Consider the following 56,204-nt stretch of genomic DNA (forward strand, 5'->3'; position numbering starts at 1 on the left):
GCCGCTGACCCAGGATCAGGTTCAGCTCAACGGACATGCCATGGAGGTGCGGTTTTACGCCGAAGATCCCGCGCAAGACTTCCTGCCACAAACAGGCCGAGTGCAAGCCTGGGAACCGGCGCTGCAGCACGGTACGCGAATCGACCATGGTTTGCTTGAAGGGCAATCGGTCAGCCCGTTCTACGACCCGATGCTCGGTAAGCTGATCGCCTGGGGTGCGACTCGCGAGGAAGCCCGACGCAAACTGTTGCGCGCGGTACAGGACACGGTGCTATTGGGTGTACAGAGTAATCAGCGCCTGCTCGCCAGTCTGTTGCAACACCCGCAGTTCATCAGCGGCGACTTCAGTACTGCCTTCATCGCCCGGCACTTCAGTGATCACCCTTGCCTGCACCGCTCCATTCCGGATGCCGAGCAGCTGGCGATCGCAACGGTACTTTTCTATCAAACCAGCGCCCGCAGCCACCGCGCACCACTTAACGGCTGGCGCAATAACGCGAATGTGCCGCTGCATTATCGCCTCGGCCTCGACGATCAGACCTGGACCGTGCAACTGCTCGCTGAGGCACAAGGCGTGTTCAAAGTGCAGATAGCCGACCGCACGCTTGAATTGAAACTTATCGACCACGATGCCCAGTCGGTCACGCTGGAAGTTGACGGTCTTCGTCAGCGCCACACCTACCGCCTGAATGACGAGCAACTCTGGTTGTTCTGCCATCCCGGCAGTCTGCACCTTGAGGATCGAACTCACGCCGTGATCGACAGTCAGACCAGCGTCAGCTCCGGCACCCTGAAAGCACCCATGGACGGTGCCATCGTCGACGTACTGGTCAGCGAAGGCAGTCCGGTCAGTAAAGGTCAGTTGCTGGTGGTGCTGGAGGCAATGAAAATGGAGCACCCGCTCAAGGCCGGTATCGACGGCGTGCTCAAGCGGGTGCAGGTCAAGGTCGGCGATCAGGTAAAAAATCGTCAGGTTCTGTTGCAGGTCGAGTAGTCAGCCACACGCCCGTGCGGGTTTTGACTACGCTCTGAGTTATCAGAACGCGGAAATCAGGAACCCTGCGATGCCTCACTGGCTGGTCATAGATCTGGAAGCCACCACCGATGAGGGTGGCTGGCCAGTCACCGAAATGGAAATTATCGAGATCGGCGCCACCCTGGTCGATCGCGCCGGGCGCGAGCAGGATCACTTCCAGCGTTTCGTCAAACCGACGCGACGGCCGTTGCTCACGCCTTTCTGTCGTGAACTGACACACATCACCCAAGCCAATATCGACTCGGCGCAAGTGCTGACCGAAGTCTGGCCGGCGTTCGAACGCTGGCTCGCGCAACATCAGACACGCCTTGAAGGCTGGGCCAGTTGGGGCGATTACGACCGCAAGCAGTTGTTGCAGGAATGGCAGCGTCTGCAAATCGACAGTGGCTTGAGCAAAGTGCCGCACATGAACCTCAAACAACGCTTCGCCAAGGCCCGGCGCCTGGAGCGTCCATTAGGCCTCAACGGTGCGCTGCAATTGGCCGGCATGCAGTTCAGCGGCCAGCAGCATCGGGCACTGGAAGATGCGCGCAACACCGCGCGGTTGTTGCCACTGGTGTTGCCACTCTAGGGTCAATTCGAGAACTCACCAGACAGACGCCGGGCAGGTGACGGCGCGAAAAGCCTTGTGCATACTGGCCGCCTCCAATTTCTAACCCTTTTCGAGGAATCGCCCATGTTTAAAGTCAACGAGTACTTCGACGGCACCGTCAAGTCGATCGCCTTTGGCACCGCTGAAGGTCCGGCGACCATCGGCGTCATGGCCCCGGGCGAATACGAATTCGGCACCGCTCAGCGTGAAATCATGCATGTGGTTTCCGGCGCACTGACCGTCAAACTGCCCGACAGCAGCGACTGGGAAACCTTCGCCGCCGGCAGCCAGTTCAACGTCCCGGCCAACAGCAAGTTCCAGCTGAAAGTTGCGGTCGACACCGCTTACCTGTGCGAGTACCGCGGCTAAACCCACGGCTTTCACTGCGATAAAAAAATGCCCGTGTCCAAGGACACGGGCATTTTCGTTTCAGAGACGGATTATTCGAGAATCTCCACCGGCATGCCGACTTCGAGTCGGCCATTGTTGTCGTTGACCAGATTCTGGCCGAACATCGCACCATCGGCTTCGGCGCGGTATTTCTGCAAGGTGGCCAGAGGTTCGCGGTCGGCACTGCGCTCACCGGTTTGCGGGTCGATGGTGGTGAGGATACAACGCGAACACGGCTTGACCACGCGGAATTCAACATCGCCAATGCGAATGCGCTTCCAACTGTCTTCGGCATAAGCCTCACTGCCTTCGATCACCAGGTTCGGCCGAAAACGCAGCATTTCCAATGGTCGTCCGACCTGTTGCGAAAGGTCCTGCAAAGAGGCCGCGCCGATCAACAACAGCGGAAATCCATCAGCGAACGCGACCTGATCGTCATCCTTGCCGAAGCCTGCCTGGGTGGTCCGGGCGCGATCCAGCGGCACCTGCACCAGCCGGGTCGGTTTGCCGATGAAATCGCTGACCCAACGGGCCGCCTCATCACCGGCATCCGGCACGCGCAAAGTATCGCGCCAGATCGTCACGCCGCGCAGTTCTGCGTTGTTGCCCGGCAATGCGATTTCGATGGGAGGCTGTTGCGGCGCACTAAGGGTCAGACCGCCCTGCGCATTCCATAACGCCGACAACTGACTCATCTTCGCTTCAGCGCGCTGGGTCAGAAAGCGGCCGCTGGCCTCGTCCACGAGCATCCAGCGTCGATCGCCATCAAGCCCCAGCTTGTCGAGATCAACACTGTGCAGCACATCGACTTTGCCGGATTTCAACGGGTAACGATAAAGCGCGCTCAGACGCAGCATGGCCAGCTCCCTGGAGGGTAAAAACGCCACCCTATACGAGCTTGATCAGGAATCAAAGAGCAATAACTGCAGGAGTGAGCCTGCTCGCGATAGCGGTGTGCCAGGTAATGATTCGGGGCTGACAAACCGTTATCGCGAGCAGGCTCACTCCTGCAATGGGTGTGTGATCAGGCCGGAACTTCGTCGAGCATCAGACGCTGGCGAACGACGTCGACCAGTTTGTCCGGCTGGAATTTGGAGAGGAAGTTGTCGCAGCCGACCTTCTTCACCATCGAGTCGTTGAAGCTACCGGACAGCGAGGTATGCAACACCACGTACAAACCACGCAGACGCGGGTCGTTGCGAATTTCGGTAGTCAGACGATAGCCGTCCATTTCCGGCATTTCCGCATCGGTAAAGATCATCAGCAGCTTGTCGGTCATGTTCACGCCGGTATCGGCCCAGGCCTTGAGCATGTTCAGCGCCTTCAGGCCATCGCTGGCAATGTGCATTTTTACCCCGAGCTGGCCGAGGGTGTCGCGCAATTGCGAAAGCGCGACGTTGGAGTCGTCGACCAGCAGCACTTCACGGCCACGGGCGCGCTCGAGCACCGGATCATCGAGTTTTTCACGCGAGACCTTGGCGTTGTACGGGACGATTTCGGCGAGGACTTTCTCGACGTCGATGATTTCCACCAGTTGATCGTCGACCTTGCTGATCGCGGTCAGATAGTGCTGACGCCCGGCGCTGGTCGGCGGCGGCAGAATGGCTTCCCAGTTCATGTTGACGATACGATCCACACCGCCCACCAGGAAGGCCTGCACCGAGCGGTTGTATTCGGTGACGATGATCGTGCTGTTGGGCCCCGGCACCAACGGACGCATACCGATCGCCTGCGACAGGTCAATGACCGGCAAGGTCTGACCGCGCAGATTGACCACTCCGCACACAAACGGATGACGCTGCGGCATCAAGGTCAGCTTCGGCAGTTGCAGCACTTCCTGAACCTTGAACACGTTGATTGCGAACAACTGCCGCCCGGCCAGTCGAAACATGAGAATTTCCAGGCGATTCTCACCCACCAGTTGCGTGCGTTGGTCTACCGTGTCGAGAATGCCGGCCATCAATGACTCCTGGGCTTGTTCTGATGAATTCACTATGTGAGGTTATCGGCGGCAAATCGCAGTTCTTGATTGCCATACCCGACCCCATCAAAAATGCCATGAACAGGCATTGATGTCACATTAACATCATGGTTTACTGGCCCGGTGATTTTCATCTGCTACATTCTCTGCGGCGCGACCTCGGTTTGCACGGTAGGTTCCCGCATCTAAGGGATTCCCCTAGTAACAATCAGGCCCAACCTGATATTCGCAATATCCAATAGCCATTAATGTGACGCCATTCTCATTGCATGAACGGAGTCAGGCTATTGTGTGCGATCGCAGTTCAGTGGAAACAAGCCCTCTGGAACCTCTCAGTCTGTGCACTTGCACGTCTGGGCGCGATCTCCCGACGATTCACGATCGTCGCCACACACGGCATTCCCTCATCAGACATGACGTTGTGGAGATAAGCATGCCAATGGACCGCAAAGAGTGGGTACAACGCTTCCCCGAATTCCTTGTCGAGGCCGAGCAACTCCTGGCCAAGTCCGAAGAATGCCTCAGCCATCTGCAATTGATCAGCAATGACAAGGACGCCATCGAGTGCATGCTCGGTACTCTGCTGAAACTCGCACGCAGGGCTGAAGCCCTGGCGCTGGAGGCAATTTCCGAGTTTTCCCTGCACATTTACAGTCTGCTCAACCTCAATCAGGATCACGTCGACCTTCACGAACAGGCCCTGCAAGCCTTGCAGGATTGCTTCACATTGATGGCCTGGCAGCTTGAACTGGTCGATCAGCAGACAGGGCAACTGAGTCTGGATGAAAGTGAGCAGGCTTCGCTGCTCGAAGCATTCGCCTTCCAGGTCAACCAAAGCCGCCATCAACCGCCCCGGACGGGCAAACGTTTGCCCCAACTGCCCTACTCGGGACAAGCCTGACCCGCACTCGGTACCCGCGCAAGCACTTGGTACACAAGCGTTGAATGTCGCAATTGAATAGTTCATACCTGCCAGCGACAAGTCGAACTAAATAATCACTGAAAGCCGACGCCGATATTTTTTGCCGGCCTCAGGGTTTACCTGTGTGCAAACAAGCACAACTTCAGGCAACACTGACATCTATCGAACACAACAAATCGACTTTTCCATTATGGAACTTGCGTCCAATATCACGTATTTCCTGACTCAATGGACATATATAGCAAACGCGACCAACGGTATCTTAAGTGGTATTATGCCGCCCATTAGTTGCTTTCAAATTAGTGGCACAGTGACCTCAGAGATCGCTATCCACTGATAATTGGGCGGCCAATACGTTTACTGAACCGCGTTGAAATCAATAACATAATTGATAGCATTTTCAGACAGAGACCCGTCAGCCTCCGGCCGGTCTGCCCGCAGCGAACATCCATTGGCTCCATCCGTTATGTACGCCAGCCTCAAGTCAATCACTACATGGCCACCCTCCCGCGAAAATGCTCGCCGGTTCACACTCATACTGTGTGTCGCGGCCACGCTCGGCAGTTTGCTGACCTACGCTCTTTCAACACCACTTTGCCTGGGATTGCTGCTGCTCGATATCGCTGCTACTGCGTGCGTCTGGGTGCAATATCGACTGTCACGCAAATCGATCAAGTTTCAGCCGCAGGAACTCGCTGACCGCTTGCTGGAAGTCCAGGAAAACGAGCGTCATCGCCTCAGCCGCGAACTGCACGACGATATCGGCCAACTGCTGACGGCCGCCAAACTGCAAAGCGAATGGCTCAAGCGGCGCATGCCCGACGACTTGCAGGAACAATGCACCGCGCTGTGCGACACCCTGGAAGAAACCCTCAACAAGGTGCGCGACGTTTCAGCCATTCTCAACCCGCGCCAGTTGACCAGCCTGGGACTTGAAGCCAGCCTGCGTGCGCACTTGCTCAAGACATTGGCCAACACTAACGTGCACTGGAGCCTCGATTGCCAGCAGCGGCTCAATGGCATTCCGGAAGAAATGGCAGTCGCCGCCTTTCGTATTACCCAAGAGGCTGTTACCAATATCCTGCGTCATGCCCAGGCAAAAAATCTGGTGATACGCGTGCAACGTCTGCCCAAAGGTCTGACGTTGCTGATCAGCGATGACGGCCTGGGATTCGCCCCGGCGGCCAACCCGGGTCGTGAAGGACAACGAGGCATGGCCGGGATGGCCGAACGAATCGAGCAACTGGGTGGCACCCTGAACGTCATCAGCGAACCGGGCAAAGGCACTCAAATCGAAGCACTCTTCCCGTGGGCGCCACGCGCACTCGAGCGGGCCAGTACGAATAAGGTTATGCGTTGACTTGCAACTTACTTCTGGTGGATGACCACTCGCTGATCAGGGCCGGCGTGCGCGCTCTGGTACTGGATATTCCCGGTTACGCGGTGATTGGCGAGGCCAATGACGGTTCGCAGCTGCTCGAAATGGTCGAGCAACTGAATCCGGATATCGTGTTGCTGGATATCTCCATGAAAGAAACCGGTGGCCTGGAAGCCCTGCAACGGCTCAAGCGGGTACGCCCGCAGAGCAAGGTGTTGATCCTGTCGATGCACACCGATCCGGCGCTGATCATGCAGGCGCTGGAATCCGGCGCCCACGGCTACCTGCTCAAGGACACCACAGCGACAGAACTTGAGCATGCACTGGAAGCCCTGCGCAACAACGAGCGCTACCTGAGCCCGGCCATCGCCCATACCGTCATCAATCAGGCGCTGACCCGTAATCAGAAGCAGCAGCCGGAGGCAGCCGACTCGCACAATCTGACCGCGCGCCAACTGGAAATCCTGCGCTTGATCGTGCGCGGAAAATCCACCCGGGAAATCGCCAATGGCCTGGGCCTGAGCATCAAGACTGTCGAGACCCACCGTTCACAGATCATGAAGCGACTGCAAATCTACGACGTGGCGGGTCTGGTGCTGTTCGCCGTGCGTGAGCAGATCATCAGCCTGGACGACTGACCAGCCCGGCGCTACTCAACAAGGGAGAATGTTCCGGCAAATGCACGCGCAACGCCGCCGGACGCGCCTCGAATCGCATGCTGTCACCTTCGAGCGGTTCGCCATCAAGATTGATGCACAGCCCCTCGGCCACCTTGATTTCGACCCATGGCAAACGGGTGCGAACAAACATGTTGTCGATCCCGAAACCATCGCTGAGCAGCGTCTTCAAGGTGCCCACCAACTCTTGGGGCGCCGGCAGAATGCTGATATCCAGCAAGCCATCATCGGCCAGCGCCTCCGGGCACAATACGTGTCCACCGCCGGCCTGTCGGCCATTGCCGATACCCAGTGCCAACAGCTCGCCACGCCAGTGAAAATCCGGCCCCTGAAGTTCGCCGTAAGCGGCATGCAGCTCGCTGAATCGTGACAAGCCAGTGAACAGATAGGCAGCACCGCCAAGTACTTTTTTCAAGTCCTCGGAGGTATTGGCCGTGACCTGGCTGCCGAAACCACCGGTGGCCATGTTGAGAAAAATCTGCCCGCCCACTTCACCCAGATCGATGGCGCGCGGTGGCACATCGAGCAGCTCAAGGGCTTCGGCAGGCTCCAGTGGTACGCCGGCGGCACGGGAAAAATCGTTGGCAGTGCCCAAAGGCAGGAGTACGAGGCTGGCTTTGCCAGGATGCGCGGCGAGCGCTTCGGCGATATCGCGCAAGGTGCCATCGCCGCCCCCGGCAATGATTTTCGTGTAGCCGTCGGCCAAGGCTTGTTCTACCCAGCGCTGTGCGTCCCCTGCCTCCCAGGTCAGACGCACGGCCAGCTCCCAGCCTTGCTTGCGCTTGTCCTCGACGGCGGTGCGTACCGCCTCGTTGAGTGCCTGCTTGCCATGCAGAATCAACAGCGCCCGGCGTTCACTCATAACATCACTCCCAAATCGATCGGTTAAGACATCTTGACCACTGGCGCACGCAAAAAAGCCGTCATACCCGTAATTAATTCAGCCTCCTGGCGCCGGACGTCCTACACAGCGGTACCTTTTCTTACAAAACATGCGGAATCGGCTTAATTGACCCGGTTCGAGCATTGCGTCACCGTGTGTTGGCGGTATCGATTTTCAATCCAACACACAAGGACGTGCATGTAATGAGTGGATACACCCTATGGGCTCTTGCCGGTTCGAGAGCTGGAAAAGGTTGCAAGCAAACAGTTGAAACAATCGGTGGATGCTTCCATGCCTGGTCATGAAGCGAGAATACCCATGAGCCCGGTTGGACCGATTGTCGAAAGTCGCGCGAATCACAAGTCCGATTTCAAAAACAGCGGCAGAACCACTGGAGAAGTTGATATGGAACCCCGTGTTACCGAGCTGGAAACCCATCTCAAATACCTTATACGGGACATGGACGAAATTCGCGGTGATGTCCGAACGATCAAACACCGGCTTGCGTACTCGGCGGGTGCAACAGCGGTAGTGCTGGGTTTGCTGGGCTGGGTGGCCAATAGCCGATTCGATCAGCTTGTGACATTGATCAGCAATTAATTGAATCAGTCATTGCAGGCGCCGCCTGAGTCAGCCGACGCCTGCATTTACGAGATAGCGATCAGTCGAGCAAGTCACTCAGCGGGATGAAGACCACTTCGTCTCCGATGCTCAGCGTGCGACCTTCCAGCACTTCGACCAATCCATCTGCCCACGCGGCGCTACGCAGTACACCTGAGCTCTGATTGCGGTAGACAGTCGCCCGTCCTTGCTCAAGGCGGCCTCGCAGGTACTCACGCCGATTGCCTGCCACCGGCCAGTCAAACCCCGCTGGCACGGTGAACTTCAGCGGCTCGACGACCCGAACGCCCTGACGGCGTAACAGATAAGGCCGAGTGAGCAGCGCAAAGGTCACCAGTGTCGACGCCGGGTTGCCTGGCAAGCCAATGACCGGCACGTTGCGGAAATGGCCAAAAGTTAGCGGTTTTCCGGGTTTGATCGCCAGCTTCCAAAGGGCAAGCTCGCCCTCTTCACGCAATGCGACACCCAAAAAATCCGCCTCACCCACCGACACGCCACCGGTGGAAAGAATCAGGTCAACATCCTGCAACTCCCCCAGACGGGTGCGGGTAGTGGCCAAATCATCCGGAAGAATACCGGCATCGATCACTTCACAACCCAGTCGTTGCAGCCAACTGCACAGCAACACTCGATTGCTGTTGTATATCTGTCCCGGCCCCAGGGCCTGGCCCGGCTCGACCAATTCATCGCCAGTGGAAATCACCGCAACACGAACCTTGCGCACGACCTTCAATCCGGCGCAGCCCAACGATGCGGCTAATCCCTGCTCTATCGGACCCAGCCGAGTTCCGGCGGGCAGGATCAGTTCACCGACTGTGGTTTCCTGACCTTGCGGGCGAATGTTCTGCCCGGCCTTCATCGGTTCAAGGAAACGCACCCGTTCATCGGTTTGAACCTCAGCGTTTTCCTGCATTTCCACGCAATCAGCGCCCGCGGGCACCGGCGCCCCGGTGAAGATCCGTGCACAGGTGCCCGGCTTCAGCGGTTCGGGGGATTGCCCGGCAAACACCTTCTGACTGACCGGCATCGGTTCGCCCGTCCAGTCGGTCAGATTCAGCGCATAACCGTCCATGGCACTGTTTGGCCAGGGTGGCAGATCCAGCGTCGAAATCAGGTCTTCGCTCAGCACACGCCCCTGAACCTGAGCCAGCGGCAAATCCTCATGCTCGACAATCGGCGACGCCTCGGCCATGTCGAGCAGGCGCTCCAGCGCCAGCTCGACCGGCATCAGCGCTCCGGTCTTGCCCGGCTTACCCACGGGATTCACAAGGCGCTGCCTGCTTCAAATGAGTCACGAAGTTGCACGGGCGATGACGCGCGTCCAACTGCTCGCCCAGGATGCCATCCCAACCGGTGCGTACGGCATTGGTCGAACCTGGCAAACAGCACACCAGCGTGCCGTTGGCCAAACCGGCCAGCGCACGGGACTGAACTGTCGAGGTACCGATATCGGCTACCGAAATCTGCCGGAACAACTCTCCAAACCCGTCGACCTGTTTATCCAGCAGGCAGGCAACCGCTTCCGGCGTGCTGTCGCGACCGGTAAATCCGGTACCGCCGGTGATCAGCACGACCTGCACGACATCGTCGGCAATCCAGGTGGCGACTTGCGCGCGAATTTTGTAGAGGTCATCTTTGAGCAAAACCCGCTCCGCCAAACGGTGGCCCGCCGCCGTCAAGCGATCGACGAAGACCTGGCCTGAGGTGTCGGTTTCCAGAGTTCGGGTGTCACTGACTGTCAGCACCGCAATATTGAGCGGCACGAAAGGTACATCAGCCTTGGCTTTCATAGGCTCGTCCAGTTGTAGGAGAAACAGCCCGGTGTTATATCACAGCGCCCTATTTTTTCGCCGCCCCTCTGGAGAGCTGCCATGACCCGCGATTCGCAATTGCCCCCCTGCTCCATTCTGCTCCTGGCAGGCGGGCGCGGCCAACGCATGGGCGGTCAGGACAAAGGCCTGGTCGAGTGGCTGGGCGAACCTTTGATTGCACATTTGCAGCGTAGGGTACGCGGGCTGACTGACGACCTGATCATCTCCTGCAACCGCAACCGCGAGCGTTACGCACCGTTTGCCGATCAATTGGTGGTCGATGACGAGGGCGATTTTCCGGGGCCATTGGCGGGTATTCGTGCCGGTCTGAAAGCGGCGCGCCATAGCCACCTGCTGGTTTTGCCGTGCGACGTTCCGCGAATTGACGCCGCGCTGCTGCAAAGCATGCGCGAGACTGCCAATCAGCATCCTGAAAAACCTTTAATGTTGCGCCATGACGAGCATTGGGAACCCTTGCTGTGTGTGATTCCGGTGGCTCTTCTAACGGCTTTCGAAGATGCCTGGAATGCCGGTGAACGCAGCCCCGGCCGGGTCATGCGCGGTCTCGGCGCCACTGCCCTGGAGTGCCCTGACAACGACCCGCGGCTGGCCAACCTGAACACCCCCGAACTGTTAAATTCCCATAACACTGTGTCAGACTGACACCATTCAAGGAACTCTCACGCCTTGTATACGTCTCAAGCTCAGTAACCAAAAGAATTCCCATTCGGAGACACACCCATGACTCAACGGACCCTCGCCACTTTCATGCTCGCACTGGGCCTTGCCACCCTCGCCGGTTGCTCGTCGCCTACAGTGATCACCTTGAATGACGGTCGCGAAATCCAGGCCGTCGACACCCCGAAATACGATGACGATTCGGGCTTCTACGAGTTCAAACAGCTGGACGGCAAAGAAACCCGCATCAACAAGGATCAGGTTCGTACCGTTAAAGAGCTGTAAGCTCTGGATCGACACCGGATACAGAAAAGCCCGCATTGATTGCGGGCTTTTTCATGGGCGCTCGAAAAGTGAAGTCGATATCACCACTGCAAGGTGATCCGGCTCTCGAATTCGCGCTCCTCACCAGTCACCGGGTCGATAAACCGCAGGCCTTGCGCCAGCAGCTTCAACGGATTGGCATAGTCATCCTCGACGTCTTTCAACACCTGGGGATAGAACGGATCGTTGCAGATGCTCGCCCCCAGCGCAGTCATGTGGACGCGCAGTTGATGTTTCTTGCCGGTCACCGGAAACAATCCATAACGCCACAGATCGCCATGCTTTTCCCGAACCTCCACCGCCGTTTCGGTATTGCTGGCACCCACGCCTTCCTGCATGCGGAAAAACGGTTCGCCATCGACCAGACGGCTTTTGTGCACCAAGGGGAAATTCAGATCGGGCAGTGCCGGAGCGATGGCCTCATAACGCTTGTCGATCTGCCGCGTGGGGAACAGCGATTGATAAGCCGATCGGGTTTGCGGATTGGCCGAGAAAATCACCAGTCCCGCCGTATGCCGGTCGATGCGGTGCAGCGGCACCAAGTGAGGATTGTCCAGGCGATGAATCAGCCTGCGCAACAGGGTTTGCTCAACGTATTCGCCGGCGGGCGTCACCGGCAGAAAATGCGGTTTGTCAGCCACCACCAGATGTTCGTCTGCATACAGAATCGACTCGACTACCGGGATCGGCTTCTCGTCCGGCACTTCGCGAAAATAATGAATCCGCAGACCTTCCTTGTAAGGCAAGTCCACCGGGATCGGCTGGCCATGGCCGTCCAGCACACGTCCCCGAGCGATGCGGTCCAGCCATTGCTCACGGTCAATGGCGCTGAAATGCTCGCATAGACAATCGAGTACGGTCAGCCATTTACCGGGCGGCAGATAAAGTGTGCTCGCCTGATTCTGAGCAGCGGAAAATGTAGATGTGGACATACGAAAATCGGACCCTCAATGCAGGGCGGCATTATCCAGCACTGAGGGAAACGAACCTAGCGCAGAATGTTCAGGCCGGAATTGTTTTCAGCGCTGCGGCGTCAGTGAATTCCTTGAGCCAGCGCAATACATCAACTGCCTCCCAGCGCCCCGGATCGTACAAGGCGTAGAGCAGCCCCTGATAACCGACCACATCCAGTTGCTTGTGGTAACCGGCACGCTGAAACAAGGCCTCGATTTCGGCAAAGCAAGTGTTGAAATGCAGCTTGTTGAACGGCGTCTTGCCTTCCGTGACCAGCCCGTCCAGGCGCAATTCGAGAACGGCCTCGCGCACCACGTCAACCGACATCCGGTTCACGCTGTTTTTCAACTGTTCGACATTGACCACGGTTCATCCCTCTGACGCATTTACTGTATGAACATACAGTAACCGATGAAACCGCAAAATGCCAAGGAATGCATGGCAGTAGCGACCGGCGGGATAAACCAGAAAATGCGGATTAACCCAGAAACGCGACGACCTCATCAGCGCTGAATGGCCAGTCCAGCTCAGCCCCGCTGTCGACACGGCGCAACACCGGAATCCGCAGGCTATAAGCCTCGAACCAGGATTCGTCTTCAGCGATGTCGACCAGTTCCACCAGCAAGCCGTGCTCGACAAAAGGCATCAACTCGGCCTCGGCGACTTCACACAAATGGCATCCAAGGGTGCCGAACAGCTGACATTCAGGAGGCATGATTGCTCAACCAAAAAATGAGTGGGCCTATTCTAGGCCGCACCTGAAAACCCGTCGAGCCAGCGCCGCCCAAAGGCTCCAGCCCCTCAACAAAGGGTCACAGGCAAAACCCTGACGCAAATCAGTCCACAGAAAAATCATTTGCGCGATCCTCCCGGTCTTTTTGCCTCTACGCTTGAAAAGCCTGATCTGCCATCGGAGTGTCCAGTGTTTGCCAATCTGTTGATCATCCTCGCCTCGTCCCTCGTGGTCATTGCCCTGTTCCGTCGCCTGCGGTTGCCACCGGTTCTGGGTTACCTGTGCGTCGGACTGCTGGTCGGGCCGAGTGCCTTCGACTGGGTCAACGAAAGCGAACACTTGCCTGACGTAGCCGAGTTGGGCGTGGTGTTTCTGTTGTTTTCACTGGGCCTGGAGTTCTCCCTGTCGAAGATGATCGCCCTGCGCCAGGTGGTGTTTCGTCTCGGCAGCCAGCAGGTGCTGATCAGCACCGCGCTGCTCGGTTTGCTGCTGATGCTGTTGGGCATGCCGATGACGCCGGCGCTGTTGCTCGGTGCCGGGCTTTCGCTGTCCTCAACGGCGATTGTGACCAAAGAATTGGGCAGCCTCGGCGAGGTGTTCAGCAGTCATGGCCAGAATGCTGTCGGCGTTTTGCTGTTTCAGGACGTTATCGCGGTATTGCTGCTGACGTTGGTGCCGGTGTTTGCCGGCAGCAGCGAGCAAGTCTGGTACTGGGCGTTGCCTTTGACCCTGGCAAAAACCGTGGTGCTGTTTGTCGGTCTGCTGCTGGCCAGTCGCTGGTTACTGCCGAGGCTGTTTCATGAAGTGGCCGCGTCACGCTCGGCAGAATTGTTCGTGCTGCTGGCGCTGGTGATTGTGCTGTTGACCGCGTGGCTGACGCACCTGCTGGGGCTGTCCCCTGCCCTTGGTGCATTTCTGGCCGGCATGCTGCTCGGTGAAAGCCACTATCGACACCAGATCGAGGCGGATATCCGGCCGTTCCGCGACATTCTGCTCGGGGTGTTTTTCGTCAGCATCGGCATGCTCATCGACCTGCAACTGTTCGTCAGTCACAGCCTGCTGATCCTCGGGCTCACCGTCGGTTTGATGGTGATCAAGGGTATCGTCGTGGCCTTGCTGGTGAAGTGGCGCGGCAGTGACAGCGAAACAGCATGGCGCAGCGGTCTGGCGCTGGCCCAGGGGGGCGAGTTCTGCTTCGCCCTGATGGCACAGATGCAGCAACACAGCATGATGCCCGAAGCACTGAGCGACCTGCTGCTCGCGGCGACGTTCTGCTCGATGTTGTTGACGCCCCTGTTGCTGCGCGCAGCGCCACGCATCGCAGCAGTGCTGCACCGCAAACCCAATCAGGAGGCGCAAATCGAAGAGATCAGCGCCCTCAACGCCGACCTCAACCAGCATGTGGTGATTTGCGGCTACGGCCGCGTCGGCCAATCCATCGGTCGTTTCATGCGCAACGCCAAGCAGCCTTTTATTGCGCTGGACAATGACCCGGTGCGGGTACAGGAAGCCGCCAGTGGAGAAAGCGACGTGCATTACGGCGACTCGTCGCGCGGCGACCTGCTGACCGCCGTGGGCCTGCTACGCGCCAGACTGTTGGTGGTTGCTGTGGATCAGAGCGACATTGCCCTGCGTATCCTCAAGGAAGCACGTCGGCTCAACGCCCACGTACCGATACTGGTGCGTACCCGCGACGACAGCCAGTGGGCCGAACTGAAAGCCGCCGGCGCCACCGAAGTGGTGCCGGAACTGTTGGAATCGAGCCTGATGCTCGCCTCTCACGCCTTGATCATGCTCGGCTTGCCGGCGCATCAGGTGCAGGAAAAAGTCGATCAGGTGCGCATCGACCGGTATCGCATGCTCCACGGTTTTTATCCCGGTAGCGACGATGCCGAGACTTAATCCTGACTTACCGCGCCGATCTTGTGCAGCGACAGGTCGGCGCCGTAATACTCTTGTTCCTGACTCAAGCGCAGCCCGTGCAGCGCCTTGATCACGCCGTACACAGCGAAGCCACCGATCAGCGCCACCGCAACACCCAGCGCGGTGCCGATCAACTGGCTGATCAAGCTGACGCCGCCAATACCGCCGAGCGCAGTCTGGCCGAAAATCCCGCAGGCAATCCCGCCCCACACGCCGCACAACCCGTGCAATGGCCACACACCCAAGACATCGTCGATGCGCCATTTCACCTGGGCGGCGGTAAAGCACCAGACAAACAGTGCACCGGCGATCGCGCCAGTCACCAGCGCGCCGACCGGATGCATCAGATCGGACCCGGCACAGATCGCCACCAGACCGGCCAATGGACCGTTATGCAGGAAGCCTGGGTCATTGCGCCCGACGAGCAGCGCCGCCATGGTGCCGCCGACCATCGCCATCAACGAGTTGACCGCCACCAGGCCACTGACGCCTTGCAGCGTCTGCGCGCTCATCACGTTGAAGCCGAACCAGCCGACAATCAGAATCCACGAACCCAAGGCCAGAAAGGGAATGCTCGACGGTGCGAACGCCACCAAACGACCGTCGCGATAACGGCCATTACGCGGCCCCAGCAGCAATACCGCCGCCAGCGCCAGCCAACCGCCCATGGCGTGCACCACCACGGAACCGGCAAAGTCATGGAAAGCGGCACCGAACTGTGCCGTCAGCCACGCTTGCAAACCGTAGTTGCCGTTCCAGATCATGCCCTCGAAAAAGGGGTAGATGAACGCGACAATCAAGGCCGTGGCGCACAACTGCGGCACGAAACGCGCGCGCTCGGCGATACCGCCGGAAATGATCGCCGGGATCGCTGCGGCAAAAGTCAGCAGGAAGAAAAACTTCACCAGTCCATAACCGTGATCGGCACTCAGTACCGCCGCCGGCTGCATAAAGGTCACGCCATAGGAAATCCAATAGCCTATAAAGAAATAGGCCAGGGTCGAGACGGCGAAATCACTGAGAATTTTCGACAGTGCATTGACTTGGTTTTTCTGGCGCACCGTGCCGACTTCCAGAAAGGCGAAACCGGCATGCATTGCCAGCACCATCACCGCACCGATCAGAATGAACAAGGTATTGGAACTGTGAACCAGGGTGTCCACAGCGCTTTGCAGATTTTCCATAAGCAGGCAGACCTAAAGGCGAAAAAGGCACCAAAGCGGTTCATGCGCACATTTCATGCACCAAGTTGCGACCACGCAGTCACAGATCCGAAGGTCCGACGAACCGCTTTGGCGCACGAGATCGATGTCCTGACACGAACCGGGCTTGTTTGGGATAAGGTTTCTCGAGGCGCACGCCCGGCAACAGCGCACAACCGCCGGGGAACGCACCACGACACAGCAAAAGTTGTACCAGTCATTTGTACTGAACCTTCGCGCAAGGCTCATACTCGAACGCTTCAGACGTCACTTACGGAGATCCACCCATGGCCAGCATCAAGGCAAAGACCGCTCAAGAAATCCTGATGAACGACTTCCAGACTTTGGTCGCCGACACCGAGCGCTTGCTCGAGCACACCGCCACCCTGGCCGGCGATCAGGCCGATGAGCTGCGCGAGCAGATTCACGACAGCCTGCTGCGCGCCCGCGAAACCTTGAAACTGACCGAAGAAACCTTGCGTGATCGCGGTCAGGCGGCGGTCACTGCCACCGAAGATTACGTCTCGGCCAACCCTTGGCAGTCCGTCGGTATTGCCGCCGGTGTCGGCTTCCTGATCGGCCTGTTGGCTACCCGGCGCTGATTATGTCGATCGGTGAATCCGGCCCGGCTGCGGGCACCGCCTCTTCCACGCGACGCCTGGGCGCCGCCGTTCTCGGTCTGCTGCACAGCCATGTCGAATTGTTCGGCATTGAATTGCAGGAGCAGAAATCACGTACCGTCAGCCTGTTACTGTTCGCAGGCCTGGCGTTGGTTTTTGCCCTGTTATTACTGGTGGGCTTATCGACACTGGTGATGATTGTGTTCTGGGACACTTATCGCCTTGCTGCGATCATTGGCCTGTGCGTGTTCTATACCCTGGCCTCGATCTTCTGCGCGCTGCGCCTCAAGGCTGCGATCTTCGATGAGTCTTCGCCTTTCCACGGCACGCTCGAAGAGCTAGCCAACGACCGGGAGCGCCTGCTGCCATGAGCCTGCCTGAACTGCCACACAACAGCTCGCGTCGGGAAATGCGCAAGGCGTTGATCCGCCTGCGCATGGAAATGCATCGTCAGGAAATCCGCCATGAAGCCGGGCAAGTGTTGCAGCCTCTTCAGCGCATGCGCGGCATGTCGCAAAACCTGCAAGGTGGTTTCGGCATCAAACACGCGCCTTTGTGGGGCGTGGCCGCCGTTACGCTATTGGGATTCATCACTGGCAAAGGCGCGAAAAGCGGCGGTGTCGGTGGCCTGACCCGCTTGATCCGGCTCGGCGCCAGCCTCGGGCCGCTGATCAAACTGGTGATGCAGAGCTCGGCGAAACGCTAAACAGATACATCTGGCTACATTCTTGCACTGTCGGCGGGATGAACCTCTTTATCCGGAGGTTCAATCCCGCGCGCCTACCCGGTCGGCGGGGTTCACCAGAACAAGAACCACTAAGGAGGCCCCGTGATCGACGGGCAACCGCTCGCCTGCTTTCAGCCTTTCATCGATACCGCCACCGGACGCATTGCCGGCGTCGAAGCGCTGGGGCGCCTGCGCCAGGCCGACGGTCAACTGAACTCGGTTGGGCCTCTATTCGCCGACCCGCGCACGCCCGCCATTGCCCTGCGCCGTCTCGACCGGCAGATCCGCGATAACGCCTTGAGCCGCTTGCATGAAGCGCCGGCAGACTGGTTTCTCAGCCTGAACATGTCGCCACGCTGGATCAGTCGCCTGCGCGCCGATCAAGCCCTGCCCAGCCTCAAACAATTGGCGCGCTACGGTATCGATCCGCAACGCATCGTCTTCGAGATCACCGAACTGGGCGGCAATGGTCAACGTCTGGCCGAAGTCGTCGCGCGCTATCGTGAGGCCGGAGCGAGGATCGCTATCGATGACTTTGGCGCCGGCTACTCGCAACTGGATCGGGTGCTGGCGCTGCAACCGGACATTCTCAAACTTGATATGCGGCTGTTCCAGGCTGCGGCACTGGGTGGGCCGAGCAGCGACGTGGTCAAGGCCCTGGCGCAGATGGCCGAGAAGACCGGCTGCTGGATCATCGCCGAAGGCGTCGAGACCGAAGCACAGTTGAATTTCGCCCTGGAATGCGGATCGCGCTATGTGCAGGGATTCCTGTTCGCGCGGGCACAGGAGGCGTTTTTCCCCAGTGACGCGTTCGTCCAACGCTTCGCCGAGCTGCGCCAGCGCTATGTCCGGCAGAAACTCGTGGAGCGCGGGCGGCTGATGCAAATGCGCCAGCAACTCGCTGAACTGATGTCGATCCTGCAAGCCTGGGCTCAGGCCCATGCCCCTTTGAGCGCTTTGCCGCAACTGGACGCCTTCCCCTGGCTGCTGCGGTTTTATCAATGCGATCGCCACGGCACGCAACTGACGCCCAATCTGGAATGGCGGCAGCATGGCTGGGTCGCCGACAATCGCTATCTGGGGCACAACTGGTCGTGGCGCCCGTACTTCTATCATTTGCTCGCCGAAGGTTGGGAGGAGCGGCGCTTGACGCTCTCCAATACCTACCGCGATGCCACCAGCAATCAGTACTGCCTGACAGCCGGGCAGTTTTTCGACAACGGTGAACGTTTGCTGCTGATCGACATTGACGCCGCCGGACTGTAGTTCCGCTTGCAGGGGCGGACGTGAACCGGGAAGCTAGGGGCCAACGCCCCCAGTCACCTGACGGAGAGAATCAGCCTTGGATTGGCACACCCTGCTCAACCGCGAACGCCTCGGCAAGCCGCTGCACAGCCCGCAAGAACTTGGCCGCAGCCCTTTCCACAAAGACCATGACCGCATCATCTTCTCCGGCGCCTTCCGCCGTCTCGGGCGCAAGACCCAGGTCCACCCGGTCAGCAGCAACGATCATATTCACACGCGCCTGACCCACTCGCTGGAAGTCAGTTGCGTCGGCCGTTCGCTGGGCATGCGGGTGGGGGAAACCCTGCGCAATGCCTTGCCCGAATGGTGCGACCCGGCCGATCTCGGCATGGTGGTGCAATCGGCGTGTCTGGCCCACGACATTGGCAATCCGCCGTTTGGTCATTCCGGTGAAGACGCCATCCGCCACTGGTTCCAGCAGGCCGCCGGACGCGGCTGGCTCGACGGCATGAGCGAAGCCGAACGCGCCGACTTCCTCAATTTCGAAGGCAATGCCCAGGGTTTCCGGGTCCTGACTCAGCTGGAGTATCACCAGTTCGACGGCGGCACCCGACTGACCTACGCCACCCTCGGCACTTACCTGAAGTACCCGTGGACCGCGCGCCACGCCGACTCCCTGGGCTACAAGAAACACAAATTCGGCTGCTATCAGAGCGAGTTGCCGCTGCTCGAGCAGATCGCCCACAAACTGGGCCTGCCGCAAATCGAAGACCAGCGCTGGGCGCGTCATCCGCTGGTGTACCTGATGGAAGCCGCCGACGACATCTGCTACGCGCTGATTGATCTCGAAGACGGTCTCGAAATGGAGCTGCTGGAGTACGCCGAAGTCGAATCGCTGCTGCTCGGGCTGGTGGGTGATGATCTGCCGGAAACCTATCGCCAGCTCGGCCCGCAGGATTCGCGCCGACGCAAACTGGCGATCCTGCGTGGCAAGGCCATCGAGCATTTGACCAACGCCGCCGCACGGGCCTTTGTCGAGCAACAGGACGCCCTCCTCGCCGGCACGCTGCACGGCGATCTGGTCGAGCACATGCACGGCCCGGCCAAGCGTTGCGTGCTGAATGCCAAGGACATCGCCCGCAAGAAAATCTTTCAGGACAAACGCAAAACCCTGCATGAAATCGGCGCCTATACCACGCTCGAGATTCTGCTCAACTCGTTCTGCGGCGCGGCGCTGGAACAACACAACGGTCGTACACCGTCATTCAAAAGCCGGCGCATTCTCGATCTGCTGGGCAGTAACGCACCGGATCCGCAGGGATCGTTACACACGTCGTTTCTGCGCATGATCGATTTCATCGCCGGCATGACCGACAGCTACGCCAGCGACATGGCGCTGGAAATGACCGGGCGCTCCAGTCACTGACCCGCTCGCCTACGGGCGGCCATAACGATGGCCGCCCGTATCCACACAGCCTGTGATTATCGACCCACAAGTGTCGACTGGCGTCTGATATGGCTGAAATAGCGGCAATTATTGCGCCGACGAATCAGCAACTTTAAACATCTTTAAAAAGCCATTTACGGCCAGTACTTGCAAATCATTCAAGTCAAACTATAAGCCCGTTCAAATCCAGCACTTCCTTACGTCAAACCTAGTTTGGTTGTAGTCCGTTTCTTCATTAATTGTAGGATTAATCCGATATCGTGACTGAAGCCATGTCACTTCATGCGAGTGCTCATTCAACTGGAATGTACACCAACAACTGTTACTTTTGCTCTCTCCTCCCCCACCAACCCCCGTATCCCCCTGACTTTTCCTTTTCTCCCCCTCCGATTTGCAGCTTCTAGCTCACGAATTTCCATCAAGAAATCGTAAATCATGGGGAGCGTGACTGGCATGGTCGCTTTGAACACATAGAAAATTTGTATTAACCACAGGATCGAGCCAGAGACCGAAGAAAATTTCAAAAGATTTTTACATATAATAAGACTGTAAAGAGGATTAAAAAAAACACAACATAACAAAAAAACAATTTCAAAGCCGCGACAAATAAAGAAAAACAAAAAACCGTCCTACTAAAAGTCCACATAACAACTTTATCAATAGTGTCAAAGTGACAAAACTCAAAATGCCTTAGCTCAAAAAAAGTTTGACACCTCGATATCGGAGAACTACGTTGTTGATAACAAAGATTCGACAGCAAAAATCAAAAACGACCAACCACCTTCCAAAAAAAACCACAACAAACTAGACGCTAGCCAGATAAGGTGTTTAACGGAGAGATCAAATGAAGTTAGTTCTAAGCACATCCGACTTCAAAATTTCTGGCACTCCTTACCCGGGTTTTCCACTTGTGCTCGATAAGCTGATGAACATCCATTGGCACATCTTTGAATTTCTTGTGTTCATCTGTATTACCCGAGGCACTGTTAATAGCGTTCTGACGTGGGAACAGTATGGTCGTGCCATGTATGACTTCTTCAGCTTCTGCGAAGCAAACGGTCATGATTGGACGAATACTAGGATGACAGAAGACCACTCTATTACGGATAGGTACTATAACTGGAGTATTTCCGAATGTGGTCTTCTATCAAGCACAGTGAATGATCGACTCAGCGTTATTTATCGCTTCTATGAGCATGCACTGGAGGTCGGCTGGATCTCCAGTTTGCCTTGGCTGGGAGATAAGCCCTTCCTCAAGGATCAAAAGCCGGGACTTATTAGCAAGGACACATCCGGCGGCTACAAAAGCCACGCGAGCGGCGGTAAAGGCATGAGCACGACGGTAAAAGTACTTAGCCGTAGTCAAATCGACACGCTAATGGATTCGATATTCAACACCGAGTTGCAGCTGATAACACGGCTAGGATTGGGCTGCGGATTGAGAAAAGAGGAATTGGTAACTTTTCCTTATCAATACATCGTCAACCCGGACGACTATCCACGGCAAAAAAAGAATTACCGCATAATGCTCAGATCTCGTGACATGAAGCTCAAGGGAAAGAAGGACCGCCAGATCGACATTGCAGCTCCATTGATGAAAGATTTGTGGAATTACATCAAGTTTGACCGCCAAATAAGAGCAGCGTTAGCCATAGACGAAGCGGATGAGAAAATACTTTTTCTCACCCAGGACGGTCGCCGTTTTGCGAATGGAGGCCGCGGGTTAAACCGGTTATATAGCCAACTCAACCTCCCCTTCAAGGTTTATCCTCACATTTTGAGACACACATATGCGACTCATACTCTCTACGTTATGAGGAAGATGGATCTTCCCTTAGAGCCATTGATTTACATAAGGGATCGCCTTGGCCATTCAAGCATCACAACTACAGAAGTGTATGTCCACTTTATAGAGCTTGTAGACGATAAAATCCTAGATACCCTCCAGAACAAGCTCGAAGAGTACTACGAGGAGGTGGCGCGTGAGGCAGCGTAAAAAATTCACTTCAAGCGAATTACCTAGGCCCATGAAAAGTGAACTTGACGGAGCTAACCAGCCCAATGCAGTCAATGGACAGTTTGACGCTTCACTTGACGGCACTCGCCCGCCGCAGATTAACTTTCCGGATAATGCTACTGAGACAAGATATTTTTACTCTGTAAAATTTTTAGGTAAGCATTTCGACGATGTTGTTTTGACTACATTTGCAGTGATTGCACGGCTTCTCGATTCTGCTATTAAAACCGGACAGCAGACGTATGCTTACACCACTCTCGTGTGCTATTGCACAATGGGACTAGTTCACTTATACGCCTACTGTGAAAAACTTATAGCTTCTAAATCATTTTTATCACTAACCAGTGCAGACATTAACGAGGCGTTCATACTTGGGTTTGAAGAATTTTTGCAAAAAAAACCGATAAAATCCCAACGACACATTTTCACTAGAGTAAAAAAAATTCTCACGCAAAGAGAGTTCAATGTAGACCCCTCGTGGTTTCCGGTGAATAGTTTTGCAAAACGCTGTCCAGAACAGCCACCCAGATCAATTCGCTTCACTCCGCGGGAACATACGGCGCTGAGAATCGCCCTAGCCCACGAAATGAGGATGATCCTATCCAATGATAAACCATTAAACCGCCATGATCTTAGCGTGTGTCTTTTAACGATCGCAGACAAAACAGGCGCTAACCTTCAGCCACTCCTAGAGCTTGATACGTCCGATATAACAGAACATCCCTTCCACCCACTGAAGCGATTACTGATCTTATACAAACGTCGAAACAATTCGACCCATCCGATACCGTTGATACCCGGCTCCGTCGGAGAGGAGGAAGAGGAGGAAGAGGCAGTGCCAAAGTTTGCGGAAGCTGATCCCTTCATCGAAAAATTGATCAATATAATAATCTCAAGAAATGAGCGCGCTCGCGACTCTAGTAAATTCCCTTTCAGAGTTTTCGTTTCATTCACTGCTAACACCCTTAAAAAGAATGGAAAGATCCTTACCAAGTCGGCTATTGACGGAACCATTAAAACCCTGATTAAAAAACATAGTCTAAAATCACAGGATGGCAGGCCACTTGTGGTGAATTTTGAAAGAATCCGGAAAACGTGGATCAACAATGCTTTCGAAGTATCAGATCACGATCCATACATGACAGCCGCACTTGCAAACCATGGGATTAAGGTAAGCAACGACCATTATCTTCAAGCTCCTCCTGATGCGAAACAAAAGCATTTTTTAATGGGAGAAGTTAGAGTCGACGAACTACTAAATTACGATTTCGAAAACACACTAATAGCGAAGTGCAGCGATATCATACACGGAGAGCGCGCGCCGAAAAATGGTAATTTGTGCGTCCAAGTTTTCGGCTGTTTCAAATGTTCGAATTTCGTCGTTACAGCCGATGACCTTTATAGACTATATAGCTTCTACCTTCACTGTTTGAGCTTACGTGGAAAAATGGGAGCAAGAGCGTGGAAAAAAGAATATTCCCACATAACGAAAATCATTACCAAAGAAATCTTGCCTAAGTTTGATGAAAAACTGGTTGAGGCTGCGTCTAAGAAAGCCAAAGATCATCCTCATCCAGCCTGGAAACATTAACACAAGGGTTATAATTATGATGACTATCTTTCTAACCAAAGAGCTAGAAAAAGCTATTAAAGAGGATTCTTTTGACTCGCTCGTGGCGACATATTACGTTTCATCGGATGATATACACCGCCCCTTGAGCTTATTCAAAGAGATGCGTTGGCGCCTCCCTGATGAAATATTTCCAGTGGGAACAAATGAAAGCGCTAAGTGGCTAGATTTCTCAAAGCTTCCCTCAAAATTTATCCACACCATGAAAGTTGCAACTCTCCGATATATCCGCTTCAGAAACAAAAAAAATAATAAAAAGCGCAGAGGCCGTTCTATTGTGGGCTTCCTCGAAACCGCTGTCTTCTTTTTAAAGTACGCAGAGCCATTAGCCAACTCCTTAGCAAGCATTAATCAAATAATTTTTGCGAACTACGTGTATGCGTTGAAAAACTATCCAGCTGTTAATGGTAAAATTCTCACACCTGGCGTAATCAGGTACCGACTCCAAGTAGTTGAGCGGATCTACATCCTTACTGAAGGCCTAAGTGATCCGCTGCCAAAACCTTGGCCAACCACAAATGCTTATGAGATAAGCGGTCGTGCCGGCTCGGCCAGAAACTATGTAGCTACTGCTCACATCCCTGATGACATCCTTGCCAAACTTTTTCAGCAGGCAATTGCGCATCTTGAAAAAGCAGAACATTTACTTTCTGTAAAGCGAGAGCATAAAAAAAACCTTAAAACGTCTGATGAAAAATCGAGAGGCAACAGCAGACTTCAATTACAACTAGAAGGCTACGATGGCACTCTCATCTCGCTAAATGAGGAAATCAACTACACCCTAACTGCGTGCATTATAATAATACTCACAACAACCGGCATACGATCCAATGAATTACTCTCTATGACCGTAGATGGATACTTTACAACAATAGAGAACGGAGTAAAAATTAAATGGATAAGGGGCATGGTTGAAGATGTCCCTAAAGTTTGGATTTGCAATACCATCACGCACAAAGCAATCGAAATCGCAGTGAAAATCACTCAAGATCTACGCGACGAATTGATCACTCACATTGCGGACCTAAAAAAATCCAATGTGAACGACAGATTACTCTCTACCAAAAGCATCCACCAAAAATCGATTTTCTTAAGCGTTAAATCACGAGGGGAGATTTGCACGTTTGGTAATTGCGCCGTGAATCGACGACTCAAGCGATTCGCAGAATTAGCAAAGGTTGACTGGCGTTTAGCTTCACACCAGTTTCGTCCAACTTTCGCATTTTACGTTGTTCGCAGCAGACACGGAGATTATCGATATATGAAAGAACATTTCGGTCATGCCAACTTAGACATGCTAATTTCGTACAGTCATCACGGAGAACACGATGCTAGTCTCCTTGAGGACATTGGATTTGCTTACAGCGAATACAAACAATCAACCCTTGAGCATATGTTATTCGAATCAACGTACTTAGCAGGAGGGCTAGCTGAACCCGTAAAAAAATTTGGCGATCAAATTAAGACCTATAAAAACAGGTCGACAATGGTTAAATCTGTTAGTAACGATATTTACTTACGAGCCACGTCTGTCGGCTGGTGTGCTAATGATAAGGGCGATTGTATCGGTGGAGATGGGGTTGAACGAACGCGCTGTGCCAAAGACGGTGGTTGCGTACACTTCCTGGCTGATGAAACTAGCCTACCGGTTTGGCGCGAAATTGAAGCACAACAACTTGAACTAATAGAATTGGAGGACATCGGTGACGCGGGAAGAGCACGAGTGGCTAGAGATCTGGAGCGCTGTAGGAGCGTGATAGCTCAACTAGATCCGGAGCGAATGTGAGATGAAGCTTGCGCCCAATGTACCAGAAACTAAAGGCGAAATTACTCGCAAAAAAATCAGGTTGGCCATCATTCGAATTGAGAAAGGCCGACCTATCATCGTGAAAAAAGGACGCAAGCTAAGTATCAGTTCAGCTGCTGAAGAAGCTGGGATAACTGCTGCAACTATCCACAATCATCACCCAGACATGGCGGATCTCATTCGCCAAAAGATCGGTCGAGATATAAGAAAAGAAAAGAACGAAATTTTCGCTAAGGTACAAAATTTAAAAAACAGAATAAAAAAACTTACCAATGAGTTGGCAGAAATAAATAATGAATTTGCATTGCTAGCATCGGCTAATGCCACCCTAACTCGGGACAATGATAGATTGATCGCTATAATCAAGAGCGAGAATGTACATGTACTGCCTTCCAAACCTGCGAGTTAAAGGCGATTTATCATCGCTCACCTCATCTTTTTTTATTCAAAAAATCTAGATATTCAGCACGCTCATTGTTTACCGTCCTCGCCATTCATCACCCTGAAGCCCGCGCCTCCGCCGGAAAACTAAACTCATACGAATGACATATGGAGTAAGCGCATGACACGAAAAACACCACGAATCCGATCTGAGGAGCCTCTGTTGGATCCGTTCTTGGGCGCCCCGGACAAGGCCCCTTCCGAAGTACCTCTCAAGCGGATGAAGCCTTCACTTGAACGCCTCTTGGCGGAAACCCCAGCAAACAATCGTGATGAAGCTTGGGAGAAAATGGCACCGAGAGGGCTAGAGTTCTAACGCTGCCGGTTTGCCAACCCTATGAACCCTCAGAATACCAATCCCCTCGGTTGCCGGATGCCCCCGTCGCGGGCGATACTTAGCGGTGGATGGTGGACTCAGAAATCGTCAGTAAAGAACCCCCATTTGCCAACCAATTCATTTATTGCGAGCGAAATCCTCGACTCAGCCATCAGCTCCGCAGGCGTATAACTTAACGCCACCGCTACCGCCATAGCAAACTCATTCAAATCTCCTGGCTCGAATGGCCAGACTTGAAGTTTCATCACCGCCGGGTCGTTGGGACTGTACTCTTCAACAACCTCTATCGCGCCCTCCAAAAGTAGATAATTCGTGAGCGATATGGCGATGCTTTTTTGAGGGTAATCAGCCAACCGCGTGCGCGAATCCAAAAACGTGTCCCCAGCTTCGACTAGTGCGGGATGGCTGAAAGCACGGACGCACACTGATACCAATCGTGGCGACGATACGAGGCTCCTAACGTGGCGTAAGTCCACAAGCCCTTGAGCGAATTCCCATTCCAATTCACCGCGCAAATGAAGCTCTAGGTTTGGGTGGGTGGCCATCACCACACAAGTCGCGCGAACAAGTTGCGAAGTCAAACGCCAACCCCATATTCAAGCCGTTTGAGCATCAGGTAAATCGCCTGGCACCCCTCCTCCGTTGCCAGCAACTCGCACGGTCGCCGACCAGCAAAAGCGGTGCGATGTTGCTGTACCCAAAGCACTGCACCTTCTCCGAAAAACGACAAAATCGCGTCTACGGCTTCTACATAGCTTGCGATGTAATTGTCGTTATTCTTAACGTTTTTAACCCTAGCTATTTTTTCTGCCGGTGAATGTTGGCTACAGCGAGCCTGAAGCCAACCATCAACACTTATAACCTCACCTTGAATCCCGCATATCTCACAGACACAACCTGATACCAATTCCGCGATATCGAAAGCGGCACCGATGCTCTCGTCCCCTCCGCGATGGTAGATCCTCAGCTGACCAAATTTCTCTTTCACCTGCGTGACCTTCACGTCGAGCGGACTCATTCTTGCACGTTGCTGAACAAGCCATAGGGTTGCTTGGATCAGATCCCCCCAACCGTCATTGCATTCAAAACCAAAGATTGCCTCTCCGCAGAAGTCTTTCGGAAAAAGCAGAGAGCGGTACTGAACTGCGAGAAGCCTTTCAATGAAATTATTCATTACCCATTGCCCGCTTTGACCACAACGGGACACGGATCTGACTTAGCAATTTTGATGGATAAACCTGTCCGTCCATCAGCTCGTAGCAGACCCGCTCGTCCACTTCCTGAATCTCCCGAATTGGCTCCATCAGCCATTTACCCTGTTGGTTCAGCCAAGGGGGCGAAACGAGCTGAACCTCACGAATGAACTGTCCAGACGTGTCCCTTGAGGCCAAATCCAAGAGGAATTGTACTTTCGAAATCATGAACTGCTGCTGCGAAGAACCCTCCTCGCCTGCCACTTCATATGTGACAAAAAACCACTCGTCATTCGCCGTTTGCGAAATGTACTTCCAGCGGCTCGCGCCTTCTTCAAGCACAAAAAATGGATTTTCGATACGTGCTTGCTCGTGAGTTTCAAACATATTAACTCTCCAATAACTTTTAACAGCGTACTATAGTACGCTGCTAAGCGCAGCTCAATGTGGCTATATACTCCCTTTTGGAGTGGCCACATGCGCGAGCTGAACGACGCCTTTGCTCAAGCCTTGCGAGATATGAGGCACAGGGCCGATCTGGCCCAGACTGACTTTCCGCCTAAGGTCAGCCGGGAACACATCAGTTTGATGGAGCGAGGAATACGCTCACCGAGCTTGAATACGATCGACGACCTAGCCGAGGTCATGGGCATCTCACCTTTGGCACTGGTGCTCCAGTGCTACCTCCACCGCGATCCGAACACGAGTTTTGATTCGCTGATCTCAAAGGCGGCGCGGGAAATAAGGACAGAAATGATCCATGTCGGATCTAAAAACGATGGGGATCGGTAGGAGGGTCAGCGGGTTGGAGCGCTGTATCGCAGCAAGCAGGCCGGGCTGATCACCGCCCTCAGCGACCTGTCCACGCATTAGAGAAAGACCGAGCAGTTGCGCGGGAAAAATGACAGGTATCTTGAATATTAATAGCCGATGCTAAGCTCAGAACATTTGCTCATGCCCTTACCCGCAAAGGATCTGCCGATGGCAAAATTTTCATGGCCCACCTACCCCTCATCAGTGGCTGAATTCGAACAGCTGATGGCCGCTATTGATAAAGCGTTAGCATCTGAGGGCATAAAACCTTATCAAAGGCCACTTCACGTTGGACGCTTGTTTGGAGAGGCTTTTGGTTGGGGTGGCCGCATGACGCCCCCTGAGGAGCTAGCGAACCTCCCCGGTTACCAAGGCGATATTTTGATGGCCAAGGCTCTCCGTTGGTACAGCGATACGCTAGGTAATCGGTTGAAAACCTATTTCGAGCTAGGCTACGTACCGGCCCGTCTCGCCCAGACCATATGGCGCGTTCGGATAGCTGGCTGGTATGGCTCCGTAGAGTTTTTCCTACATAGAAATATGCTAAATAAGGGATCTAGCAAAGGAAGACCAAAAAGCCTACCAAGCATGAACATACTTACACTCGTCGAAGATCTACCACAAGGACTGGTAGACCGACTTACCGACGGTGAGCTTGAAGCTCATTTCATGTACCACATGTTTGCCGTAGAGAATATTCAGTGGCTGAATAATCTTCCTCGCACAAATATGCTGGATGTTGCCAGAGATGATTATGCGGGTTCTACCCAGGAATTAATCGCACACCGTTACCCTCAGTCCCGATGGGCAGCACAGCAATGCGTCGAGAAATCACTGAAAGGCTTTTTAGAAATAGCCGGCACAGCTTACCCCAAAGGCGGGAGAGATGGTCATAACCTCAGTAAGTTGGCGAAGATTCTTCATGACGAACATGGAGTTTTAATAAATTCGCATCTTATCGATATGGCGCATTGTTCCACCGGCGTGAGATATCAAGATGAACCTTCCACAGAAGATCAAGCGTTTCATGCCAACGTTGCGGCACTTCATATATTCGATACACTTAGGAAAAGCCCGGAGATCACGAAATTGTTGGAAAATTATTACACAGACAACCCAATTTATTAATTTTCACAAAGTAGCAAATGGTGGGGATGACAAATGGGACGGATTTTAATTCCTAGCTTTGACATCGGCTATTTCAATTTCTGCCTGTAGCCTCCGGCATCTCAAAACGGTCCAAGGACGAAGATTCTCTTCCTGCTTCGTCGAGGGACGCCAGAGGCGTCATTCACATTTTTTTTGTATCGACACGGAACAAAAATGAACGAGCTAACCGATGCGGCAAGATCCGAAAGGTTCGGGGGAATATGCGAAGCGATTGGCTTCACTCTTTGGCAACTCCAAACATTGGAAGGATCAACGGCGCAGTTTTTTGTGCTTGTCGAGCAAGCTGTGCCGCAAATGGGTGAGGAGCAAGGCAATCTCCTTGTAGCCCAAGCCCAAAAAAAGACTTTTGGCGGAAGTATCGCGCAACTCGCCAAAAGTGATCATCTTCCCGCAGGTCTATTGGAACGATTTCAAGCTCTGCTCAAAGAGCGCAACTGGTTAGTTCACAGCTCCAGTACAGATAGCAAAAAAGCTTTGGCCGATGATGCGGCCCTCGTCGGCCTACACGGGAGATTAGAATCCATCGTAGACGAAGCGAGGGGGCTGCTGAAAGAAATCTCAGCCTTATCGCAGAATTTCGTGCTCAGAAAGGGAATCGCCAAAGAAGATCTAGAAGCGAAGATCGCCGAAACACTCTTAAAGTGGCAAAGCAGCTAGCTCAAAACAGGACGGAAGATCTACGTCTTCGCTGGCCCCACAATCGCGAGAGGGCGGGCAATAAACCGGCTCCGCCGAAGCACGCCAGTGGGGGTCACATGGTGTCGGTTCGACTACTTCAGGAACTGCCCCATGCTTAACCGGTTGGTCAAACGGAGCTTAAACGTCGCAGGAAGTCCCCAATGACTATTCCCCCTAAGGATCCATCACTTCATGCGCATTGCAGCAGAAAAATTTCAACACATTCGCAACCTTGATGTGGATGAGCACCGGACACACTTCGCCTATGACTATTGGGCTAATGCGGTCGACGACAATCTGTACTTAAAATACCGGTTAAAGCTTGTGCGTGATGCTCTTGGAGACAGCTTCACGCGTTCTGAATTGGTTTCGTTTTACAGAGAACCAAAGGTAGGCGATGAGACTAAATTTATTGCTTGCATGATCTGGGGGCATGAAGCTCCTGGGGGAAGTCGGCGCGACTCGCGCGGCCCCTGGAAACTATCCAAAATGTTTGCCGACACAAACAGCACTGAAAAAGTGATTCGATCTGTTTCTCTCGGATCAGAAGAAAGCTTGATCCGCTCGTACAAGGCAATTGACAAGGTGCTTGATCGATGCGGCCCAAACTTCTTCTCGAAGCACTTCTACTTCCTAGGCAAATCGCAGGGTATGCGTGAATATCCACTAATATTTGATGATCGCGTCGCGAGTGGCCTACTGAAGCTCACACTAGGGAGCAGCTCAGTTATGTCTATGGTGAAAATTGGTACGATAAGAAAGCCAGACGCCTATCTCCAATATTTAAAGTTCGCGTTCGAACAGGCCCATGAGATTTGCTGCGAACCAGACCAAATTGAGTACTACCTGTTCACCCTGTAAGGCGATATATACTCCTCCGCTCAACGGCGCCAACATTTGATGCCTCCTTCGAGTCAGGTTTAGTTCGTTTAGAGCGTTAGCTAATGACTGCTTCACGCTCTAAGGAAGCGCGGTTCACCACTCCTCAAGAACCTAGATTAAGGTGACGGACTTCCTCTGGGCGTGCAACAGGCGGTCGTCACCGGCAGATATCGGCTCATAGCGGTCAGTCGAGAATATGCTTCAACAGCCACGAAACGTTACGAATAATCAGTCGTGTCACTTCCTCAAAACCACCGCTCATTTGATTTTCGGATATCTGATGTTCACGGTTTGTGGATACCGAAGGAATGATGAATGACGCAGCATAGCTGCTCGTCGCGTGACGCCATTCTTATCTACTCAGGAATTTTCATGGTGCTTTCGTTCAGCTATGGCAACAACCTTTCAAGCGCTCAGATTACAGCCCGCCGGACGTGTGTCTGCATGACCAAGGAGGGCCGAGCATGAACACTCATCTTCATGCGTTAGTCGTTGGAGCCAGCGGCATCATCGGTAATGCGGTGGTCGAGACTTTGGTGGCAGATCCGCAATGGAGTGTCCGCGCCCTGCGTCGCAGTCTGAACCCGGATGTCGATTCCATCGAGTGCGACCTCACAGATGAAGCAGCTACCAAGGCCGCACTGGGGGATGTAAGCGATATCACCCACGTTTTTTTCGCGGCTTACCAGCCCAATGGCAATGCTCTCATTGAGGCACAGACCAATGCGGCGATGTTGCGCAACGTCCTCGACGGGTTGAAAGCCGCTGGAGCCAACGTTCACCGGGTCGTGCTGTACCAGGGCGCGAAAGTCTACGGCGGCCACTTGGGCGGGCCGGTTCCTACGCCGTTTTACGAAGATGCGTCTCGGCATCTGGCGGCGAATTTGTATTTCGCCCAGGAAGACGTCCTGCGTGAACGCCAGCTCGCCGGCGAGTTGGAATGGTCAATTCTGCGGCCGGATGCCGTATTGGGCGACATCGCTGGCAATCCTTTCAATATCGCCATGGTAATCGGTGCTTACGCGGCACTGTGCCGCGAAGCTGGCGTGCCACTCAAATTCCCCGGTTCGCCACACACTTATCGTGGCATTTACGCTCAATTAACAGATGCCCGCTGGCTTGGACGCGCAAGCCTATGGGCCGCAACTGCCGATAGTGCGCGCAATGAAGCCTTTAACTTAGTCGGTGAACCGTTCCGCTGGAATCACCTGTGGAAGAAGCTGGGTGAAGCCCTTGACCTGCCGATCGATGAACCACAACCGATGTCGATGAGCACGTACATGGCTGATCAGGCAGATGTTTGGCAGCACCTCGCAGAGAAACACGACTTGCAACCCATACCATATGCACAGTTAGTGAACTGGGGGTTTGGAGACTTTGTATTCAACTTCCAACAGGACCTGCTTTCGGACATGGGCAAGATTCGCCGTGCTGGTTTCACGGAGCCTATGCACACCGAAGTCGCGTTAGTCGAAATGATCGCTAGCTTGCGAGCAAAACGCTTTTTGCCGTGAGGTGTTTGGCATCCACACTGACGTTAAAAAATCTCCCACACAACTACGCCCAGACGTTGAGATCTTGGCGATTAACCTTACCTCGCCAGCAACACTTGCTCACCCTGGCTATTGGAAAGCGTTCAAGCCCCGCTGAACGGCGGGCCTTGCTTCGATGGCGTGAAACCAATCTGCCAGCCGAGGATGGCTTTCCCAGTCCAAACGGTCGCGAACAGATGAAGCGATCGTAAATGCAGAAATATCTGCCATAGAGAAACGATCTCCGGCCATAAATTCCTCCGTCAGAAAACCCTCTGCAAAGATGAGTTGCTCGATGACGCGCTCGCTTATCACAGCGGCGGCATCGTCCAATCCTGCCTGACGTAGGAAGAATGCGGCGTGGCTAGGAGCGATAACGTCAGTCACGAAAAAGAAGTAGCGATCAAAAACTCTGACAGTTTCTGGGCCGGGCCAAATTGGCGCAAGCTGACCTGGAATTTTAGCATCAGCGTATTGGATGATCGCGTTCGACTGATTGATGATCAGCGCTGGCGTCTCCGAATGGTCGACCAGTGTAGGAACCTTACCGGCAGGATTGAGAGCCTTGTAAGGTATATCGCGCTGTTCATGTGCCCACAGATCCACTTTTTTGGCAGTGTAGGCAATACCCGCCTCTTCCAACGCAATTGCAGCCCGAAAACTGTTTCCTGTGTTGGCGCCATACAGCTCTATCAAATTGTTCATAAGACACTCTTATAGAGTTCAGAGTCCAGGCTGTGAGTCAGTTGTTATGGCGTGACCAGAACGCGGTGGCTACGGCCAAACCCTGAGCCAGGAACTGGTTGGTAGAGGTGTCGTTTACACTGCCATCCGCATTGCGTGTGTAGGTGTCGATGAGCCTCTGAAACAGTTCGGTGTTCTGGCTGCCGCCCGACTTGATACCGGCGTAGTACTCATCAAGCGATAGGCTGCCATCACCAGACTTGTCGAAGGTCTTGAACATGATTTGGGCGTTGGCGTCGCTGACTCCAGCGCGATTTAGCTGCTTCACGAAATGGCTGCGATCGAGATCCTTGCCGCCGCCTGCTTGAACGAAAAGCTGTGGCGCCCAAGCCTCGCTAAGTGGCATCGAGCTTTTGTCTGTGCCGAGTTTAAGGATGCCCAGACGCAAGCCCTCATTTCCTTCGTCAACGGTAAGCGTGATGTTTTTTTCTCCTCGGGCGTAAGCGGCGAGACCCGGAAATTTGTCGGCATCAACCTGAGAGGCAGGATTCTTTGCCGCCTCGCTTAGCGTCACAACGGTGGACGGAGGTGGTTCGCTGGCAACGTCGGCTGGACGGTCAACGCCTGTGATGACATCGGTCGTCAACGGGGCGAGCTTAGGAGTCGCCGAGGTTTGTTGAGAGTATGTAGCGGATGCACTGGTGATAATTGAGACTGACATGCTGGAAGCCCCCCATCGAGTGAATGCTCCCCAGACATTCGATTTGCGAATCTCCAGGTGCTTACGTTGGACTATGTACAGTATTAATAGTGATCACTATCATTAACAGTGAATCTACCAGCTCAATGAAAAAATCAGCAATGCTTTTTTTCTTTGTGGGGGAGCGGAATATCGGATTCACGCGATTGAATAGAGCGGCATCCAATAAGGCCCACAAGCTTTACAGCTCAACCCTGCTTGTTGCCACTCAGAGCGACTGCATTACGTCTGAAAGAAACTCAGTGAAAAGCCGTACTTTTTGCGAAGGTACCCGTCCGGCGGGGTAAACGGCGTTGACCTCAATTGAATCCAGCGACCAGTCCGGCAACACCGAAAGCAGTTGCCCAGAGTCCAGCTCAGCTTCACAGATCCAAGCAGACGCAATGGTCAATCCTAGCCCCGAACATGCGCTGGCCAAGGCAGCCTCTGCCGAAGCGACACGGATACGTGGTGACATCTTTACAACCGTCGATACGCCATCACGGCTGAAATTCCAGCCCGGACTTGCTGACCCGCCAGGGCCTGCAATGCAGTGAAAATTCACCAGATCCGATGGATGCTGAGGAGTGCCCAAGGCATCCAAAAACGATGGCGAGGCAACCAACAACCGGTGCTCAATCGCGAGTCGCCTGAAACCAAATGACGAGTCTTCCAATTCGCCAAAACGGATCGCCATATCGGCGCCTTCAGCGACTAGATCATGCATTCTGTCCAACGTGAGAAGCTCCAGTTTCAGCTCAGGATGGATTGCCAAAAATTTCGGCAACTGGGGGATGACAATCCTTCCCGCGAGAATGGAGGGCAGCGCCACTCGCAGTACACCTTTCAGGCTGTCCATTCCCATTGCGACGTGGTCGGCCTCCTCCAGATCAAACAGAATCTGCCGTGCTTTTTGCAAAAAAGCGTGTCCGGCCTCCGTTGGCACAATTCGACGCGTACTACGCAGCAACAGCCGCGTATTTAATCTTGATTCGAGTTCAGAAATTATTCGGGAAATGGAGGGCTGAGATAAGCCAAGCTCCCGGCCTGCTGCCGAAAAGCTCGCTGTCTCGGCCGCTCTAACGAACACCTTCAACTCTTGGAAACGATCACTCATTTTGATCTCGGATAGGTGATATTCAAAATCACCCGATAGTCCCCATTTTGCGAATACCGCACCATTCTTCAACACGCTTTGCGCCGCGCTGTGATGCACAGCGTGGTGAGCTAAAACGTCACCACAGAGGATTGAAGATGAAAGTATTTGTCACCGGAGCATCGGGATACTTAGGCGGTTCCATCAGCCACCGCTTGGTCGAAAACGGACATGAGGTTATCGGTTTGGTAAGGACGCCTGCACAAGCTGAATGGTTGGAAGCGCGGGGCATTGCTGCGCAGATCGGAACGCTTGATGACGCCGATTTGCTTCAAGAGGTCGCGCTCTCCGCCGACGCCACTATCAATGCCGCGAACTCAGATCATTACTTCTCCATTCGATCATTGATCACTGCGTTGGCCGGTACCGGGAAAACTCTCATCCATACCAGCGGAGCCAGCATCGTCTGTGACGACGCGATGGGAGGTGAACCCAGTCAGGCCATTTACGGAGATGATCAGCCTTACACACCCATGCTGCACCGCGTTCCCCGAATTGAAATCGATCGCATGGTCAGGACTGCGGGCGTCAACCAAGGTCTGCGCGCATTTGTAATCAGCCCGTCGACGGTTTACGGCAACGGCCTAGGCATGAAAGTCGTGAGTGACCAATTACCCAAAATCGTCGCGAAATCCAAAGAATTGGGTGCCGGGGTTTACATCGGTAGCGGCAAAACTATCTGGTCCAACGTCAACATCAACGACCTTGTGGATCTTTACCTTTCAGCCTTGGAACGCGCGCCATCCGGAGCATTTTTCTTTGCAGAGAATGGTGAAAGCACCTTCGAATCAATCGCGCGCGCAGTGAGCAAGTCCCTTGGCTTCGAAGGCAAAACCCTAAGTTGGGACATTGATGATGCGATGTCTGAACTGGGTGGTTTCGCTCGGATTGCGCTGGCGACAAACGCACGTGTACGCGCCGTCAACGCGCGCAAGCTTTTGGATTGGCAACCCAGTGGTCCGTCGCTTGAGCAAGCAGTTGAACAAGGGCTCTGATTAACAAACCGTCTCAGCGATGCAAATCGCTGAGACTTAGGAGCGTGATCAACCTTTATCGCTATCCCAGCCTCCTCCCAGTGCTTTGTAGATCGCAACGATCGCACGGTATTGATCGGTTTCGCCGAGCGCCTGAGCATCCTCGGCGTTGAGGCGCTCACGCTGTGCGTCCAATAACACTAGATAATCCACGGTCCCTTCTTTGTATTGGATGGCTGCCAGATCAGCTGCTGCACGGCTCGACTCACTCTGCCGGATCAGCGATAGCAGCCGTTGTTGGCGTTTTCCGTAATCACTGAATGCGTTCTCCGACTCTTCCAAAGCCAGCAAAACTTGTTGCTCGTAGGTGGCCAAGGCGCCTTCGGCGTCAGCGTCGGCACCACGAATGCGTGCGCGAACGCTGCCCAAGTCAAATGCCGCCCAGGTGATGCTTGGTCCGAGCCCCCAGGCTCTGGCAGCACTGGAGCCAATCTGCGAACCCCGACCAGCGGTGAAACCCAGAAAGCCGCTCAAGCTCACCCTCGGAAACAGGTCTGCGGTGGCCACGCCGATATCCGCAGTGGCGGATGCCAGTCTGCGTTCGGCAGCGAGCACGTCCGGACGCCGGCGCAGCAACTCGGCTGGATCACCGACTGGCAGCGCTTTCGCGATGGCCGGCAAGTCCGCAGGGGCCAACGATACGCTCAGTTTATCCGGGCGCTCACCCAACAGCGTGGCGATGCGGTTTTGCTGCCGAACCTGCTCCGCTTGTAGCTGCGGAACAGTTGCCTCGACAGCAGCCAGACGCGCATCGGCCCGTACTACATCGAGTTCATTTCCGACTCCGGCATCACGTAGACTAACTGTCACAGTGCGCGAGTCCTGTTGGTTCTTCAGGTTCGCCAATGCGATTTTTTCTCGCAGTTGGGCGCCGCGCAGTTGTCCGTAGGCGTCCACCAATTCGGCGATCATCGTCACGCGCAATTGGTATAGATCGGCCGCTGCTGCGCCCTCCTGCGCATTACTGGACTCCAGTTGACGCTGGATACGCCCAAACAGATCGACTTCCCAAGCCATGTCCAAACCAAGATCGTAACGTTCCTGATTGACTCGGCGCTCCGTTTGGCCCGGCACTTGAGCCCGCCCTTGCTCGCTGCTAATACGGCTTGTGACCACCGGCAAATTGTCATTGCTGACGTCATCGCGTATCGCCCGTGCCGCTTTCCAGCGTGCGAACGCAACACGAAGATCGCGGTTACCTTGCAAGGACTTGCTCACCAACTGATTGAGCGTGGGGTCATCGAACTGTTGCCACCATACCGTTTCAAATCGCGACTGATCGTACTGGCTGGTGTGCGCTGCCGCGATCGTCGCGGGAGCGGTATCGGGTGCCTTGTAGTCCGGACCTACCGTGCAGGCAGCGAGGTCTAGAACCAGAAGGCTGGGTAAAAAAAGCTTAAGAGTGTTCATCAGTGTGCCTCCGGATTCGAAGCGTGGGTTTGCTCAGCCTTGCCAACCTTGCGGGCGTTTTTGCGTTCGATGTAGCGGCGGATCAACACGAAGAACACCGGTGTCAGTAGCAAGCCGAAGAAGGTCACGCCGAGCATCCCGGAGAACACCGCAACGCCCATGGCACGGCGCATTTCCGATCCGGCACCGGTCGATGTCACGAGCGGAATCACACCCATGATGAACGCAAACGAAGTCATCAGAATCGGGCGCAGACGCATACGGCAGGCTTCAAGCACCGCGTCCAGTGGCGACAGCCCTTGATCCTGTTTGTCCTTGGCGAACTCGACGATCAGGATCGCGTTTTTGCACGCCAGGCCCACCAGTACGATCAGGCCAATCTGGGTGAAGATATTGTTGTCGCCCTTGGAGATGATTACACCCGCAATCGCCGACAACAGGGTCATCGGTACAATCAGGATCACCGCTAACGGCAGGCTCCAGCTTTCGTACAGTGCCGCCAATACCAGGAACGCCAACAGTACGCAGAGCGGGAACACCAGCAACGCGGTGTCGCCGGACAAAATCTGCTGGAAGGTCAGGTCGGTCCATTCGTAGGTCATGCCGTTGGGCAGTTCCTCCTTGAGCAGTTTTTCTATCGCTGCCTGAGCCTGGCCGGAGCTGTAGCCCGGTGCCGCGCCGCCGTTGATTTCCGCTGTGATAAAGCCGTTGTAGTGCATCACCCGATCCGGGCCGGAGGTCGGCGTGACCTTGACGAAGGTCGCCAGCGGGATCATCTCGCCACGGTCGTTGCGCACCTTCAACTGGCCGATCTGTTCAGGCTCCTGGCGGAACTGCTGTTCAGCCTGGACGTTGACCTGATATGTGCGGCCAAATCGATTGAAGTCGTTGGCGTACAGCGAGCCGAGATAGACCTGCAAGGTGTCGAAAATATCGCTAATCGCCACGCCGTGAGTCTTGGCTTTCTCGCGATCGATGTTTGCTTCGACCTGCGGCACGTTGACCGTGTAGCTGGTGAACAGGTTGGCCAATTCCGGTACCGAACGGCTTTTGGTGATGATGTTCATGGTTTCCTTATACAGCTCGTCGTAGCCCAAGTTGCCCCGGTCCTCGATCTGCAAACGGAAACCACCGATGGTACCCAAGCCTTGTACCGGTGGTGGCGGGAACACCGCGATGTAGGCGTCCTGGATGCCGCCGAACTTGGCGTTCAGCGATGCGGAAATCCCCATCGCCGAAAGGCTCGGGTCGGTGCGTTCTTCGAAGTTGCTCAACCCGATGAACGCGATACCGGCGTTCGGGCTGTTAGTGAAGCCGTTGATCGACAGGCCCGGAAACGCCACGGCGCTGTCGAAGCCCGGTTCGTTCATGGCGATGGTGCTCATGCGACGGATTACATTCTCAGTGCGATCCAGGCTGGCGGCGTCTGGCAATTGGGCGAAGGTCACCAGGTACTTCTTGTCTTGCGTCGGCACGAACCCGGTTGGGGTGGTGCTGAAGCCCATGTAGGTCATCGCGATCAGGCCAGCGTAAATCAGCAACGCAACGCTACTGCCCCGAATGATCTTGGCTACTGCCACCACATAACCGTGGCTGGCCTTTTCGAAGAAGCGGTTGAAAGGTTTGAACAACCAGCCACCTAGCAAACGATCGAGCACTTTCGAGAAGCGATCCTTCGGCGCGCCGTGGGCCTTGAGCAATACCGCCGCCAGTGCCGGCGAAAGGGTCAGCGAGTTGAATGCCGAAATGACCGTCGAGATGGCAATGGTTAACGCGAATTGCTTATAGAACTGCCCGGTAAGGCCAGAGATGAACGCCGCCGGTACGAATACCGCACAGAGCACCAATGCCGTGGCGATGATTGGCCCCGTCACTTCGCCCATGGCTTTCTTGGTCGCTTCGATCGGCTCCAGCCCGCCCTCGATATTTCGCTCGACGTTCTCCACCACCACGATCGCATCGTCGACCACGATACCGATGGCCAATACCAGTCCGAACAGCGACAAGGCGTTAAGCGAGAATCCGAGCAGGTGCATCACGGCAAAGGTACCGATCAGCGAAACAGGTACCGCGACCAGGGGAATGATCGAGGCGCGCCAGGTTTGTAGGAACAGGATTACCACCAGCACCACGAGAATAAGGGCTTCGAACAGGGTGTGGACCACCGCCTCAATGGAGCTACGAACGAAGATAGTCGGGTCGTAAACGATCTCGAAATCCATGCCTTCCGGAAAGTTTTTCTTCAGCTCGGCCATTTTCGCCCGCACCTGGTTAGAGATGTCGATGGCGTTGGAACCGGGGCGCTGGAAAATCGGCATCGCTACCGCTTCCTGGTTGTTCAGCAAGGCGCGCAAAGCGTACTGGTTTGAGCCGAGTTCAACTCGGGCGATGTCCTTCAGGCGCGTTATTTCGCCGTTGGCACCGCTGCGAATGATCACGTTTTCAAACTCTTCTTCAGTGACCAGCCGTCCCTGGGAGTTGATCGACATTTGGAAACTGGTGGCATTCGGCGCCGGTGGCGCACCGAGTTGCCCAGCAGCGACCTGACGGTTTTGCTCACGTACCGCGCTGACTACATCAGTTGCGGTCAGATTGCGCGAAGCGGTCTTGTTTGGGTCGAGCCAAATGCGCAGCGAGTAGTCGCCCATACCGAACAACTGCACGTCGCCGATACCGTTCAGGCGGGCCAATTCATCCTTTACATTGAGGATTGCGTAGTTCGACAGGTAGAGCATGTCGTAGCGCTTGTCCGGCGACACCAAATGCACCAGCAACGTCAGTTCAGGCGAGGCTTTGTCGACGGTAATACCGATGCGCGTCACTTCTTCCGGCAGCTTTGGCTCGGTGCGGGTCACGCGGTTTTGCACCTGAACTTGGGCGTTGTCGAGATCGGTGCCGAGGGCGAAGGTCACTGTCAGAGTCAGGCGACCGTCAGCGGTTGATTGCGAGGACATGTACAGCATGTTCTCTACGCCAGTAATGGCTTGCTCCAGTGGAGCAGCCACCGTTTCCCCAATAACTTTTGGGTTGGCACCCGGATAGTTGGCGTGGACCACCACGGTCGGAGGAACCACCTCGGGGTATTCGCTGATGGGCAATTGGAACAGCGAGATAGTGCCAGCAATTAAAATCAGCAGAGACAGTACGGCGGCGAAAATTGGCCGCGTAATGAAGAACTGGGAAAATTTCATGTCAGATCTCCATTAACCGCGAGGCGAAATCGCAGTTTCCGTCTTCACCAGTTCGGGTGATTTGACAGAGACGGGCGACTGGATGACGGGACGATTACTGGCTTCAATTGCCTGACGCTGGCTCGCCAGTGTGGCAACCGTTTCCGGGCTAGCCATTGGCGCATCCTGCGGATCAATCACCGCGCCAGGACGAACGCGTTGAAGGCCGTTGATGACAATGCGATCTTCTTTCTGCAAACCACTGCGAACGATGCGCAGCCCCTCAAGCTTTGGTCCCAGATCGACGCTGCGATAGACAGCTTTGTTGTCTTTATCGACGACCAGCACAAACTTCTTGCCGAGGTCAGTCCCCACCGCTTCGTCTTTGATCAGCAAGCCGGGGTAGGCAGCGCTGCCGACTAACTTCAAACGGGCATACAGTCCGGGGGTGTACTGACCGTCAGCGTTATCGAATACCGCGCGGCCGCGAATAGTGCCGGTTTTCGAGTTGACCTGGTTGTCGACAAAGTTCATCTGCCCAACGTGGCTGTTGCCCTCCTCGTTTGACAGGCCCATGTACACCGGAGTGGCTTGACCGCGCTGTCCTTGGCGGGAAAGCAGACTGTATTTAAGGAACATGCGCTCGTCAGCATCGAAATAGGCGTAGACCTTATCGGTGGAGACAACGCTGGTAAGCGGCGTGGTGTCAGCGGTGACGATGTTGCCGGCGGTGATTTCCGCCCGACTGACTCGACCGGTGATCGGTGCGGTAACGCGGGTGAAACTGAGGTTCAAGCGTGCGAGATCCAGCTGCGCCTGAATGGCATCGACAGCGGCCCGCGCTTCTTGTGCAGTGGTAGTGCGAGTGTCGGCTAACTCTGCGGAAATCGCGTTGCTGCTTAACAAGCGCTGGCCGCGCTGAGCTTCATTGCCTGTGCGAACCAAAGTTGCTCGGGCTTGTTGCAGCTGCGCTTCGATGCGATGGACTTCATGTTCGAACGGACGTGCATCAATCTGAAACAGCAAATCACCTCTTTTTACCAGCGCACCATCGGTGAAGGCCACACGGTCGATCTGACCCGAAACCCGAGGACGAACCTCGACGGTTTCTGGCGCCTCCAGTCGAGCGGTGACTTCATCCCACTCGGTGATGGGCTGTTCGAGCACCTTGGCAACGGTGACGTGTGGCGCTGCTGAAGCCAACGCTGCATCAGGTGTGCGGTCACACGCTGCCAGAACTGTCAGGGCCAACGCAGCAAGAGGATAACGCAAAGGTTTTAGTGACTGTTCCATGGGATGTGTCCGCCAGACGGGTTTAGGGATTTGTGGATTCTCGGCCTCACGCGAGGCCTCGACGAATTGAACGGAGTGAACTTAGGTATCACTATTAATGATAGGCATCATGTTTAAAGCCGAAAGAAGAATTGGCCCTGTTCAACCCTTGGTATCCGCAAGAGCAACACAAACAGAATCAAGCGCCGGGCCCAGCATTTGCGCTGCACTTAAAGCTCTAGGCGTTGGCACCATTGTGCGACCATTGCGCTCAAACAATGGGTCGTTGAACAGCCTACGAAGTCGGATCAACGCAGCGCTCACCGCTGGCTGGCCGAGCGATAGCCTCTTACCTGCACGAGTTAAGTTACGTTCCTGGATGAGCGTTTCGAAGACAACGAGCAGGTTCAAATCGATACTGCGCAGCTCATTACGTTTCATGGGACAGATCCCCGTATAGATTTTGACTAGAGTCGCAGACTCGGGACACGCCTAGCATCGCGGAGGCCCAATAGACGTTCTTCTACGACGTTATATGATCACCGTAATCAATGCTAGCATCGTAGCAAACCGGTCCAAGCAGGTTCGCCTGTCCTAGAGGAACACCTCATGAAAGTCACGAAAGAACAAGCGGCGGCGAATAAGGAGGCGATCCTCACCGCTGCATCCCGCCTATACCGCGAAAAAGGTATAGATGGAATTGGCATTGGTGAACTCTCACGATCAGTGGGTCTGACCCATGGCGGATTTTACGGACAGTTTCCTGGCGGAAAGGAACAGCTAGCATCGGAAGCCGTCAGCAGAACCTTCGAGTCAAACATCCAGGAGTGGCAGAGCGCAAAATCCATCTCAGAACTCATACAGGGTTACTTGACGCAAGCGCATCTGGATAACTGGATGGAGGGCTGCCCCATCCCCGCTTTAGGTGCAGACGTCGCTCGCACTGGCGGTGCAGTCAGCAGTGCGTTTACCAAAGGTATTGAGGACTTGATTGAAACGCTGATGGCGCTGGTCAAAGGCGAAACTCATGACGAGAAGTACCGGGAATCTCTTCGCATACTTTCCTCAATCGCTGGTGCAATGCTGATTGCCAGAGCGCTGGACAGCCCTCAATTATCTGAGCAGTTCTTGCAGTCGGTCATCAGTGGCTGGCCTGCCGCGCCTGAAAAAAAGAGCGGGCTGTAAAGCGCCGCTCAAAGGATGAAAACTAAACCCCGAAGAACATCATATGAGTCTTCCTGGGCTTATCAGGTATGGAACGGCACCCACATCATCTTCACTTCGACATTCAGTAGGCCTGACTTAACCGTTGGATCGTCAGTGCCGATCTTGATGGCTTCTTCGAGGTCAGCGGCCTTGAAGATCGTCATGCCACCGTCTGCCAGCACACCGTTAAGGCCACCGGCTTTCTCCATGAACGGCCCGCTGAGCACGGTGAGACCTTTCTCCTGCATTTCGATCATGTAGCCCACGTGATCCATGAACCCAGGCTGTTCGTTGTACTTAACGCCTTGAACCCAGTTCGGGCCCGGCGATTGGAAGGCGACAAAGTAGTGCGGGCCGTTTTCGTCAATCATGATTGTTACTCCAAAAGGAAAATGGGGGATTCAAAAGCGATGTGCTGTCAGGTATGGAATGGGACCCACATCATTTTGACTTCGAGGTTTAGGAAGCCGGACTTGACCGTTGGATCGTCGCCGGCGATTTTTTTTGCGTCTTCAAAATCAGCGGCCTTGAAAATCGACATGCCGCCGTTTGCCAACACTCCATTGAGCCCGCCCGCCTTTTCCATGAAAGGGCCGCTGAGCACAATCAGCCCCTTCTGATGCAGTTCGATCATGTAATTCACATGAGTCATAAATTCAGGTTGTTCGTTGTATTTCACGCCCGGTACCCATTTCGGCCCTGGGGTGTGAAAGGCTACAAAATAGTGTGGCCCGTTTTCGTCAATCATCGTTTTGCACTCCAGAAGGATAGTTTGTTTAGAAAGAATGATTATTGAGGGAGTAAGAAGTCGTGCCCGGCCAGAGGGCCGCCGGCCTGTTGCATTTTTCCACCCTCTTTGAGTCCCCCGAGATCGACGGTGCGAAAGCCAATCTTGTGAATAAACTCGGTCACGAATTCTTTGGCTTCGCTGTCATCGCCTGACACGAACAGCACCCTTCGGCCTTGGTTGTGGACGGGGCCAGCATTGAAGTTAGCCATTTCAAGATTGTTGAACGCCTTAACCACCCTCGCTCCCGGTGCCAGTTCGGCAACAATTTCACTCGCGCCACGCCCTCCAAGGTCGTCAAACACCCACTCGGGCGTTGTCTCCAAAAACGGGTTAGTAGCATCAATTAGGATTCGGCTGTTCCAAGCTGGCAGTCCGTTGAGAACTGTCTTGATAGTTGTCCAAGGCGTAGCTAGCAGCACCACTGGTGCTGCGGCGGCTTCGGCGAGCGTGACGACGGAAGCCTTAGGCCCCAACTGCGACAGTGCATCGCCCAATTTAGTCGCTCCGCTGCGATTACTCAGCAAGACCTCATGGCCCTGATCAATCGCGTGCTTAGCAATGGACAGCGCCACAGTGCCCGAGCCCAACATCCCAATTTTCATAAAAGCGACCTCATAAGCGATGCGTTAAATCGGGGGAAATGTTTTTTGGAGTGATCACTCCGATATGCAATACTATGGCGATGGAAATCCCCTCGTCAAGGAATATTGGAGTGATTGAACCAAAATTATCTGAACCCAAAAAACGTGGTCGCGGGCGGCCATCGAATTTCGACCGGGCGATTGCCGTACACCAAGCAATGAAATTGTTTTGGGAGTCGGGCTACGAAGGCACATCCTTCGAAAGCCTGATTGCGGTTATGGGAATCAGTGCGTCGAGCTTTTACAACTCGTTCGGGGGTAAAGAGCAGCTCTACGCAGAGGCGACTAATGCCTATCTGGCAGCGTCAGGTGAGTGGTTTCTCGGCATCTTGAATGATGCGACTGACACGCGAACCGCCTTCAGACGATTGATGGAGGCGACCGCTACCGAGTTCACCCGAGACGATCTACCCTCCGGCTGCATGATTTCCGTAGCATGCGTTCACGTTCCTCCAGCGTTGCATTCGGTTCGCGAAATGATGACCGAGCACAGATCGATGGCACGCCATGCAATGGAGGCGAGGATTCAGCGCGGCATCGATGAAGGTGACGTGTCCGCCGACACCAATGTCAAAGCATTAGCCGCCTACTTCAATGTGCTGGCCCGAGGATTGGCTGTGCAAGCCAGAGATGGTGCAACTTCTGACCAACTTCTGGAGATCGTGCAGGTCGCCATGCAAGCGTTTCCAGCTGGCCTAGAGCTTTAGTCTGGCCCTCTAAGCCACGGATTGTTCTGGAACTCTTCCACTAGGAAATCCACCATCACGCGGGTCTTCTGTGGGATCCAGGATGAGGCAGGCATCACCGCATAGATGGGAACGAAAGCGGCGTCGTAATCTGTCAGGAGCCTAACCAATCTACCGGCCTCCAGATCCTCGCCGCAGGCCGACAATGGCGCTCTCAAAACTCCAAGCCCTGCGATCGCGGCTTCGCAAAGCGCTTCAAACACGTTCACCCGATAGGATCCCTGAACTTCAACCGACACTATCTCACCGTTGACATCGCTGAACGTCCACTCGAAAGGCGTCGGGTTGCGCAGGTAAATCAGGCACGGTACGCGAGCCAAATCGCGAGGATGAAGAATCGCTGGATGGTCCTCCAGGAACGCCGGCGAGGCTACGGTGACCGGTTGCAGAGCACCAAGTTTTCGCGCTTGGTGAGAGCTATCTTTCATTTCGCCAACGCGGATAGACACGTCTACGCCATCGCGAATCAGATCTGTCGCCGAATCACTCAGGAAATGCTCCAACACAATGTCGGGGTAGCGCTGGAAAAAGCGCGGCAGTAACGGAGTCAATTGCTTTCGCCCGAGCAGAATTGGTGTAGCGATACGTAAGGTGCCTGAAGGCGTCTGACGGGTATTGAATACATCTCCTAAAGCCATGGCGTATTGCTCAAGAATAAGCTTCGCCTGCTCATAAAACCGCTCACCGGCATCGGTCAAAAACAACCGGCGGGTGGTACGTGAAAATAGCTTCGCCTGTAACTGTTTTTCCAAATCGGTAATTTGCTTGCTGACCGTAGATTGACTGATCGACAGCTCAATCGCCGTGCGCGAAAAGCTGCCGATCTCGACAACCCTCACGAAGATTTCTAACGCCGAAAATCTGTCCACACCGCCCCTCTACCGCTGTCATACCCGGCCTGCATATATATTCCGGCCGGCGATAAATTTTATCGCCGGCCAACCAATTATCACTTTTGAACCGCTCTATTAGTCTGGCTCTGCGCAACGCTCTTAACATTCAGTTTTATGGAGTCAGTCATGACCATCAGCATCTACGGCGACAGTGGTTCCGGCAGTTTTCGCCGCGTATGGACCGCTGCAAAACACATGGGCATCCAGTTCGAACATATCCCGGTCGACTTGTTGAAAGGCGAAAGCCAAGCGCCGGAATTTCTGGCGATCAGCCCGGTCGGTCGCGTACCGGTCTTGGTCGATGGCGATATCGTCATCTCCGAAGCTTCGGCCATCAACCTCTACTTGGCGGAGAAGTTCGACTCGCCGCTGTTGCCCAAGGGCACCGCCCGGTATGAAACCTTGCAGTGGATGTTCTGGTCCGCTGAACACTGGCGCGTATTTTCGTCCTACCTGTTCAACGAACGCATCGGCAAACGCGTGATGGGCGTGGCGGAAGACCCGACTATGGTCGAGTTCATCTTCACCAACATCCGCAGCAACGCCGCCATGCTCGACAAACACCTCGAAGGCAAAAAATACATCGTCGGTGACCAGGTGACGCTGGCGGACTTCGATATCGCAGCACCGTTCTCGCAGATGGCCAGAACCAAAACGCCGTACGATGAATTCCCGAACATCATGGCTTGGCAGCAACGCCTGCTGGATGAAGTTCCGGCCTGGAAAGAAACCAAAGAGCTGCTGGACGACCGCATGGACCGCGCGTTTTCCGCGTTCGGTATCACGTTCTGATCTGACTTTGCGGGGGCGCCGAACATCGGCGCCTCCTCAACCAAACCGTCAGTGAGCCCCGTTGATCTCTAACAACACCTTGCCGCCTTTTTGAGTGTGGACGATGGCGTCCTTAAAGGCTGCCAGCGGATACACCTTTGCAACCGGTACTTGCAGACTTCCGGATCTGATCAACTCGACCGCTTCATGCAATATTTCAGGCACTTTCACCCTGAATGCGGGTTTGTTCTGATAAAAGTTGTGCATCGTGATGCTCTTTCTCATCAGCGGCCTGAGATCTCCCGGTGCAGACATGTCGCCGCTCATTTGTGCGTAGTTGACCAACGATCCCCCAGCCGATAACGCGCTAACCAATCGCGCAGTCGCCACTCCGCTGATGCCGCAGAGCGCCAAGCGCACTGCACCGTCACCGACCATGTCTTGAACGCGCTCAGTCGCATCATTTTCATCCACCAAAACAATGTCTCCACCAGCCGCTTCCACCTCAGCGACTTGCTCCTGTCGCCGCACAAAATTGACCGTCCGTAACCCGCGCCCCTTGGCGATGGCGATCACCGCCCTCCCCACCCCGGAGTTCGCGCAATTCTGCACCACCCAATCGCCGGGTTGTAGGTCAACGAATTCACTCAGCAAAAGTGCCGCTGTGGGCGGATTGATACGCAACATGGCGAGCTGCTGAATATCCGCGTCCACGGGCAAAGCGAAGAGATCTGCGGCGGGAATGACCATCCGCTCCCGCCAAGTAAAGCTATAGAGCGGTGGCGTCACGCGATCCCCGACCTTCACGTTGTCCACGCCCGCGCCAACGACCAACACGATCCCGACGCCTTCGTTGCCGACAACACTCGGTAATGGCGGATGCACCGGAAACTTACCGCCGAACAACAGTAAATCGTTGTGGTTAACTGGGGCGAACTCGACACCGATCAACACCTCGCCCGGTCCGGGCGGCGGTGGCTCAGCGATGTCGACCAACTCCAGACTTTCGAGGGGGTCGCCATAAGCGTTGATCTGGATCGCTTTCATTTGGAGTACCTGCGTGAGGGTTTAAATGTCCATGCCGGACACCTATCATAGTGATCGCCCGCAAAAGTATCCATTCTATTGGAGGCGATCACAATGAATGGCTCAGTGTAGTTCAGGAGTAATGCGTGAAGGTTTCAAAAGAACAAAATGCTTACAACCGTGAAGCGCTCATCGCTGCGGCTTCCAGCCTGTTCCAGACGCAGGGCTTCGCCGCCACTGGCGTCGCGCAAATCAGCGAAGAGGCGGGACTGACCCAGGGTGGTTTTTACGGACATTTTAAATCTAAGAGCCGGTTGGTCGAAGCTGCTTGCCGGAAAGCTATGGCCAACGGTCGCGACTCATGGCGCGCCATGATGGGGCCGGCTGCGAATGACTTGGAAACGCTAATTGACGCCTATGTGTCCCCCGAGCACGTCGAGGCCGTCGCTGAGGGCTGTCCGATGGCTGCTTATACATGCGAAATCAAAAGTCAGGATGAAGCCATCCAAAACACTTTCACCCACGGTTTTGAGGACATGGTCGCAATCCTCCAGGAAGTGCTGGCTCGGGATTTCGCGGATGAAACTGCTCGTCGCGAAGCATTGTTTTTCATGTGCAGTATGGTCGGCAGTGTCGCCATCGCGCGGGCGACCAAAACCACGAACCCTCTGCTTGCTGATGAAATCATTACGGCAACTAGAGAGAATCTGAAGGCGGTTGCCAACTCAGCCGGTTCCTAAGCATCTGACAGCTCGGCGTGAGTCAGATGAGTTACCGCCGTCTCCAAAATTTCAGCTGACAGCGCCGGGCGCGATGCCATTCTCGACAAGGTGAGCGCCCCCATCATCGTGCACATCGCGACGAGTGCACGAGCGCGTTCCGACTCGCCTTTCTCAGATTTAGACTGAGCGACCAATAACTCGATGATCCTTTCCAGACCTTGGGTCGCGACCTGCTTTACCTGCTCGTTGCTCCGGACCAGTTCGCTCCCAAGCGCCGCATAGGGGCAGCTTTGCTCCAAGGCATCCCGGTGTAGAGGCGAAAGGTAATGGTCCACGATTGCATCAAAGCCTCCGTCGTCAGCGACCTTCTCCAGCTCTGACATTAGTCCGTCAACTGCTGCGCCGCATGCCTCTGCCACGACCTGATCCTTGGACTGAAAGTGGCGGTAGAAGCCGCCGTGCGTCAGGCCCGCCGCAGACATCAAACCAGAAAGTCCCGTCCCGCCAATACCGTTCTTGCGAAACTCGACGCTGGCAGCATCAACGATTCGTTGCCGGGTCTCGCTGGTTTCCTGCCGTGATTTGCGCATGCCAAAAATCCTGATCAATGGTGTTTGACTTAGATGTTACTTAACATCTATATTTATGACGAGCGTAATATTTAATCTTTCGCACCATAACCTGAGGCTACCAACATGACGCAAGCTACCATTCTCGTAACAGGCGCTACTGGGTACACCGGTCGTAGAACTGTTGAAATCCTCACCTCTAAAGGTGTTCCGGTCAGGGCCCTGGTGCACAAGGAAGATGAACGTTCGGCAGCGCTTCGTGCAATGGGCGCCGAAGTGGTGCTCGGTGATCTGCTGGATTTGAACGCCGTGCGCAGCGCACTTGAAGGTGTTCACACCGCGTACTTCGTATACCCAATTACCCCCGGCTTGATTGATGCGACTGCTCGTTTCGCCCAAGCAGCGAAGGAAGCCGGCGTCGAAGCCGTCGTCAACATGTCGCAGATTTCCGCGAGACGCGAAGCCAAGAGCAATGCGGCGCTCGATCATTGGACGGCCGAGCGGGTCTTCGATTGGTCAGGACTGGCAATGACTCACCTACGCCCAACCTATTTTGCACAGTGGCTGATCTATCCTCATTTCCGCTCGCACATCTTGGAAAAAGGTGAGATCCGCCTACCATTTGGTGAAGGCCGCCACGCCCCAATCGCCGCTGAGGATCAAGCCCGTCTGATTGCCGCCATTCTCGAAAATCCGAGCCAACATGAAGGCCAAACCTACACCCTGCATGGCCCTACCGAGTTGAATCAGCAAGGTGTCGCCGACGCTATCGGCGAAGTGCTGGGGCGCAAGATCGCCTATCAGCAAATCAGTCTTGAAGAATACAAACACGAACTGCTTGAAGCAGGTTTACCTCCATTCGTCGTTCAACATCTGGTCGAAGTAGCGTTGGATTACCAGCATGGTGTGTTCGAAGGCGAAGACAAGATCATTCGAGAAGTCACCGGACAAGCGCCAATGACCGTGCAAGAGTTCGTCACTCTTCACAAAGATCTGTTCGACGTATGAAGACGGTGAGTTGAGCCCGTGTCATGCGCGGGCTCATCCTCCCTGAAAAACTTCGCGCTTGATCACGTTGATCGCGGGGCGCCCCGATGACAACGTTCTGCCTTGACACATTCATAGTGACCGCCTTCAATAAATCATGAAGGCTATTGCTCGTTATCTGTTGCTGAGCAATCGCAGGTGCTGCTGGATTTCCATTGAATTGGAAACCCATTCCCAAGTGGCTGATTTGCACGGGAACAAAACGGGGAAGAAAAATGAAAAGCCTCAAGCGCAGTGAGTTGTCACGCCGCGACGTACTCAAGCAATCCATGGTCTTGGCAGCAGCAATGGCGGCGATCAATCATGGCTCCGCTTGGGCAGCCACTTCAGAGTCGCCGGCACCTCCCAGTAACCCAAAACTCGCATCAGGTTTCACTGAAAAGATCGTGTTGAAGGACGGTCACCGAATCTACGTTCGTGACTATCCCGGCAAAGAACCTGCATTTGTCCTGCTGCACGGCTTTCCCGATAACTGTCGTATCTACGAAGATCTGGCCCCACGTCTGAGCGCCGCTGGCCGTCGCGTTATTGCTTTCGATTTTCTTGGCTTCGGTGCGTCCGACAAACCGACAGACTTCCGGTATGACTTTGAACAGCAATTGGCTGACTTCAACGCTGTGGTCAATGATCTAAAATTGAATTCAGTCATCCCGGTTGGGCACGACGCGGGAGGTCCGGCAGCGGTTAACTTCGCATTGGACAATCAGGACCGCGTTGCCTCTCTCGTACTGCTCAACTGTTATTACGCAAACGCCTCCGTATTGGCCTTTCCCGACTTCATTGAACTGTGCTGCAATCCGAAAACCAAGCTTTTGGCCCACGCGATGATGACGGACCCTAAGCAAGCAGCTTACCTCTTCAATTTTCAGCAGGGCCTACTGTTGGCCAACATGACGCCGGCAATGAGGACGCGCTTCGAAACGGTGTTGCAACCTATCATTGCGCACAACTTCACCCAGCAGCCGAGTGCAATGCCCGCCTTCCTGGCCATGACCGGGAATGCGTACGCAAACCTTGCGGCAAATGACCGGCGCCTTCCTGAACTGGCTAAATTCAATAAGCCGGTCAAACTGATCTGGGGTGGTCTGGACAAATACCTCAACACGGCCGTCGCTAAAGATATCGCCAGCCATTGCCCTCACGCGACGCTGACGACACTCGATGCAGAACATTGGCCGCAGTTCGATCTGCCTGACGAGGTCGCCAAGCACATGTTGGCCTGACCTTACCCTGTTCATGTCATGCTGATTTATTCCGCCTATCGATAGGTTTTATCGTGGCTCGGGCAATTATCGCCCGCCCTTCTCCCGGTTATTTTTGGCTCAAGACTCATCAACGAATGTCTTCAGCCATTACGGGATTCAGCATGACAAAATTATTTACCGGCAAAGTCGCCTTGGTAACCGGCGGGTCGCGCGGCTTAGGCGCAGCGACCGCCAAGGCCCTCGCCGAGCAAGGCGCAGACGTAGCCATCAGTTACGTGTTCGCCGAAGAGCAGGCACTCAACGTGATTGAGTACGTGATCGCTCAAGGCGTGCGAGGCGAAGCATTTCAAGCGGATCAGGCGGACGTCGACGCCGCGCAATCGCTCATTGATCGAGTAATGGCCAAGTTCGGCCGTATCGACATCCTCATCAACAACGCCTCCATCGATCAGCTGGGCAGAGTCGATGATCCCGCCCGCGACGCCGAAGCATTCGATCGCTTCTGGGCCGTTACGCTTTCGGGGTTCATGGCCACTGTGCGTGCGGCGTCCAAAGTACTCAGCGATCAGGGCCGAATCGTGATGATCGGTTCTAACCTGGGCAACCGACCTGGCATGTCGGGTATCGCCGATCTCGCGGCCTTGCGTGCAGCCATCGATGGCTATTCCAGAGGGGTCGCCCGTGACCTGGCCGAGCGCAACATTACTGTCAACGTGGTGCACGCCGGGTTTATGAAAACCGACCTCAACGCGCATCTGCGCGACGCTTTGGCGCCTTTGGTAGAGCGCTTGTGTTTCCCGCGATTTGGCCGACTGGAAGAAGTCGTTGCACCCATTCTCTTTCTAGCCAGCCCTGCCGCTTCCTACATCACTGGAACAATCATCGATGCCGATGGCGGCTACAACATCTAGTCGCCGCAGCACGCGGATGGCTCGGCTGAAATTACTGGGGAATACAGCATGAAAAAGCTTGAAGGGAAAATTGCACTCGTCACCGGTGGCACCTCTGGCATTGGTTTGGCGACAGCACGCTTGCTGGTCGAAGAAGGCGCGCACGTATTCATCACGGGTCGTCGTCAGGCTAATCTGGATGAAGCTGTCCGTTCGATCGGGCGCAATGTGACAGGGGTCCAAGGCGACACGAGTAATCTTGATGACGTGGATCGGCTGTTTAAACTCATCACCGAAGAGAAAGGCCGGCTCGACATGGTATTTGCCAATGCGGCAGCTCAAGCCAGCGCGCCGTTGGGGGCGATAGACATCGAGCAGTACAGTCGTGTTTTTGACGTAAACGTGCGCGGCACTTTGTTTACCGTACAGGGCGCTTTACCGTTGTTGTCGGACGGCGCTTCCGTTCTGCTGATGGCATCCGTTGCTGGGTCAAAAGGCAACCCAGGTCGAAGCATCTACGGAGCTTCGAAGGCGGCGGTTCGATCATTTGCACGGTCGTGGGCCAATGACCTCAAGTCTCGTAACATCCGTGTTAACGCGATTAGTCCTGGCCCCACTGATACTCCCGCATTCGATTCACCGGGAGGAGCCGAGCAGACCGCTCAGATCAAGACCCGGATTGCATCGACCATTCCACTAGGTCGAATGGCCCGTTCTGAAGAAATCGCCAAAGCAGCCGTTTTCCTACTTTCCGACGACAGTAGCTTCACCACGGGCTCGGAAATGTTCGTGGATGGCGGCTTCACCCAGATCTAGAGTGCTATCGGCCAATCCCCATTGGGCGCTAGGCAAATATCTAATTTAGAACAGTAGAAGGCTTGGAGGCGCCGCTTCATCGGCGGCTGCTTCCGGTCAAGCTGTCTCTCAGCTCATACGATTTTATGGACCGCCTCATTTTCCTCGTAAGTCCGACGGAAAATTGCCCCGGCTTTCGCACAAGTTACTAAATCCCAAATGCGGACTGCTTGCGCCTTTAAAAAAGCCTCTCGGCAATAACACGCCGCGACAGACCATTATCGGGGTTGCTTTGAATAAATTTTGATCCTGCACGTGCCAATGCAGTGAGAAGAACTTAGTCGCAAACGCAACGGAGCGGCGGATGGCTAATCAAGCCACCTGACTGTCCTTTTTCTAATCTCTAGGTGGCAAAATTCAGAGGTACCTATGCTTTCAGAATGGCTCTCCAATCTCCTCACTCATCGAGGATCCCACTATGCCTGGGCCATGGTCGCCGTTACATTTTTGGCTGCCTTGGTAAGTGCCGCAGCGGTAGGTGCACCTGGCATCTTCATCGTACCAATGCAGATGGAATTCGGCTGGAACACTACGGAGATCTCGTCAGCACTTTCGATCCGATTTGTCTTGTTTGGTCTGACGGCTCCATTCGCCGCTGCATTGATGAGCAAATACGGGCCGCGCAATGTCACGGTCGCAGCAATCACCTTAATAATGACCTGCCTCCTTGTGTCGCTCAATATGACGAAGGTCTGGCAGTTAGTTGCATTATGGGGAGTGGGTGTTGGCGTAGGCGCCGGCATGACCGCCCTTGTACTGGGTGCAGTGGTAGCGTCCCGCTGGTTTGAACACCGCAGAGGTCTTGTGATCGGTGTATTGACCGCGAGTAACGCCACAGGCCAGCTTGTTTTCATGCCGCTGCTCGCAAGCATCACCGAACATCATGGCTGGCGTTGGGCGCTCGTTGTACTCTCTGCGATGCTTGCCTTGGCTGCGTTCGCAGTACTCATGTTCATGCGTGACCGCCCGAGCGATCTAGGTCTGCGCCCTTACGGCAACACGAGCACTGATCCAATCGTTGCGCCAGTCGCAAGTGGTGAGTCAGTGTTTATGGCGACTCTGCATACGCTGCGCGATGCATCCAAGACCCGTGTGTTCTGGATTTTGTTCGCCACCTTTTTTATCTGTGGCGCGAGTACCGCTGGCTTGGTTCAGGTGCACCTGATTCCATTGTGCGGCGACTTCGGTATTAATCAAATTCAAGCTTCGGGTCTGCTTGCCGCCATGGGCGTGTTCGACCTGATCGGCACCGTTCTTTCGGGATGGCTCTCAGACCGTTACGACAGTCGGCACCTGCTGTTTTGGTACTACGGACTACGCGGCCTTTCGCTGATTGCATTACCGTATACAGACTTCACGATCTTCGGGTTGTCGGTCTTCGCTATGTTCTACGGCCTCGACTGGATCGCAACCGTCCCACCCACAGTTCGTCTCGCCGTCAACAAGTTCGGGCCAGAGCGTGCTGGCTTGGTGTTTGGATGGGTATTCGCAGGCCACCAAATTGGTGCTGCGGTAGCTGCTTACGGAGCAGGGTGGTCCCGAGTAAATCTGCTGAGCTACCTGCCAGCGTTTTTCACAGCGGGTCTACTGTGCTTGTTTGCTGCGGCAATCATCATGACCATCAGGCACAAGAAGCCAGAATCTGAGTTCGCTACCGCTTAAGATTTGCTAGCGAAGGGTGCCAGCTCAGCGACTGTGTTGAGCTGGAAACCACCGTACGTCCCTGTGCAACTGCATTCGTCGAGTCAAAGATCACGGTATTCTACGAAGCGATCCTCGCGTCTTCGGGTTTCAGCCCTTGCTACCGATCACAATACAGACTGCGAAAAGTGGACAAGTCTTGAAGAAGGAGCGCCGCAATGGCGCTGCTTGATCCCCTGATACCGTTCGAGCAACGACTGCTTACAGTCAAGTTGGAAGGCCCGGCGACGGCATCATGGAACTCCGCATGGATCACCAATGTGATCAAATCACATCCTAGGGTCTTCCCACGGATACTCTTCAACACCAAATTCAATGCCGCCACCCAAGCCTTTTACGTGCAAAGCGAATTCATCATTAATGAATTCGCCTTCATCGGCTTCAAAAGACAAATCTAATTCTATAGAAAATTCTTTTTCTTCTTCCTCTTGCCGCTCAATAGAATCAAACGTATAGAGGATGTCATCCTCCTTATCGTAATGACCATTCGCAGTGTCTGGGCCGCTGACATTTACTAGAAACTTCACAGTTACGTCGAATACGACCTTGCAGCTTTCATCATCCAAATGAACTATTTGAGGTTCAAAGTCTTCAATTTCAGCCACTTCGAATGTATCTACTTCAGCATCTTCCCACGTAGACGAGTTATAGCTATCGGCATCTTCTAACTGAGATTTTATTTGCGCTATGATTTCTTGCTTCTTAATATTCAAAAACTGCTCAACGAAATGAGATCTATCGTCGTTGTGTTTATTATATATATCTAGTAGCCCACTAAGAGTTTCAATGTTTACGAACCTCTCATTCGCCTCGCAAAACGCTTTGTGGTCAGGGTCCGCAGAAACAACGTAGACCTTTTCCTGCCCTTCCAAAGCAGAGCGTATAGCAAGGAGAGAGAACGCATCACGAAATTCGTTAGGCTTTTGAGTGCTAAATGGACTGACATGATTAAAGAACATGTCAATAATCTCATTTCCATCTACGCGACTCATGTCAACGACAGTGGCATTCGAAGCTTCAATAAAATCCTCAA

60 protein-coding genes (2 of these 60 cut by a window edge) are annotated in these 56,204 nt (G+C 54.4%); 34 read left to right on the forward strand and 26 right to left on the reverse strand.

From position 1 onward, the window contains the following. The 3 genes from AB4O01_RS10870 to ppnP form a co-directional block, all read left to right on the forward strand. A protein-coding gene (locus AB4O01_RS10870) for an acetyl/propionyl/methylcrotonyl-CoA carboxylase subunit alpha (RefSeq protein WP_460091683.1) crosses the window boundary here: on the forward strand, window positions 1-994 show its 3' portion. It extends 968 nt beyond the left edge of the window; the window shows 994 of its 1,962 coding nt (coding positions 969-1,962); its start codon lies off the left edge, out of view; the stop codon is at window positions 992-994. Between the two features lie 70 nt (window positions 995-1,064). After that, window positions 1,065-1,607 carry a 3'-5' exonuclease gene (locus AB4O01_RS10875; protein ID WP_093435082.1) on the forward strand — a complete coding sequence of 181 codons (543 nt, stop codon included), beginning with the start codon at window positions 1,065-1,067 and terminating at the stop codon, window positions 1,605-1,607. A 105-nt stretch (window positions 1,608-1,712) separates the two neighbouring features. After that, on the forward strand, window positions 1,713-1,997 hold the full coding sequence (gene ppnP, locus AB4O01_RS10880) for a pyrimidine/purine nucleoside phosphorylase (RefSeq protein WP_003226701.1): 285 nt from the start codon (window positions 1,713-1,715) through the stop codon (window positions 1,995-1,997). 71 nt (window positions 1,998-2,068) lie between these two features. On the opposite strand, the gene AB4O01_RS10885 is transcribed toward ppnP, so the two are convergent. After that, window positions 2,069-2,875 carry an MOSC domain-containing protein gene (locus AB4O01_RS10885; protein ID WP_116256547.1) on the reverse strand — a complete coding sequence of 269 codons (807 nt, stop codon included), beginning with the start codon at window positions 2,873-2,875 and terminating at the stop codon, window positions 2,069-2,071. Window positions 2,876-3,042: 167 nt separating this feature from the next. After that, a complete protein-coding gene (locus AB4O01_RS10890) occupies window positions 3,043-3,978 on the reverse strand; it encodes a chemotaxis protein CheV (protein ID WP_064391361.1) in 936 nt (311 codons plus the stop codon). A gap of 454 nt (window positions 3,979-4,432) precedes the next feature. Here AB4O01_RS10890 and AB4O01_RS10895 point away from each other — a divergent pair, with 454 nt between their 5' ends. The 3 genes from AB4O01_RS10895 to AB4O01_RS10905 all read left to right on the forward strand — a co-directional run bounded on the left by AB4O01_RS10895 (window position 4,433) and on the right by AB4O01_RS10905 (window position 6,937). After that, window positions 4,433-4,900 carry a hypothetical protein gene (locus AB4O01_RS10895; protein WP_093435088.1) on the forward strand — a complete coding sequence of 156 codons (468 nt, stop codon included), beginning with the start codon at window positions 4,433-4,435 and terminating at the stop codon, window positions 4,898-4,900. A gap of 487 nt (window positions 4,901-5,387) precedes the next feature. Then, window positions 5,388-6,281: a sensor histidine kinase gene (locus AB4O01_RS10900; protein ID WP_093435091.1), complete on the forward strand. Its 894-nt coding sequence runs from the start codon at window positions 5,388-5,390 to the stop codon at window positions 6,279-6,281. After that, the gene (locus AB4O01_RS10905) at window positions 6,278-6,937 is read left to right on the forward strand and encodes a response regulator (protein WP_093435094.1); all 660 of its coding nucleotides are present in this window, start codon (window positions 6,278-6,280) and stop codon (window positions 6,935-6,937) included. The genes AB4O01_RS10900 and AB4O01_RS10905 overlap by 4 nt, the downstream gene beginning before the upstream one ends. Here AB4O01_RS10905 and yegS read toward each other — a convergent pair. Continuing rightward, on the reverse strand, window positions 6,921-7,838 hold the full coding sequence (gene yegS, locus AB4O01_RS10910) for a lipid kinase YegS (RefSeq protein ID WP_093435097.1): 918 nt from the start codon (window positions 7,836-7,838) through the stop codon (window positions 6,921-6,923). The genes AB4O01_RS10905 and yegS overlap by 17 nt on opposite strands. 312 nt (window positions 7,839-8,150) lie before the next feature. Here yegS and AB4O01_RS10915 point away from each other — a divergent pair, with 312 nt between their 5' ends. Continuing rightward, window positions 8,151-8,459, forward strand: coding sequence for a hypothetical protein (locus tag AB4O01_RS10915; protein WP_320337719.1), 309 nt, complete (start codon window positions 8,151-8,153; stop codon window positions 8,457-8,459). Window positions 8,460-8,520: 61 nt separating this feature from the next. Here the strand turns inward: AB4O01_RS10915 and AB4O01_RS10920 are convergent, their stop codons facing one another. Both AB4O01_RS10920 and moaB read right to left on the reverse strand, forming a co-directional pair. Beyond that, window positions 8,521-9,747: a molybdopterin molybdotransferase MoeA gene (locus AB4O01_RS10920; RefSeq protein ID WP_460091684.1), complete on the reverse strand. Its 1,227-nt coding sequence runs from the start codon at window positions 9,745-9,747 to the stop codon at window positions 8,521-8,523. Next, a complete protein-coding gene (moaB, locus tag AB4O01_RS10925; protein ID WP_093435105.1) occupies window positions 9,731-10,270 on the reverse strand; it encodes a molybdenum cofactor biosynthesis protein B in 540 nt (179 codons plus the stop codon). Before moaB ends, AB4O01_RS10920 begins: the two co-directional genes overlap by 17 nt. Window positions 10,271-10,351: 81 nt before the next feature. Here moaB and mobA point away from each other — a divergent pair, with 81 nt between their 5' ends. Both mobA and AB4O01_RS10935 read left to right on the forward strand, forming a co-directional pair. Next, window positions 10,352-10,954, forward strand: coding sequence for a molybdenum cofactor guanylyltransferase MobA (gene mobA, locus AB4O01_RS10930; protein WP_427120472.1), 603 nt, complete (start codon window positions 10,352-10,354; stop codon window positions 10,952-10,954). Window positions 10,955-11,032: 78 nt separating this feature from the next. Then, window positions 11,033-11,254, forward strand: coding sequence for a YgdI/YgdR family lipoprotein (locus AB4O01_RS10935; RefSeq protein WP_007908660.1), 222 nt, complete (start codon window positions 11,033-11,035; stop codon window positions 11,252-11,254). Window positions 11,255-11,334: 80 nt separating this feature from the next. Here the strand turns inward: AB4O01_RS10935 and AB4O01_RS10940 are convergent, their stop codons facing one another. The 3 genes from AB4O01_RS10940 to AB4O01_RS10950 form a co-directional block, all read right to left on the reverse strand. Continuing rightward, complete coding sequence (locus AB4O01_RS10940; protein WP_093435109.1) at window positions 11,335-12,225, reverse strand: pseudouridine synthase; 891 nt, start codon at window positions 12,223-12,225, stop codon at window positions 11,335-11,337. Window positions 12,226-12,295: 70 nt separating this feature from the next. Continuing rightward, on the reverse strand, window positions 12,296-12,613 hold the full coding sequence (locus AB4O01_RS10945; protein ID WP_093435111.1) for a transcriptional regulator: 318 nt from the start codon (window positions 12,611-12,613) through the stop codon (window positions 12,296-12,298). Between the two features lie 112 nt (window positions 12,614-12,725). Further along, entirely contained in the window at window positions 12,726-12,962 is a 237-nt protein-coding gene (locus AB4O01_RS10950; protein WP_093435113.1) for a glutaredoxin family protein, read from the reverse strand. Between the two features lie 207 nt (window positions 12,963-13,169). Between AB4O01_RS10950 and AB4O01_RS10955 the strand changes: the two genes are divergently transcribed. Continuing rightward, a complete protein-coding gene (locus AB4O01_RS10955; protein ID WP_460091688.1) occupies window positions 13,170-14,882 on the forward strand; it encodes a cation:proton antiporter in 1,713 nt (570 codons plus the stop codon). Here the strand turns inward: AB4O01_RS10955 and AB4O01_RS10960 are convergent. After that, entirely contained in the window at window positions 14,879-16,087 is a 1,209-nt protein-coding gene (locus AB4O01_RS10960; RefSeq protein ID WP_095048442.1) for an ammonium transporter, read from the reverse strand. The genes AB4O01_RS10955 and AB4O01_RS10960 overlap by 4 nt on opposite strands. Window positions 16,088-16,392: 305 nt before the next feature. Between AB4O01_RS10960 and AB4O01_RS10965 the strand changes: the two genes are divergently transcribed. From AB4O01_RS10965 to AB4O01_RS11005, 9 genes are all read left to right on the forward strand, one after another. Next, window positions 16,393-16,707, forward strand: coding sequence for an ElaB/YgaM/YqjD family protein (locus AB4O01_RS10965; protein ID WP_007908653.1), 315 nt, complete (start codon window positions 16,393-16,395; stop codon window positions 16,705-16,707). A gap of 2 nt (window positions 16,708-16,709) precedes the next feature. Further along, window positions 16,710-17,096 carry a phage holin family protein gene (locus tag AB4O01_RS10970; protein ID WP_093435120.1) on the forward strand — a complete coding sequence of 129 codons (387 nt, stop codon included), beginning with the start codon at window positions 16,710-16,712 and terminating at the stop codon, window positions 17,094-17,096. Next, window positions 17,093-17,431, forward strand: a complete 339-nt coding sequence (locus AB4O01_RS10975; RefSeq protein WP_460091689.1) for a hypothetical protein — start codon at window positions 17,093-17,095, stop codon at window positions 17,429-17,431. The genes AB4O01_RS10970 and AB4O01_RS10975 overlap by 4 nt, the downstream gene beginning before the upstream one ends. A 123-nt stretch (window positions 17,432-17,554) precedes the next feature. Then, a complete protein-coding gene (locus tag AB4O01_RS10980; RefSeq protein WP_093435124.1) occupies window positions 17,555-18,718 on the forward strand; it encodes an EAL domain-containing protein in 1,164 nt (387 codons plus the stop codon). A gap of 76 nt (window positions 18,719-18,794) precedes the next feature. Next, the gene (locus AB4O01_RS10985) at window positions 18,795-20,123 is read left to right on the forward strand and encodes a deoxyguanosinetriphosphate triphosphohydrolase (protein WP_116256543.1); all 1,329 of its coding nucleotides are present in this window, start codon (window positions 18,795-18,797) and stop codon (window positions 20,121-20,123) included. An 865-nt stretch (window positions 20,124-20,988) separates the two neighbouring features. Then, entirely contained in the window at window positions 20,989-22,140 is a 1,152-nt protein-coding gene (locus AB4O01_RS10990) for a tyrosine-type recombinase/integrase (RefSeq protein ID WP_460091691.1), read from the forward strand. Then, complete coding sequence (locus tag AB4O01_RS10995; RefSeq protein WP_460091693.1) at window positions 22,127-23,752, forward strand: hypothetical protein; 1,626 nt, start codon at window positions 22,127-22,129, stop codon at window positions 23,750-23,752. The genes AB4O01_RS10990 and AB4O01_RS10995 overlap by 14 nt, the downstream gene beginning before the upstream one ends. A 16-nt stretch (window positions 23,753-23,768) precedes the next feature. Next, window positions 23,769-25,577 (forward strand): tyrosine-type recombinase/integrase, encoded by a 1,809-nt coding sequence (locus tag AB4O01_RS11000; protein ID WP_460091695.1) that lies wholly within the window; start codon window positions 23,769-23,771, stop codon window positions 25,575-25,577. A gap of 1 nt (window position 25,578) precedes the next feature. Further along, complete coding sequence (locus tag AB4O01_RS11005) at window positions 25,579-26,007, forward strand: TetR family transcriptional regulator (RefSeq protein WP_460091697.1); 429 nt, start codon at window positions 25,579-25,581, stop codon at window positions 26,005-26,007. Window positions 26,008-26,453: 446 nt separating this feature from the next. On the opposite strand, the gene AB4O01_RS11010 is transcribed toward AB4O01_RS11005, so the two are convergent. The 3 genes from AB4O01_RS11010 to AB4O01_RS11020 form a co-directional block, all read right to left on the reverse strand. Then, window positions 26,454-26,747 carry a hypothetical protein gene (locus AB4O01_RS11010; protein ID WP_460091699.1) on the reverse strand — a complete coding sequence of 98 codons (294 nt, stop codon included), beginning with the start codon at window positions 26,745-26,747 and terminating at the stop codon, window positions 26,454-26,456. Between the two features lie 206 nt (window positions 26,748-26,953). Continuing rightward, complete coding sequence (locus tag AB4O01_RS11015; RefSeq protein WP_460091701.1) at window positions 26,954-27,550, reverse strand: MbcA/ParS/Xre antitoxin family protein; 597 nt, start codon at window positions 27,548-27,550, stop codon at window positions 26,954-26,956. Beyond that, entirely contained in the window at window positions 27,543-27,956 is a 414-nt protein-coding gene (locus tag AB4O01_RS11020; protein WP_460091703.1) for a hypothetical protein, read from the reverse strand. Before AB4O01_RS11020 ends, AB4O01_RS11015 begins: the two co-directional genes overlap by 8 nt. Before the next feature lie 90 nt (window positions 27,957-28,046). Between AB4O01_RS11020 and AB4O01_RS11025 the strand changes: the two genes are divergently transcribed. The 5 genes from AB4O01_RS11025 (at window position 28,047) to AB4O01_RS11045 (ending at window position 32,626) form a co-directional block, all read left to right on the forward strand. Continuing rightward, window positions 28,047-28,361: a helix-turn-helix domain-containing protein gene (locus AB4O01_RS11025; protein WP_460091706.1), complete on the forward strand. Its 315-nt coding sequence runs from the start codon at window positions 28,047-28,049 to the stop codon at window positions 28,359-28,361. A 189-nt stretch (window positions 28,362-28,550) separates the two neighbouring features. Further along, window positions 28,551-29,510, forward strand: a complete 960-nt coding sequence (locus AB4O01_RS11030) for a HEPN domain-containing protein (RefSeq protein WP_460091708.1) — start codon at window positions 28,551-28,553, stop codon at window positions 29,508-29,510. A 195-nt stretch (window positions 29,511-29,705) separates the two neighbouring features. Beyond that, window positions 29,706-30,209, forward strand: coding sequence for a hypothetical protein (locus AB4O01_RS11035; RefSeq protein ID WP_460091710.1), 504 nt, complete (start codon window positions 29,706-29,708; stop codon window positions 30,207-30,209). A 213-nt stretch (window positions 30,210-30,422) separates the two neighbouring features. Beyond that, the gene (locus AB4O01_RS11040) at window positions 30,423-31,091 is read left to right on the forward strand and encodes an 8-oxoguanine DNA glycosylase OGG fold protein (RefSeq protein WP_460091712.1); all 669 of its coding nucleotides are present in this window, start codon (window positions 30,423-30,425) and stop codon (window positions 31,089-31,091) included. Window positions 31,092-31,576: 485 nt separating this feature from the next. Further along, window positions 31,577-32,626, forward strand: coding sequence for an SDR family oxidoreductase (locus AB4O01_RS11045; RefSeq protein WP_460091714.1), 1,050 nt, complete (start codon window positions 31,577-31,579; stop codon window positions 32,624-32,626). Between the two features lie 108 nt (window positions 32,627-32,734). Here the strand turns inward: AB4O01_RS11045 and AB4O01_RS11050 are convergent, their stop codons facing one another. The 3 genes from AB4O01_RS11050 to AB4O01_RS11060 all read right to left on the reverse strand — a co-directional run bounded on the left by AB4O01_RS11050 (window position 32,735) and on the right by AB4O01_RS11060 (window position 35,259). Then, on the reverse strand, window positions 32,735-33,349 hold the full coding sequence (locus AB4O01_RS11050; protein WP_460091717.1) for a glutathione S-transferase family protein: 615 nt from the start codon (window positions 33,347-33,349) through the stop codon (window positions 32,735-32,737). 37 nt (window positions 33,350-33,386) lie between these two features. After that, entirely contained in the window at window positions 33,387-34,049 is a 663-nt protein-coding gene (locus AB4O01_RS11055) for an EF-hand domain-containing protein (protein WP_460091720.1), read from the reverse strand. 247 nt (window positions 34,050-34,296) lie between these two features. Then, a complete protein-coding gene (locus AB4O01_RS11060; protein WP_460091722.1) occupies window positions 34,297-35,259 on the reverse strand; it encodes a LysR family transcriptional regulator in 963 nt (320 codons plus the stop codon). 62 nt (window positions 35,260-35,321) lie between these two features. On the opposite strand from AB4O01_RS11060, the gene AB4O01_RS11065 reads away from it, so the two are divergent. After that, window positions 35,322-36,218, forward strand: a complete 897-nt coding sequence (locus tag AB4O01_RS11065; protein WP_460091723.1) for an NAD-dependent epimerase/dehydratase family protein — start codon at window positions 35,322-35,324, stop codon at window positions 36,216-36,218. A gap of 48 nt (window positions 36,219-36,266) precedes the next feature. Here AB4O01_RS11065 and AB4O01_RS11070 read toward each other — a convergent pair whose 3' ends face one another. The 4 genes from AB4O01_RS11070 to AB4O01_RS11085 all read right to left on the reverse strand — a co-directional run bounded on the left by AB4O01_RS11070 (window position 36,267) and on the right by AB4O01_RS11085 (window position 42,550). Then, entirely contained in the window at window positions 36,267-37,667 is a 1,401-nt protein-coding gene (locus AB4O01_RS11070; protein ID WP_460091725.1) for an efflux transporter outer membrane subunit, read from the reverse strand. After that, window positions 37,667-40,858 (reverse strand): efflux RND transporter permease subunit, encoded by a 3,192-nt coding sequence (locus AB4O01_RS11075; protein WP_150734411.1) that lies wholly within the window; start codon window positions 40,856-40,858, stop codon window positions 37,667-37,669. Before AB4O01_RS11075 ends, AB4O01_RS11070 begins: the two co-directional genes overlap by 1 nt. A gap of 12 nt (window positions 40,859-40,870) precedes the next feature. Further along, the gene (gene mexE / locus AB4O01_RS11080; RefSeq protein WP_460091727.1) at window positions 40,871-42,130 is read right to left on the reverse strand and encodes a multidrug efflux RND transporter periplasmic adaptor subunit MexE; all 1,260 of its coding nucleotides are present in this window, start codon (window positions 42,128-42,130) and stop codon (window positions 40,871-40,873) included. A gap of 141 nt (window positions 42,131-42,271) precedes the next feature. After that, window positions 42,272-42,550, reverse strand: coding sequence for a LysR family transcriptional regulator (locus tag AB4O01_RS11085; protein WP_092280725.1), 279 nt, complete (start codon window positions 42,548-42,550; stop codon window positions 42,272-42,274). A 168-nt stretch (window positions 42,551-42,718) separates the two neighbouring features. On the opposite strand from AB4O01_RS11085, the gene AB4O01_RS11090 reads away from it, so the two are divergent. Continuing rightward, window positions 42,719-43,294, forward strand: coding sequence for a TetR/AcrR family transcriptional regulator (locus AB4O01_RS11090; RefSeq protein ID WP_150734413.1), 576 nt, complete (start codon window positions 42,719-42,721; stop codon window positions 43,292-43,294). 62 nt (window positions 43,295-43,356) lie between these two features. Here the strand turns inward: AB4O01_RS11090 and AB4O01_RS11095 are convergent, their stop codons facing one another. Genes AB4O01_RS11095 through AB4O01_RS11105 form a run of 3 tightly spaced genes read right to left on the reverse strand, consistent with a single transcriptional unit; the run spans window position 43,357 to window position 44,707 of the window. Then, on the reverse strand, window positions 43,357-43,686 hold the full coding sequence (locus AB4O01_RS11095; RefSeq protein ID WP_092280721.1) for a YciI family protein: 330 nt from the start codon (window positions 43,684-43,686) through the stop codon (window positions 43,357-43,359). 47 nt (window positions 43,687-43,733) lie between these two features. Continuing rightward, a complete protein-coding gene (locus tag AB4O01_RS11100; RefSeq protein WP_092280719.1) occupies window positions 43,734-44,063 on the reverse strand; it encodes a YciI family protein in 330 nt (109 codons plus the stop codon). Between the two features lie 41 nt (window positions 44,064-44,104). Then, window positions 44,105-44,707 carry an NADPH-dependent F420 reductase gene (locus AB4O01_RS11105; protein ID WP_460091731.1) on the reverse strand — a complete coding sequence of 201 codons (603 nt, stop codon included), beginning with the start codon at window positions 44,705-44,707 and terminating at the stop codon, window positions 44,105-44,107. 110 nt (window positions 44,708-44,817) lie between these two features. Between AB4O01_RS11105 and AB4O01_RS11110 the strand changes: the two genes are divergently transcribed. Next, window positions 44,818-45,453 carry a TetR/AcrR family transcriptional regulator gene (locus tag AB4O01_RS11110; protein ID WP_460091733.1) on the forward strand — a complete coding sequence of 212 codons (636 nt, stop codon included), beginning with the start codon at window positions 44,818-44,820 and terminating at the stop codon, window positions 45,451-45,453. Here the strand turns inward: AB4O01_RS11110 and AB4O01_RS11115 are convergent. Further along, the gene (locus AB4O01_RS11115) at window positions 45,450-46,361 is read right to left on the reverse strand and encodes a LysR family transcriptional regulator (RefSeq protein WP_150734415.1); all 912 of its coding nucleotides are present in this window, start codon (window positions 46,359-46,361) and stop codon (window positions 45,450-45,452) included. The two genes, AB4O01_RS11110 and AB4O01_RS11115, sit on opposite strands and share 4 nt — an antisense overlap. Window positions 46,362-46,511: 150 nt before the next feature. On the opposite strand from AB4O01_RS11115, the gene AB4O01_RS11120 reads away from it, so the two are divergent. Beyond that, on the forward strand, window positions 46,512-47,177 hold the full coding sequence (locus tag AB4O01_RS11120; protein ID WP_212621873.1) for a glutathione S-transferase family protein: 666 nt from the start codon (window positions 46,512-46,514) through the stop codon (window positions 47,175-47,177). A 48-nt stretch (window positions 47,178-47,225) separates the two neighbouring features. On the opposite strand, the gene AB4O01_RS11125 is transcribed toward AB4O01_RS11120, so the two are convergent. Continuing rightward, on the reverse strand, window positions 47,226-48,203 hold the full coding sequence (locus AB4O01_RS11125; RefSeq protein WP_460091737.1) for a zinc-dependent alcohol dehydrogenase family protein: 978 nt from the start codon (window positions 48,201-48,203) through the stop codon (window positions 47,226-47,228). Window positions 48,204-48,328: 125 nt separating this feature from the next. On the opposite strand from AB4O01_RS11125, the gene AB4O01_RS11130 reads away from it, so the two are divergent. After that, the gene (locus AB4O01_RS11130) at window positions 48,329-48,922 is read left to right on the forward strand and encodes a TetR/AcrR family transcriptional regulator (protein ID WP_460091738.1); all 594 of its coding nucleotides are present in this window, start codon (window positions 48,329-48,331) and stop codon (window positions 48,920-48,922) included. On the opposite strand, the gene AB4O01_RS11135 is transcribed toward AB4O01_RS11130, so the two are convergent. Continuing rightward, complete coding sequence (locus tag AB4O01_RS11135) at window positions 48,919-49,494, reverse strand: TetR/AcrR family transcriptional regulator (protein ID WP_460091739.1); 576 nt, start codon at window positions 49,492-49,494, stop codon at window positions 48,919-48,921. The two genes, AB4O01_RS11130 and AB4O01_RS11135, sit on opposite strands and share 4 nt — an antisense overlap. A 105-nt stretch (window positions 49,495-49,599) precedes the next feature. Here AB4O01_RS11135 and AB4O01_RS11140 point away from each other — a divergent pair, with 105 nt between their 5' ends. The 5 genes from AB4O01_RS11140 to AB4O01_RS11160 all read left to right on the forward strand — a co-directional run bounded on the left by AB4O01_RS11140 (window position 49,600) and on the right by AB4O01_RS11160 (window position 55,132). Then, complete coding sequence (locus tag AB4O01_RS11140) at window positions 49,600-50,481, forward strand: NmrA family NAD(P)-binding protein (RefSeq protein WP_460091741.1); 882 nt, start codon at window positions 49,600-49,602, stop codon at window positions 50,479-50,481. Between the two features lie 254 nt (window positions 50,482-50,735). Then, complete coding sequence (locus tag AB4O01_RS11145; RefSeq protein ID WP_460091742.1) at window positions 50,736-51,743, forward strand: alpha/beta fold hydrolase; 1,008 nt, start codon at window positions 50,736-50,738, stop codon at window positions 51,741-51,743. Between the two features lie 143 nt (window positions 51,744-51,886). Beyond that, window positions 51,887-52,636: an SDR family NAD(P)-dependent oxidoreductase gene (locus tag AB4O01_RS11150; protein WP_460091744.1), complete on the forward strand. Its 750-nt coding sequence runs from the start codon at window positions 51,887-51,889 to the stop codon at window positions 52,634-52,636. 48 nt (window positions 52,637-52,684) lie between these two features. Continuing rightward, window positions 52,685-53,431, forward strand: a complete 747-nt coding sequence (locus AB4O01_RS11155) for an SDR family NAD(P)-dependent oxidoreductase (RefSeq protein WP_460091745.1) — start codon at window positions 52,685-52,687, stop codon at window positions 53,429-53,431. Window positions 53,432-53,839: 408 nt separating this feature from the next. Then, window positions 53,840-55,132, forward strand: coding sequence for an MFS transporter (locus tag AB4O01_RS11160; RefSeq protein WP_460091748.1), 1,293 nt, complete (start codon window positions 53,840-53,842; stop codon window positions 55,130-55,132). A gap of 308 nt (window positions 55,133-55,440) precedes the next feature. Here the strand turns inward: AB4O01_RS11160 and AB4O01_RS11165 are convergent, their stop codons facing one another. After that, window positions 55,441-56,204, reverse strand: the 3' portion of a protein-coding gene (locus AB4O01_RS11165; protein WP_460091750.1) for a PIN domain-containing protein. It continues 310 nt past the right edge of the window; the window shows 764 of its 1,074 coding nt (coding positions 311-1,074); the start codon falls outside the window, past its right edge — the gene reads right to left on this strand; its stop codon occupies window positions 55,441-55,443.

This window comes from Pseudomonas sp. S2_E02 (assembly GCF_054668355.1).

Bases quoted from the DNA above. Each gene is read 5' to 3' on its own strand.
- AB4O01_RS10875 (WP_093435082.1), top strand. From the start codon at position 1,065: ATGCCTCACTGGCTGGTCATAGATCTGGAAGCCACCACCGATGAGGGT.
- ppnP (WP_003226701.1), top strand. From the start codon at position 1,713: ATGTTTAAAGTCAACGAGTACTTCGACGGCACCGTCAAGTCGATCGCC.
- AB4O01_RS10885 (WP_116256547.1), bottom strand. From the start codon at position 2,875: ATGCTGCGTCTGAGCGCGCTTTATCGTTACCCGTTGAAATCCGGCAAA.
- AB4O01_RS10890 (WP_064391361.1), bottom strand. From the start codon at position 3,978: ATGGCCGGCATTCTCGACACGGTAGACCAACGCACGCAACTGGTGGGT.
- AB4O01_RS10895 (WP_093435088.1), top strand. From the start codon at position 4,433: ATGCCAATGGACCGCAAAGAGTGGGTACAACGCTTCCCCGAATTCCTT.
- AB4O01_RS10900 (WP_093435091.1), top strand. From the start codon at position 5,388: ATGTACGCCAGCCTCAAGTCAATCACTACATGGCCACCCTCCCGCGAA.
- yegS (WP_093435097.1), bottom strand. From the start codon at position 7,838: ATGAGTGAACGCCGGGCGCTGTTGATTCTGCATGGCAAGCAGGCACTC.
- AB4O01_RS10915 (WP_320337719.1), top strand. From the start codon at position 8,151: ATGCCTGGTCATGAAGCGAGAATACCCATGAGCCCGGTTGGACCGATT.
- moaB (WP_093435105.1), bottom strand. From the start codon at position 10,270: ATGAAAGCCAAGGCTGATGTACCTTTCGTGCCGCTCAATATTGCGGTG.
- mobA (WP_427120472.1), top strand. From the start codon at position 10,352: ATGACCCGCGATTCGCAATTGCCCCCCTGCTCCATTCTGCTCCTGGCA.
- AB4O01_RS10935 (WP_007908660.1), top strand. From the start codon at position 11,033: ATGACTCAACGGACCCTCGCCACTTTCATGCTCGCACTGGGCCTTGCC.
- AB4O01_RS10940 (WP_093435109.1), bottom strand. From the start codon at position 12,225: ATGTCCACATCTACATTTTCCGCTGCTCAGAATCAGGCGAGCACACTT.
- AB4O01_RS10950 (WP_093435113.1), bottom strand. From the start codon at position 12,962: ATGCCTCCTGAATGTCAGCTGTTCGGCACCCTTGGATGCCATTTGTGT.
- AB4O01_RS10960 (WP_095048442.1), bottom strand. From the start codon at position 16,087: ATGGAAAATCTGCAAAGCGCTGTGGACACCCTGGTTCACAGTTCCAAT.
- AB4O01_RS10965 (WP_007908653.1), top strand. From the start codon at position 16,393: ATGGCCAGCATCAAGGCAAAGACCGCTCAAGAAATCCTGATGAACGAC.
- AB4O01_RS10970 (WP_093435120.1), top strand. From the start codon at position 16,710: ATGTCGATCGGTGAATCCGGCCCGGCTGCGGGCACCGCCTCTTCCACG.
- AB4O01_RS10975 (WP_460091689.1), top strand. From the start codon at position 17,093: ATGAGCCTGCCTGAACTGCCACACAACAGCTCGCGTCGGGAAATGCGC.
- AB4O01_RS10990 (WP_460091691.1), top strand. From the start codon at position 20,989: ATGAAGTTAGTTCTAAGCACATCCGACTTCAAAATTTCTGGCACTCCT.
- AB4O01_RS11000 (WP_460091695.1), top strand. From the start codon at position 23,769: ATGATGACTATCTTTCTAACCAAAGAGCTAGAAAAAGCTATTAAAGAG.
- AB4O01_RS11005 (WP_460091697.1), top strand. From the start codon at position 25,579: ATGAAGCTTGCGCCCAATGTACCAGAAACTAAAGGCGAAATTACTCGC.
- AB4O01_RS11015 (WP_460091701.1), bottom strand. From the start codon at position 27,550: ATGAATAATTTCATTGAAAGGCTTCTCGCAGTTCAGTACCGCTCTCTG.
- AB4O01_RS11020 (WP_460091703.1), bottom strand. From the start codon at position 27,956: ATGTTTGAAACTCACGAGCAAGCACGTATCGAAAATCCATTTTTTGTG.
- AB4O01_RS11025 (WP_460091706.1), top strand. From the start codon at position 28,047: ATGCGCGAGCTGAACGACGCCTTTGCTCAAGCCTTGCGAGATATGAGG.
- AB4O01_RS11030 (WP_460091708.1), top strand. From the start codon at position 28,551: ATGGCAAAATTTTCATGGCCCACCTACCCCTCATCAGTGGCTGAATTC.
- AB4O01_RS11035 (WP_460091710.1), top strand. From the start codon at position 29,706: ATGAACGAGCTAACCGATGCGGCAAGATCCGAAAGGTTCGGGGGAATA.
- AB4O01_RS11040 (WP_460091712.1), top strand. From the start codon at position 30,423: ATGCGCATTGCAGCAGAAAAATTTCAACACATTCGCAACCTTGATGTG.
- AB4O01_RS11045 (WP_460091714.1), top strand. From the start codon at position 31,577: ATGAACACTCATCTTCATGCGTTAGTCGTTGGAGCCAGCGGCATCATC.
- AB4O01_RS11050 (WP_460091717.1), bottom strand. From the start codon at position 33,349: ATGAACAATTTGATAGAGCTGTATGGCGCCAACACAGGAAACAGTTTT.
- AB4O01_RS11055 (WP_460091720.1), bottom strand. From the start codon at position 34,049: ATGTCAGTCTCAATTATCACCAGTGCATCCGCTACATACTCTCAACAA.
- AB4O01_RS11065 (WP_460091723.1), top strand. From the start codon at position 35,322: ATGAAAGTATTTGTCACCGGAGCATCGGGATACTTAGGCGGTTCCATC.
- AB4O01_RS11070 (WP_460091725.1), bottom strand. From the start codon at position 37,667: ATGAACACTCTTAAGCTTTTTTTACCCAGCCTTCTGGTTCTAGACCTC.
- AB4O01_RS11075 (WP_150734411.1), bottom strand. From the start codon at position 40,858: ATGAAATTTTCCCAGTTCTTCATTACGCGGCCAATTTTCGCCGCCGTA.
- mexE (WP_460091727.1), bottom strand. From the start codon at position 42,130: ATGGAACAGTCACTAAAACCTTTGCGTTATCCTCTTGCTGCGTTGGCC.
- AB4O01_RS11085 (WP_092280725.1), bottom strand. From the start codon at position 42,550: ATGAAACGTAATGAGCTGCGCAGTATCGATTTGAACCTGCTCGTTGTC.
- AB4O01_RS11090 (WP_150734413.1), top strand. From the start codon at position 42,719: ATGAAAGTCACGAAAGAACAAGCGGCGGCGAATAAGGAGGCGATCCTC.
- AB4O01_RS11095 (WP_092280721.1), bottom strand. From the start codon at position 43,686: ATGATTGACGAAAACGGCCCGCACTACTTTGTCGCCTTCCAATCGCCG.
- AB4O01_RS11100 (WP_092280719.1), bottom strand. From the start codon at position 44,063: ATGATTGACGAAAACGGGCCACACTATTTTGTAGCCTTTCACACCCCA.
- AB4O01_RS11105 (WP_460091731.1), bottom strand. From the start codon at position 44,707: ATGAAAATTGGGATGTTGGGCTCGGGCACTGTGGCGCTGTCCATTGCT.
- AB4O01_RS11120 (WP_212621873.1), top strand. From the start codon at position 46,512: ATGACCATCAGCATCTACGGCGACAGTGGTTCCGGCAGTTTTCGCCGC.
- AB4O01_RS11125 (WP_460091737.1), bottom strand. From the start codon at position 48,203: ATGAAAGCGATCCAGATCAACGCTTATGGCGACCCCCTCGAAAGTCTG.
- AB4O01_RS11135 (WP_460091739.1), bottom strand. From the start codon at position 49,494: ATGCGCAAATCACGGCAGGAAACCAGCGAGACCCGGCAACGAATCGTT.
- AB4O01_RS11140 (WP_460091741.1), top strand. From the start codon at position 49,600: ATGACGCAAGCTACCATTCTCGTAACAGGCGCTACTGGGTACACCGGT.
- AB4O01_RS11145 (WP_460091742.1), top strand. From the start codon at position 50,736: ATGAAAAGCCTCAAGCGCAGTGAGTTGTCACGCCGCGACGTACTCAAG.
- AB4O01_RS11150 (WP_460091744.1), top strand. From the start codon at position 51,887: ATGACAAAATTATTTACCGGCAAAGTCGCCTTGGTAACCGGCGGGTCG.
- AB4O01_RS11155 (WP_460091745.1), top strand. From the start codon at position 52,685: ATGAAAAAGCTTGAAGGGAAAATTGCACTCGTCACCGGTGGCACCTCT.
- AB4O01_RS11160 (WP_460091748.1), top strand. From the start codon at position 53,840: ATGCTTTCAGAATGGCTCTCCAATCTCCTCACTCATCGAGGATCCCAC.